The organism is Parabacteroides sp. AM08-6, assembly GCF_003473295.1.
Lineage (GTDB): Bacteria > Bacteroidota > Bacteroidia > Bacteroidales > Tannerellaceae > Parabacteroides.
On the sequence record NZ_QRMP01000001.1, the window covers coordinates 288358 to 346028 of the forward strand.

The window sequence follows — 57671 nt, forward strand, 5'->3', positions numbered from 1 at the left end:
ACAGTACCTCTTTCTCTCATCCGAAAAGTGGCGACCTCACATTGGCTAACCCTGATGATGACATCCGCAATTTCTGGATTGAACATACGAAACGTTGTCGTTGGATTAGCGAAGAAATGGGTAAGTATCAGAATGATCCCTGTATCATGAATCTTTGGATTCACGATGGAAGCAAGGAAGTACCTGCCAGTCGTTTAAAGTATCGTCAGATATTGGAACAATCGTTGGACGAAATCTTTGCGACAGATTATAAAAATATGAAAGACTGCATCGAAGCCAAATTGTTTGGTATTGGCTTGGAAAGCTACACTGTCGGTTCGTATGATTTCTACTTGGGTTATGGAGCGAAGAAAAATAAGATTGTAACATTAGATACCGGCCATTTCCATCTGACGGAAAGTATTGCCGATAAAGTATCTTCGTTGCTTCTTTTCACCCCTGAAATTATGCTGCATGTAAGCCGTCCGGTTCGTTGGGACAGCGACCATGTTGTTATCATGAGTGACGATTTGATGGATTTGGCTCGTGAAATTATCCGTTGCAAGGCATTGGATCGCGTACATATCGGTCTGGATTATTTCGATGCTACAATTAATCGTATCGGTGCTTATGTGATAGGATGCCGTGCTACACAGAAAGCTTTTATGCAAGCTCTCTTGGAACCGTCGGCTACTTTACAGCAATATGAAGCTGAAGGTAAGTATTTCGAACGTTTGGCTTTGCAGGAAGAGCTTAAGAGTTTGCCATGGACCGCCGTTTGGGATATGTTCTGTTTGCAGAATGATGTTCCTGTAGGTGAAGACTATATTGCGGAAATAGAGAAGTATGAAGCAGAAGTGACTTCAAAAAGATAATTAGTCTATAATTTTGTCATTCTGATTGCCAGTGAAGAATTTGATGGGTCAAGCGCATAGGTTCTTCACTTCGCTCAGGATGACATTTACATTTAATATCAAACGAGAATGGAAATCATAGTTGGATTATTGATTATAGCTGTTGGTGCCTTTTGTCAGTCTAGTTGTTATGTCCCAATCAATCGTATTAAAGAATGGAGTTGGGAGTCTTACTGGATTGTGCAGGGTATATTTGCCTGGCTGGTATTCCCTTTCTTAGGAGCTCTGTTGGCTGTTCCTGCGGGGAATTCATTGTTTGAAGTTTATGCCAGCCATCCTGCAGATACATTATGGACCATGTTTTTTGGAGTCCTGTGGGGAGTCGGTGGCCTGACATTTGGTTTGTCCATGCGTTATCTCGGTGTAGCGTTAGGACAATCTATCGCATTGGGCACTTGTGCCGGACTGGGAACAATTCTTACACCTGTATTTACCGGAAAAACAGGTGATTTGACTACACCTGTTATTGTGGGGGTAGTAGTAACTCTTTTGGGTATTGCTATTATCGGTTATGCAGGAGGTATGAAATCGGCCGGTTTGAGTGAGGAGGAAAAGAAAGAAGCGGTAAAGGACTTCAATTTCACTAAAGGTATTCTGGTCGCTTTATTAGCCGGCTTCATGAGTGCTTGTTTCAGTATCGGACTTGGCTTCGGTGAAAGTTTATGTTTTGCCGAAAGCAAAGAAATATATAGGACATTGCCTGCAACCTTTATGGTGACTATTGGTGGTTTTCTGACTAATGCCATCTACTGTTTCTATCAGAACTCAAAAAACAAGACATGGGGAGATTATGGAAAGACTTCGCTTTATGTCAATAATATTTTATTCTGTGCCTTAGCCGGTGTGCTTTGGTATAGCCAGTTTTTCGGATTAAGCTTGGGGAAAGGTTTCCTTGTATCTTCACCGGTATTGCTCACTTTCTCTTGGTGTATTTTGATGTCATTGAACGTCACCTTCTCCAATGTTTGGGGAATTATATTGAAAGAATGGAAAGGGTGTTCACAGAAAACGATTACAGTTCTTGTCATCGGATTGATTATTCTGATTATCTCGTCTTTTCTTCCTCAATTATTAAAATAAGAATTACTATCATTTAATATAATAAAATGACAACTATCAGAAACAACAGTAAACTAATGGCCGAAGTAGGCCGTATCGCCGAAGTAGCCGGCTATCTCTGGACAAAAGGATGGGCCGAACGCAACGGTGGAAATATTTCCGTTAACCTGACGGATTTGATGAGTGAAGAAGAAAAATCTATGCCGGCTATTTGCCCTGCCATACCATTACAGGAAGCGATGACAGCGTTGGCCGGTCATGTTTTTTATGTGACAGGAACAGGTAAACGTATGCGTTATGTCGCACAAGAGCCTTTTGCCAATGGCTCGCTTATTCGTATTGCTGCCGATGGAAAAAGTTATGAAATTATTGCCGAACAGCCGGTAATGCCTACTTCCGAATTACCTTCTCACCTGATGATGCATAATTATCTGCGTGGTTTGGGACGTGATAATAAAGTAGTGCTTCATACACATCCGACTGATTTGATTGGAATGACTCATTGCGCTCCGTTCCTTGATTCAAATGTAATAACCAATACTTTGTGGGGTATGATACCGGAATGTCGTATCATTGTTCCAAAAGGTATCGGTATCGTCCCGTATGAAATTCCCGGAACACTTGACTTAGCTAGAGCAACTATCAAACAGTTGGAAAAGCATGATGTCGTATTTTGGGAAAAACACGGTATCCTGGCAGTAGGAGAGGATTTGATAGAATGTTTTGATGCTATTGATACATTAAGCAAGTCTGCTCAGATATATTTCAGCGCCCGTATGGCTGGTTTTGAACCTGCCGGTATGACGCAGAAACAACTGGATGACCTTGTCCCGGCATTTAATTTACCGGAGTAATAAGGCTATATTAAAGTTTAGTCTTGGCATGTAATAATAGTTTTGTTTACGTAAAATGATATTTTATGAAAAAGTTTTTTTTGGGAATTACTTGTTTATTGCTGTTGGGAGTATTCCCTGCTCAGTCACGCAATAAAAAAGAGAATCGGATACCCGTTTTAGCTTGGTTTAGTATTCCGGCTGAAAACACGGACCTCGACAGATATTTGGAGTTGAGAGAAGCTGGATTTACGCATAGTTTTTCACAGACAAAGAAGGCTGATGAGGTTGCAAAAGCTTTGGAGATGGGGAAAAAAACGGGAATAAAACTAATTATTTCATGCCAGGAATTAGAAAATGCTCCGGAAGCGACGGTTAGGCGATTCAAAGGACATCCGGCTTTGGCCGGGTATTTCTTGCGGGATGAACCGGATCGTACAGCTTTTGACGGATTGAGCAAGTGGGCTCGTAAAATAGAATCTGTCGATAACAAACATTTTTGTTATTTGAATTTGCTTCCGACTTATGCTTCCTTGGAAGCTCTCAAGACAAACTCATATCGTGAGTATGTTAATCTGTTTATTAAAGAAGTAAATTTACCTTTTGTTTCGTTTGACCACTACCCTATTGTAGGGGAGGGCATACGAAGTGATTGGTATGAAAATCTCGAAATTATAGCCGATGAGAGCCGTAAGGCAGGAAAACCGTTTTGGGCTTTTGCTTTGGCTACGGCACATGATCCTTATCCAATTCCGACTTTAGCTGCATTGCGTCTGCAAGTTTATAGTGATTTGGCATATGGTGCACAAGGAATACAGTATTTCACATATTGGACACCGATAGGAACGATATGGAATTTCCATCAAGCGCCAATTACTGAAACCTTACAGCGTAGCGAAGTATATGATCGGGTAAGGGAAATGAATAAAGAAATAAAGAATCTCTCATTTGTATTTCATGGAGCCAAGGTTCGTTCAGTATCACACATCGGGAAAGAGATACCTGCAGGAACACATCGTTTGACTTCTGTTTCTGCACCTATTCGTGAGGTTTCGGCTGACGGCGCGGGTGCTGTTGTTTCCGAAATGGAAAATGACGGTATAAACTATCTGGTTGTTGTGAATCGTGATTTACATCATAACCAGAAAATAACGGTAAAATGCGATAATTCCGTTTCCCGGGTTTTAAAAGACGGGACAATCGTTTCTGCAAATCGTTATATTCCGACATTGGATGTAGATGCAGGCGATGTTTTAATATTTATGTGGAAAAAATAATAGTAAAAAATAAAGAAATTGAATATGAGAAAACACTTGTTGGTCGGTGCTATTGTTTGCGTTTCTGTTTGTATGAATGCCCAGCACCAATTACCCCCGGCATGGAAAAGTGTGGAAAAAGCCCAATCATCTACACAATTCGATTCACGTACGCGTGCTTACATAACACCTACACGTGTCGTTTGGAAACAAGATGGTAATGGTACGTTGATATCCGGTTTGGATAATTTGTTGTTGCCTGGTAACGGACAAACTGATTTGGCAAATACCCGGATTTGTGTGATGAAGGGTACAAAAGCAAATCGTCCATCTATATTATTGGATTTTGGACGGGAACTGCAAGGTGGTTTGCAGTTGGTTACGGGGATGCCCGCAGACCAAAAACCTGTTAATATACGAGTCCGCTTCGGAGAATCTGTAAGTGAGGCTATGTGTGACATCGATGGTAAAAACGGAGCATCAAATGATCATGCCATGCGCGATTTTAAAATGCAGCTTCCTTGGCTGGGTGTAAGTGAGGTTGGTAACAGCGGATTTCGTTTTGTCCGTATCGACCTTTTGGATGATGACAGGGAACTTCATTTGAAAGAGGTTCGGGCTATCTTTAATTATAGGGATATTCCCTATCTCGGTTCTTTCCGTTGCAACGACGAGAGATTGAATACAATATGGATGACCGGAGCTTATACGGTACATTTGAATATGCAAGAATATTTGTGGGATGGTATAAAGCGTGACCGTTTGGTATGGGTCGGTGATTTACATCCTGAAGTGATGACTGTAAATACTGTTTTTGGTTATAATGAAGTTGTTCCGAAAAGTCTTGATTTGATTCGTGATATTACTCCTCTTCCACAATGGATGAATGGTATTAGTTCCTATTCTATCTGGTGGCTGCTGATACATCGTGATTGGTATTATTATCATGGTGATCTTAACTATTTGAAAGCTCAACAGACATATCTTTCGGATTTACTTCGATTCCTCATATCCAAGACAGATGAAAACGGACATGAAAAGCTGGATGGTAACCGTTTCTTAGATTGGCCTTCAAACGCGAATCCGGTGGCTATTGATGCAGGATTACAAGCATTGATGGTACAGGCAATGAAGGCCGGTAATGAATTGTGTACGGTTTTAGGAGATGAAGCATTGGCTGCTGAATGCCGTCGAACTGGTGAAAAAATGGTGAAAGCCTCTTCTTCTGTAAAAAAAGCATTATTGAAGTCAAAGGTTGCCCCTGATGCTCCAGGTTCTAAACAAGCTGCCTCTCTGTTGGCTTTAGCAGGTTTAATGAAGCCGGAAGAAGCCGATAAAAAATATCTTTCCGTTGGAGGAGCTAATGGTTTCTCTACATTCTATGGTTACTATATGTTGCGCGCAATGGCTGCAGCAGGTAATTATCAAGGCGCAATGGATGTGATTCGTCAATACTGGGGTGCTATGCTCGATTTGGGTGCAACGACTTTTTGGGAAGACTTCAATATGGAATGGCTTCCGAATGCAGCCGGTATAGATGGGTTGGTTCCTGCGGGAAAGAAAGATATTCATGGAGATTTTGGTGCATATTGTTATAAAAATTTCCGGCATAGTCTTTGTCATGGCTGGGCTTCAGGACCGACTTCATGGTTGAGCGAATATGTGCTGGGAGTTCAGGTTGTAGAACCGGGTTGCAAAGTTGTTCGTATTACGCCCCATTTAGGTGATTTGGAATGGGTGGAAGGCACTTTCCCGACCCCATACGGACAGATAACCATCCGCCACGAGAAAAAAGCGGACGGAACAATTAAAAGTGATGTCCAAGCTCCGAAAGAAATAAAGTATATATTAGAGAATTAAATTATAATTATGAAAAAGCTGACTTTGTTATTTGCTTTAGGCGGATGCCTGCTTGCTACAGCTCCATTTGTAAAAGCCGGAGCTAGTATTCCTGACGGTGCTTGGAAAGCCCATTGGATTAATACTGAACGTTGCCAGAGCCAGACTAATACTTGGCTGGCTTATCGAAAAACCGTTAATATAGAAAATGTTCCTCAACAACTTGTTGCCCGTATTGCTGCCGACAGTAAATACTGGTTATGGATAAACGGTAAGCTAGTTGTATTTGAAGGTGGTTTGAAACGTGGTCCCTCTCCATATGATACCTATTACGATAAGGTAGAAATAGCACCTTATCTGACTGCCGGGGAAAATACGATAGCTGTTCTGGTCTGGCATTTTGGGAAGAGTGGTTTTAATCATGTTAATAGTGGGCTTGCTGCTTTACTCTTTGAAGCTATAGCTCCTGGTATCGAGATTATTTCCGATAAGAGTTGGCAATGTTGTGTATATGATGCTTATCAGAATACGGAAGCTCCCCATCCTAATTTTCGTTTGCCGGAAAGCAATATTCGTTTTGATGCCAATAAGGAAATGCGAGGGTGGAATTTACCAGATTTTTCAGGTTCGTTTTCGAGTGCTGAAATCATAGGTGTCGTGGGTAAGGCTCCACTAGGTAGATTAGTTGAACGTCCGATTCCTCTAGTTAAGGATTATGGATTGAAACCTTACGTTAATATACGAAAATCTGTTGCCGGTGACACTCTATATTGCCGTTTACCATATAATTGTCAGGTAACTCCATATTTAAAAGTTGAAGCTAAAGGTGGTGATACTATCCGTATTCAGACTGATAATTACCGGGGAGGCAGCGAGAATAATGTTCGTGCGGAATATATTACTCGTAGTGGTATACAAGAATATGAAAGTTATGGTTGGATGAATGGCAATGAAATGCAATATACCATTCCTAAAGGGGTAAATGTGTTGGATGTACAGTTCCGTGAAACAGGATATAATGCCGAATTCGAAGGTTCTTTCAGCTGTAATGACCCTTTCTTTAACGAACTTTGGAAACGTTCAGCCCGCACATTGTATATTACGATGCGTGATAATTATATGGATTGTCCTGACCGTGAACGTGCCCAATGGTGGGGAGACGAAGTTAACGAGTTGGGAGAGGCTTTTTATGCTCTTTCAACATCCGGGCAAAAACTTGCGTTGAAAGGTATCTATGAATTGGTTAATTGGCAACGTGAAGATGGAGTTTTGTATTCTCCTGTTCCTGCTGCTAACTGGACAAAGGAATTACCTTTGCAGATGCTTGCTTCAGTGGGGTGGTATGGTTTTTATACTCAATATTATTATAGTGGAGACAGTAGTTTCGTAGCTTCTGTCTATGACCGTGTACACCGTTATTTGCATGAAGTTTGGCAAGTCGATAAAAGTGGACTTGCTCTTGAACGCGATGGTGATTGGAGTTGGGGAGACTGGGGTGAAAACATAGATATGGGAGTTCTAACCAATTGTTGGTATTATCTGGCATTAAAAGCGGAAAAGGCTTTTGCCGTCCAATTGGGGAAAATAGCTGATGCGGAAAAGATTTCTAATATGATGTATAGTATAGAGGAATGTTTCGATACTAAATTTTGGACAGGAGACTCTTATCGTTCACCGGGTTATAAAGGAGAAACGGATGATCGTGCACAGGCAATGGCCGTACTTTCCGGATTGGCATCAAAAGATAAGTATCCCGCTCTTTTAAAAGTTTTGAAAAAAGAGTATCATGCCAGTCCTTATATGGAAAAGTATGTTCTTGAAGCACTTTTTGAAATGGGACAACCGGCATTTGCATTGGAGCGTATGAAACAGCGTTATACGAAAATGATGAACTATACCGATTATACGACTTTATTTGAAGGTTGGGGAATAGGGGCTGAAGGGTTCGGAGGTGGAACGATTAATCACGCTTGGTCTGGTGGACCGTTGACACTCCTGAGCCAAAAAGTGTGCGGTATCGAACCCACTTCTCCTGGTTTTAAGACTTTTAAGATAAAACCGGCATTAGGTACATTGACTAATGCAGAGGCATCCGTACCTACTCATTATGGAGATATTAAAGTAAAATTGCAAAAATCCGGTCGTAATATTGTGGCTGAAATTACTGTACCTGAGAATACAAGCGCAGAATTCATTTCGGGTAAAGGGAAAGTAGACAAATTAAGCTCCGGCTCTTATGTTTTAAAGCGTCCCTTTTAATTGGGGCGCTTTTTATAGCAATACGAACCAATACATTTATGAATACGTATTGCACAAGATACTGATATTGCCTACTTTTGCGGCCAAGAAAATAGGTTTTAGCAATTATGACAAAAAGAAAAAGCAGAAAACCACGAAAAAGGACCAAACAACAAACTTCGCCTTTTCTGACTACAGTAAAGCGGATGTTTATAGGGGCCTTCCTCGTGGTTGCTTGTTTTATAGGTCTTTTGTTTCTATATAATTCTTTTTATCCTACTACGGACAAACCGTCTGTTGCGAAGGAAAAGAAGGAATGTACCGATGTTTCCGATATCACTGCTCCTCAAACCTCTACTTTCAAGACGGAAACATCGTCTGTTCCGACCGTTTCATCTACAACAAAAACATTTAAGATACCAGCCAATACCGAAATTCCACGTCTAAAGGTTAAACGTCAGGAACAGGTTATCAAACATGAAGGATATACCGTATCTTATAATTCCGATTACCGAATTGCTAATTGGGTTGCTTACGAACTTACCGCACAGGAAACTAAAAGTAAAAAAACAGAACGTTCCAATAAATTTGTCCCAGACCCTATGGTTAAAGGAGTTACGGCAACTAATGAGGATTATACCCGTACTGGTTACGACAGAGGGCATTTGGCACCAGCCGGTGACATGAAATGGTCGGCTAAAGCAATGCGCGAATCTTTTTATTTAAGTAATATTTGTCCGCAAAAACCTGATTTGAACCGAGGAATATGGAAAGAATTGGAGGAACAGAGTCGTCTTTGGGCGATGGACAATGGTGTTTTATTGATTGTTACAGGTCCTGTTATTACTAACGATATGAAAAGACTTGGAAAAAATCAGGTTGCAATTCCAAAGTCATTTTATAAGGTTTTGTGTTATCATACAGGAAAAAGTTATAAGGGTATTGGTTTTATATTTGAAAATAGGGATTATAAAAACAAATCTCTGAAATCAATGGCAATACCTGTCGATAGTGTGGAAAAAGTGACAGGTATTGATTTTTTTCACTCTTTACCAGACAAAGAAGAAAAGGAGATGGAAGCTGTTGTTGACTGGGATAGTTGGTCTTTTTAAAGAATCAGTTTTAAAAAGATATTTTCTTGTAGCAGCTAAAACCAGTGTGAGCCGGAACAATAGATTTTTTGAAAGTGTTGTATAGCTATGGCTAATAATAAATAAGTCGTATTATGCAGCTAAATATTAGAATATAAGTAGTAATAAGTAAATAACTAAAGGCAAGTTATCATGAATGGAAAATTAATCCCCGTTTTTGTATTGGCAGCATTGATGTCTTGTAGTCAGCCGCCGGTAAAGGAACAAGGCCCTCGTCCGGTGAAGTTGGTTGAAGCGACTTCGTTGAATGTTGTGGAAAAATCGTTTAGCGGTGTTGTATCACCGGACCAGTTCAGTGATCTGGCGTTTAAGATGTCTGGCCCGTTAATTTCCCTGAAGGTGGACGAAGGGCAGAAAGTTCGTGCAGGACAAGTCGTTGCCGAAATCGATCCTCAGGATTTCAAATGGGAATATGAAGCAAAAAAAGCATCTTATCAGACAGCACAAGCACAGCTGCAACGTGCTAAAAAATTACTCTCTAAACAAGCTATCTCTAAACAGGAATATGAGACAACAGAAGCTTCTTTTTCTAATGCAGAAGCAGCTTTTAATTATGCACAGAATCAGTTGGAACAAACTAAACTGCGTGCTCCTTTCGATGGCTTTATTCAGAAGAAATACGTAGAAAACTATCAAAAAGTACAAGCTGGGCAGGGCATTGTTTGCCTAATAAATCCGAGCAAGTTGCAGATTCAATACACTATGCCGGAAACGAATATCACTTATTTCACAACTCCTTATACTATTTATGTGGAATTTGACAATTATAAAGGACAGTTGTTTAAAGCAAAGGTAAAAGATTATGTGGAGGCATCTCCTGACGGTTCTGGCGTACCGGTATTTCTTTATATAGATGATCCTAATTTTAATTTGGATAAGTATAAAGTAGCTGTTGGTTTTTCTTGTCGTGTAATATTGAATATAGAAAGCTTGAGTTTTAATGAAGGTGCCGTATTAGTTCCGATATCTGCAATTGTAGCCGGAGAAGAGAATAAGAATAAATATGTCTTCGTTTATAACAATCAAACTCAGAAAGTTGAGCGTCGTCAGATAAAAGAAGCCGAATTAGTCGGAAAAGATAATGTTGTAGTTACTGAAGGCCTGACAGCAGGAGAAATGATTGTTTCAGCCGGTGCCACCCGTCTGGTAGATGGGCAACAGGTAAAAGTATTAACAGATTAAGCTGATAAACAATGAATATTCCAAAATATTCCTTAGAAAATAAGAAGATTATATATTTCTTCCTTGCAGTGATGCTGATAGGAGGAATATATTCTTTCTTCAAGTTGCCGAAAAAGGAGGACTCACCTTTTGTAATCAAACAAGCTGTGTTGGTTACACAATATCCAGGTGCCACTCCTTTGGAAGTTGAGAAATTGATAACGGAACCTATCGAGCGGGAAATTCAATCCATGTCCGATGTTCTTCAAATTAAATCGGAATCCTATTTTGGCATGTCTAAAATTTCGATAGAACTACAACCCACGTTGGATCCGGACTACATGCCAGTAAAATGGGACGAACTGCGCCGTAAAGTCGCTAATATCCAGCCACGTCTTCCGAGTGGTGCTTCATCAATCAATGTAAGTGATGATTTTGGCGATGTATTCGGTATTTATTATGCTCTTACTGCAGATGAAGGTTTTACTTACGACGATATGCGTGATTGGGCACAAAAAATAAAAACTGAATTGACTCCTATTCCGGGTGTACAGAAAGTATATCTTTTTGCGGAGCAGACTCAGGTTGTGAATGTCCGTATCTCCGTACCGAAATTGGCGAATCTGGGTATTGATCCAAATGCTATTCAACAGGTATTACAAACACAAAACTTATTGGTTAATACCGGAGAAATCAGTACAGGGACTTATCAATTACGTGTCCGGGCAGAAGGTACTTATAAAGATATACAAGATATTCGTGAGCAGTTGATTGTAACCAAAGGAGGCGGAGAAGTTCGTTTGGGGGATATCGCTATTGTCGAACGCGGTTATATGGATCCTCCTTCTAACCTGATGCGTGTGGATGGTAAACGGGCTATTGGAATTGGTGTTGCTACAGGTGCAAAAGATGATGTTGTGGCAGTTGGAAATGCTGTTGCTAACCATTTGCAGGAAATGGAGCAGCTCTTTCCGGTTGGCATGGAGTTGAAAACAATTTATCCCGAAAATAAGATTGCGGATGAAGCTAATAACGGCTTTATTCTGAACCTGATAGAATCATTGTTGATTGTAATTGTTATTATTTTTATTGTAATGGGATCCCGCGCCGGTATGTTGGTCGGAAGTTCATTGCTATTTTCTGTAGGTGGAACGTTATTAATAATGCTTATTTGGGGAGTCGGGCTGAACCGGACTTCATTAGCTGCTTTTATCATAGCAATGGGTATGTTGGTTGATAATGCCATCGTAGTAACCGATAATGCTCAAATTGGTATCAAACGTGGTTTATCTCGTTATCAGGCATTGATAGAAGGAGCAACAAAACCGCAATGGGCTTTATTGGGAGCAACGTTTATTGCAGTATGTTCTTTTCTGCCTATGTATCTGGCTCCGGCATCAGTTGCTGAAATCGTAAAACCGTTGTTTATCGTATTGGGAGTTTCTCTTGGATTGAGTTGGATATTGGCATTAACACAAACTACCACATTTGGTAATTTTATTCTGAAAGAAGCAAAACCGGGACAGGCTAAAGATCCTTACGATACAAAATTGTATCATAAATTTGAGAAAGTACTGGGACGTCTTATAAAACGTCGTTATGTGACACTAACTTCAGTTGTTGCAACGCTGTTCCTTTCCTTATTTATAATGAGTATTATGCCGCAAAGTTTCTTTCCGATTATGAACAAGCCTTATTTTCGTGCAGACTTGATATTCCCGGAAGGATATGGTATTGATGATGTGGAAAAGAGTGTTCTGAAGGTAGAAGAGTACCTGAAGTCAAATGATAAAATAAAATCTTATTCATTTACTATGGGAGGTTCGCCGGTTCGTTACTATCTGGCCAGTTCATCGATAGGACCGAAGCCCAATTTTGCTAATGTATTAATTGAAACGAAAGAGGCAAAATACGCTCAGGCTGAAGAAGAGAAATTCTATAACTATATGGTCGCTAACTATCCCAATATTTTGACTCGTTCTGCTCTTTTCGCTTTGTCTCCGGTACCGGATGCCGCTATCGAAATTGGGTTTATCGGAGATAATATAGATACGTTGGTCGCTTTGACAGAGCGTGCTAAAGAGATTGCTCGTAAATACGATATGGTCATGGAAGTTCGTGACAGCTGGGGAAATAAAGTTCCTGTGTGGAAGCCTCTTTATTCGCAGGAAAAAGGTTTGCGTTTGGGTATTACACGTCAGCAGGTTGCTTATTCACTTCGTTCCGCGACCAACGGTGTTCCATTAGGCGAATACCGTGAGGGTGATGTTTTTATGCCTATACTGTTGAAAGATGCTGATCGGGATTCTATGAATCTGAATGATATTAAAACTTTACCTGTTTATAGTGCTAAAGGACGCTCTGTCAAAGTAGAACAGGTTATCGATGAATTTTCATTGGATTATGAATATAATGTTGTACGCCGGTTCAATCGTCAACGTTGTATGATGATGCAATGTGAGCCGAAGCGGGGAGCCAATACGATGGCTGCTTTCAGCCATTTATGGGAGGAAGTACAAAAAGAGGTGAAAGTCCCGGAAGGATACAAATTACAATATTTCGGCGAACAATATGAACAAGACAAAGGTAATAAGGCTATTGCTGCAAATATTCCTTTAATGTTCGGTCTGATTTATGTAACCTTGTTGTTCCTTTTCCCCAAATATTATCGAAAACCGGTACTTATCATGTGTATGCTTCCTCTGATATTTATCGGAGTTGTATTGGGATTACTGGTATTTGGAAAATCGCTCGATTTCTTTGCAATGTTAGGTCTGCTTGGACTTATTGGTATGAATATCAAGAATGCAATAGTGTTGGTCGACGAAATTGGTTTACAATTAAATAGCGGCCTGGAACCAATCAATGCAGTGATAGAGGCTACCAAGACGCGTATTGTCCCGGTTACAATGGCCTCGGGTACAACTATTCTAGGTATGTTGCCGTTGTTAGGCGATGCTATGTTTGCAGGTATGGCTGCTACAATTATGGGAGGCTTGTTCATTTCGACCATTCTGACCATTTTTGTTCTGCCGGTAACCTATTGCATATTCTTTAAGATTAAATCGGTATAATAAATATGAAAAGTAAGATAATAATAAGTTGCATGCTGTTAGCAGTTTTTTCTTTTGTTGAAGCACAGGAAAAACCTGTTACGGTAGGCGACTATAAGCAAAAAGTGCTTGAATATAGCCGTCAGATTAAACAAAGCTCCGAAGAACGTATTGCTATGCAGCAAGCTGTTAAAGCAGCAAAGACAGCATTCTTTCCGGCTGTTGATTTTTCCGGTAATTACCAGTATCGTATTAATAATTACGAACTGTCGATGGGAGAGGGTGTTCCCGGTAGTATCGAGATGGATCACAACACTTACAGTTTGGGAGCAACAGTGAGTCAACCTATATATGCCGGCGGACAGATTTATAACAATTACAAAGCAGCTCAGATACAAGGACAAATTGCCGGTCAGGCCGAAGAATTAACAACGGACAATATCATCTGCGCTGCGGATTTAAACTATTGGTCGGCTGCGGCTCGCAAAGGTATGTATGATGTTATGTGTCAATATGTGGATATTGTTCAGGAATTAGCTAACGTTTTGACTATCCGTTTTAATGACGGTCAAATTAGTAAGACTGATTTGCTTCAGGTACAATCCCGTTTGAAAGAAGCTGAATTAAATAAAAGCTCTGCTTATAAAGACTATCAAATAGCTTTGCAAAATTTGAATGTTCTGATGGGAGTTCCTCCAATGACACCGGTCGAGATTGCCGATTCTATCACAATGGCTCAACCATTACCGATGGAAGTGGGAGAAGAAGCAGCTTTACAGAATCGTCCTGATTTTATGATTTCAAAATTGAATATCGAATATCAGCAAAGGCAAATTAATTTATCCAAAGCCAAATATAATCCATCTTTGGCTGTAGGTTTTCAGGGTACTTGGGGTACGCCTATGCTAAATGTTAAAGGTTCGGATAACCTTTGGACACCAGCAGTTTTTGCTTCTTTAAAAATTCCGCTGTTTCATTGGGGGGCACGTTTTAAAGAGGTTAACTCGCAGAAAGCCCTGTTACGTAGTAAAGAATACGCAATGGATAATACTCGTGACCAGATTTCCCAAGAGGTTGCTAACGCATGGACCAGTCTGACAGAAAATACCAAACAGATTTCTGTGGCGGAAGAGGCTTGCAAGATTGCAGAAGAAAATCTGGATTTGAACACTTTCAGTTATAATGAAGGTAAATTACCTATTTTGGATGTTCTTTCCGCTCAACTTTCTTGGATACAATCCTATAGCAGTTTGATACAAACTTGGTATCAACAGAAGGCATCTCTTGCACAATATAATAAGGCTGTGGGATTACGTCGTTTGCAGTAAACAGTAGGAATCGATAAGTATAGTTATAAAATATCCCCTGATACAAGTCATAGTACCAGGGGATATTTTTGTGATTTTATTTATAAAATGTAATTCTCTATTTGTTTATTTTGATTGAAAAGAAGAACGTAGTACCTTTTCCCTCTTCGGATTCGAACCATAGCTTTCCTCCGTGCTGTTCGACAAAATCTTTACAAAGCATTAAGCCCAAACCGGAACCTTTTTCGTTGTTTGTACCGTAAGAAGTAAAGTGCGTATTTTGTTTAAGCAGTTTATTCTGGTCTTCTTTCTTTATCCCCTTACCTGAGTCTTTTACACCTACTACGACATAATCGCCTTCTGTTTTGGTAGAAACAACTATAGAACCTTTAGGGTAACTGAATTTAACAGCATTCGAAACAAGGTTACGAACAATTGTTTTCAGCATGTCAATATCTACAGAACCCATTAATTCTTCTTCCATACCTTCTGTGGATATGCTGATATCTTTTTGAGTGGCCATCGGGATAAATATTTGAGCCGTACTGCTTACAATACTGTTAATATCAGCCTCCTGCCTGTAAATATTCTGCTTATTCAATCGATTTTTCGCCCATTTCAACAAGTTGTCAAGTAACTGGAAAATTTCCTCAGAAGTTTTGTTCATCATCTGAAGCATTTCATATACTTCTTCACTAACCTGTTTTTTGTCCACCATCATCAAGATAGCATTATTCATCATTTTCAATGAACCTAAAGGCGAACGCAGATCGTGAGCAATGACCGAATAAAGTGTATCGCGCGATTCTATAGTATTTTCGAGCTCTTGCTTGATACGTTTAATACTGAATAATTCGTAACGATGGGCTACTCGCTTTACCAGCTCTTCCCGTTGGAAAGGCTTGGTGACATATTCTGTTGCTCCCAACTGATAACCTTTGACGATGCTTTGCATGTCGCTTAATGCCGACATAATAACTGGAATATCATTCGTTTCCGGATTGCTTTTAAGATGTTGCAAGACTTCATATCCGTCCATTTCCGGCATCATGATATCAAGTAATATCAGGTTAGGATGCTTTTCCTGTGCGATACGTAAAGCTTTTGCTCCACTGTCTGTAGTGAGCAATGTATACCCTTCTTTTTTTAAGATAGCTTGTACAAGCATGACGTTGGTAGGCACATCGTCTACTACCAGAACTTTATATTGTGATGCTAAATTTTCCATTAGATGTAGAACTTTTATTGATATTCAACTACTATCAATGATGCAAATGTATTGAAATCTATTGACATAATCGCCTTCTTTTTTTAAAATAAATTATATTAGAGTAAAACCTTAATTCGAGTTTTTAATTCCTCAGGATTGAAAGGCTTTAAAATAAAATCATTAGCTCCTTTTTCAAAAAGTCGTTTTCTTGTACTGTCGCTCTCAATGCTAGTCATGATGAGAATGGGAATATTACAATATTTGTCGTTGGATTTTAAATATTCGACAAAATCTTCACCGTTCATTTCAGGCATGTTCAAGTCCGAAATGATTACATCGGGAATGTTCCCTTCCTGCAACCAATTAATAGCTTTTGTTGGATTTTCATAATATATAACTTTATAGCCTGATAAATATAGCATGATAATCCGAGCAATTTCATACTTATCATCAACCAACAGAATAGATTTATCCATATCTATAAATGTTACAGTTTGTTTCTCATTCTACAAAAATATATAAATATATTGATTTCGACTACGTTTTTGTGAAACATTTTTGAAAAAAGTGACAATCATGAAAGTCTCTTTATCTGAAAATTATTATTTAAGTTTGCACGATGGAATTAAACATGAGGCTGAAGTTTAGTCATGAGTATGTGGAAGAATAGGATTGTTACATATATATTTTCTGTATTGCTATTTTCCGGATGTCATCCGGAAATGCCCGTTACATCTGTGATATCGATTGAGGCTGATGGCCTGACTTTTCCTGTCAATAAAGAATTATACGGTTTGACAATTGAGGAAATCAATCATGCTGTCGATGGTGGTTTATATGCGGAATTAATACAAAACCGTAGTTTTGAGGATGGCGTCCCCCCTGCGAACTGTCCGTATGATCCTGTCCGTAAAGTATTGACTACTCCAAACGGTTGGACAATTCCTTTTATTCCAGCAGATAGTGTTTCGGGATGGCGTAGGTTATCTCCCGGTTCTTATATGTATCCGGATACTAAAGAGTTGATTAATGATAAGAACCGCCGTTCCCTCCTCGTTTCTGTATCCGCAACAGCAGAAACCGGACGGGGTGGGGTGGCTGCCGAAGGATATGGCGGTATTCCTGTCAGGGAAGGTGAAAAATATGATTTATCTCTTTTTATGAAAGGCGTTTCAATGGTTCCGAAAACGATAAGTATTGCTTTATCCGACTCGACCGGCGCGACAACTCTCAGTGATGTTTTCCGTATAGCTCCCGGCTATGAATGGAAAAAATACCAACATACTTTTACTGCCACTGCCAGTACGGATAAGGCGATATTGACCATAACTTCTGATAGTTCGACTGTTTTCTGGCTGGATGTCGTTTCTCTGTTTCCGCAAAACACATGGAAAGGACGCCCGAACGGTTTACGTCCGGATTTAATGGAAATGATTGCCGCTCTGAATCCGCAATTCATCCGTTTTCCGGGTGGTAGTTTTGTGGAAGGATATACCGCAGGAACGTATCCGGTCTGGAAAGAAACTGTCGGGGATATTTCCACCCGTAAATATTTTTGGAATATATATGCTTATGGTACGACCAATGGAGTTGGCTACCACGAATATTTGCAGATGTGTGAAGATTTGGGGGCAGAGCCTATCTATGTTATAAACAGTGGGGTTACTAATCAAAACCGTCGTCCGCGCTATGAAGATATAACGACGATGGATAAGCTTGTACAGGATGCTTTGGATGCAATTGCATATGCCAATGCACCGGCCGATTCGACATTGGGAGCCATGCGTGCAGCGCATGGACACGCAGAGCCGTTTCATTTGAAATATGTGGAAATCGGTAGCGAGAACTACGGACCGGAATATACAAAACGTTTTAATCTGTTTAAAAAAGCAATAAATGAAACCTATCCGGATATAACCGTAATAAGCAGTTCCGTCGTTCAGGGAAAGATGCGGAATGAATGGTCTGATGCGCATTTTTACGCAAACGAACCTTTCTTGATAAGTAATTACGACCGATATGGAGCTTCACGCTATATACGGCGTTCTTCTCCTGTTTTTATTGGAGAATTCAAACAGACTGATGCCGGAACGCAGGGATCTTTGCGGGCAGCTATCGGGGAAGCTTGTTTTCTGGTTGGAGCCGAAAATAGTCAGGATATGGTGAAACGGTTGGCGTATTCGCCAATACTGGGAAATACGAATTATCCTTTTCAGCGTTATCCGGCTATTCTTTTTAATAATGGAAAAGCGGTAGGAACTCCTTCTTATTATTTATTAAAAATGTTTGCGGACAACCGTGGTGAAGAGGTATTGAAAACTACGGTGGATACTTATCTGCGTCCTCAGGTTACTTTTGGTAGGCCGGGTATTGAAATGTTCGACAACAGTTATGAAATAAAAGAAGCAAAGATAGATGACGTACCGATTGCGGATGCTACGATAATGACCGGAGGATGGAAAGTGAACAACGGAATGTTAATACCAGATGCCAATCGTTGGAATTATATTCTGGCCGGTAATCCGGAGACACACGATTATACATTTTCTGCTGATATAAAACGTACGAAAGGAAGCGGACAGATACAATTCCGGGTACGCGACAACGGTTTAAGTGGCGAGCAAAGCGATTATGTAGGCATGACTATTGGTTCTGGTATTTGTGAATTTTACCGGCAATCGGGTGGGGTAAGGGATACGCTTCGTACGCCGGTTGTCTATCCGTTCCAGAGCAACCGATGGTATCGTATAAAGATGGAATGTCGGAATGACCAGTTTCGCTGTTATATAAATGATACGTTGATACATGAAGTTTCTCTTTCACCGCTTCCTTCTCTAGTATCGGTTGCTACATTAGATAAGAGTAAATCCTGTATTATCTTGAAAGTGGTAAATACTACCCAGCATGAAGAGAAAACAGAATTACACATAAACGGCATAGAAATTAAAAATACAGCAGAGGTGACACAATTGACCGGGGCGCCTGATGCTTGTAATACGTTCCTTAATCCGGAAACAATTGTGCCTGAAGTAAAACAAATCTCTTTCTCTATGGGTGGCACTATTATCTACAGTTTTCCTCCCAACTCGGTAACAATCTTAAAATTGAACATCGACTAAAAAGCGATTGACACTCTGTTCTTCATTTATGCGTTTCACTGTCACATCGATACGTTAAAAAGAGTTACATGTGCGGGTAATTCATTTTACCCGCCATATTAATCTCTTTTACCCGCTATTGTAGTGACATTTTGATAATCGTATGAATCGATTACCGGGATTTTTTGTCTACGTCTTTACAGGGTTTTGCAATCACTTCCGCCAAGGGAGAAAGCCGGAATACCGCTATTATATAGATAAGGCTTATATTTCAATAGATAAAACCTATCTGCTATTTGAATAATCATGGATAAAACAATCTAAATTTGTGCCTAACAAATCTAAATAAACCAATATTTATGCTTAACACTATTCATTGTAAGAAGGCTTGTATGCCTTTCGGATTGCTTGTATTGGCATTGCTTCTGCCTTCCTGTTCCTCCTCGGAATATAAGCAGTATGCAGATAATCAGGCGAAACAAGTAGCTTCCATCATTCGCAAAAACGGATGTTTGGAATGTCATTCGGCTACGGCCAAAGTTCCATTCTATGGTAAACTGCCCCTTATCGGACCGGTTGTACAAGCCGATATGAAAGAAGGAACCCGCTATTTGGACTTGACAGATATGGTAAACGCGCTCGACAATGGCAAGCCGGTCTCTGAAGTTGATTTAGCTAAAGTTGAAAATACAGCATTGAGTGGTAGTATGCCTCCCATCAAATATTCCGGCATGCATTGGGGAACCAACCTGAACAGCGACGAAAAAGCGGTTATCATAGCTTGGGCTAAAGATGTCCGCAAAAAGAACTTTACAACTCCGACCGTTTCCGACGAATTTGCCAACGAGCCAGTTCAACCTTTGATGGCTTTCTTGCCGACAGATTCAGCTAAGGTAGCTCTCGGCTTTGAGCTATATCACGATACACGCTTATCAGGCGATAATACAATAGCTTGTGCTACTTGCCACGGCTTGAATACCGGAGGTGTGGACCGCAAGCAATATTCCGAAGGTATAAATGGCCAGTTCGGAGGTGTGAATGCTCCGACTGTCTATAATGCCGCTCTGAACATTGTACAGTTTTGGGACGGACGTGCAGCAGACTTAAAGGAACAAGCTGCCGGCCCTCCATTGAATCCGGTTGAAATGGGTAGCCTTTCATTCGATGAAATTTCGGCGAAATTGGCGGAAGACAAAGATTTAAGCGAACGCTTCCTTAAAGTTTACCCGGAAGGTTTCAATCAGTCTACTATCACGGATGCAATTGCTGAATTTGAAAAGACTTTGCTTACTCCGTCCCGTTTCGATAAATATCTGATGGGGGATAAGAATGCGCTTACGGCCGAAGAACTGGAGGGATACCGTTTATTTAAAGATAATAAATGTGCAACCTGCCATACCGGTGTGAACATGGGCGGACAGTCCTATGAATACATGGGCATCAAGAAAAGCTACTTCGATTATCGGGGAACCGGCCTGACAGATGGTGATAACGGACGTTTTGCCGTAACAAAAAACGAACAGGACCGGCATAAGTTTAAAACTCCGACCTTGCGTAATGTAATGATTACTCCTCCGTATATGCATGACGGTTCGATTACTTCTGTAGAAGACGCAATCCGCATCATGCACCAGTTCCAGATTGGAAAAAATATATCTGATGATGAAACAGCAAAGATTGTACTGTTCCTGAACACTCTTACCGGAGAATATGAGGGAAAGCTATTGCAGTAATTTATAAAATAGTTATATTTGAAGGTTTAAAAATATAGCGTACATGCCCTTCCGTCTGATACATATCGTTTCCCTGCTCATTGCTTTTCAAGGCATGGGGAAGATATGGAGCCAGGAGGAAGGGCTTGCTTCATATTATCATGAACGTTTTCATGGCAGAAAATCTTCCAGCGGACGTGTACACGACCGGAATGAATTAGTCGCGGCTCATCGTACTTATCCTTTCGGTACTTTCCTTCGCGTGACAAACTTATCTAATATGAAATCCGTGATTGTCTGTGTCACAGACCGCGGTCCTTTCAGGAAAGGGCGTATTATCGATGTTTCAGCCAGTGCCGCAGAAATACTTGATTTCAAAAAAAAGGGGGTAACACGTGTACGGGTAGAAGAGGTTCCTTCGGCTTCGGACTTACGTTGGCTGGATTTGATTTATCCTAAAATACCATACCTTGAAATAGAATACCTTCAGCCTCTTCCTCCCCTTATGATAAGGATAGAAAGGAAGAATTCTAATTAAATTTTAATTTCATCTAAGAGTTTTCTAATCGGATACGGAAGGTTAGAAAAAGTGCACCTTGTACATTTGCCGGTAAAAAGGAAAAAGCAAATGAAGAAAGGTGTTTTTATTCTACTATTTATCTTTCATCTATTCACCGTTGCGGCACAACAATCGGTTGTTAAACTATCCCTTCAGGATGCAATCCATCGTTTTTCAGAAAACAACCTGAACCTGATTGCCGAACGATATAATATTGATATTGCCGAAGCCGAAGTCATACAGGCTCGTTTATTTGAAAATCCGGTTATATCGCTTGAGCAAAATGTTTACAACCGTTTGAATGGAAAGTATTTTGATGTAGGACGTGACGGAGAAGCTGGCGTTGAAATCGAACAGTTAATTTATATAGCCGGACAAAGGAACAAGCGCGTTCGACTGGAAAAGATAAATAAAGAAATGGCTGTTTATCAGTTCGAAGAAGTGTTACGTACACTACGGAACGAATTAAAAACAAAATTCATTGATTTATATTACACCCGGAGAAGCCTTACGGTCTATAACCGTGAAATTGATTATCTGGAAAAATTGCTGGAAGTCTATAAACAACAAAGTGAGAAAGGTAATATCTCTTTGTTGGAGAAATCACGTATACAAGCCTTGCTATTGTCTCTCCAACAGGAGAAAAACGAGGTCGGTAATCAGTTGATAAGCTTACAAGGAGAAATGAGTTTGCTGCTTGGACTACAGAGTGGCGATGCGTTTGAACCTGTATTCGATGAATCTGTGCTGAATAGTATTGATATCGATACAGTTTCTTTTGTCGAATTGAACAACCGGATGTCGGAACGTCCGGATATCAAAATGGCTGAAACTTCAATCCGTGCTTCCCAAGCGAATGTTAAGCTACAAAAATCACTTGCTTTTCCGGAAGTAAGCATCAAAGGTATATATGATAGGGCCGGTAATTTCTGTAATAATTATTTTGCTGTCGGATTGAGTGTATCAGTTCCGGTATTTAATCGTAATCAGGGAAATATAAAAGCGGCCCGGTTATCGGTTTTACAAAACAATAATCGGGAACAATATGCGCGTCGGCAGGCAGAGAACGAATTGTTTGCCAACTATTCACGTTTGAAGAAAGCTTTGGATTTATACCATTCTTCCAACTATGAACTGGAGCGGGATTTCGAAACAATCATAGAAGGAGTAAACGATAATTTCCGGAAACGCAATATTAGTTTACTGGAATTTATAGACTACTATCAGACCTATAAGGAAACCTGTTTGCAATTATACGAGACACGGAAGAGTCTGCTGTTGGCATTGGAAGATGTAAATACGGCAGTAGGAAGTGAGGTCTTCCAATATTGATAAAATAGAAAGAAAAGAAATATGAAGAAGAAAAATCTATGGGTATTCGCCTTATTGCTTCCTCTGCTTGGGGCTTGTGGAAAACAGGCTGTGCAAAATGAAGAGGATACGAAACAACTTGTACTGACAGATAGCTTATTGAATGTCATATCAGTCGATACGGTACGGAATACCGTAATGAATGATGAATTATTGCTGAACGGTCGTGTGACATTCGATGCCGAGCATGTGGCACATGTCTACCCTATATTCGGAGGGACAGTTACTGAAGTGAACGTCGAAGCCGGCGATTATGTAAAGAAAGGAGATGTCTTGGCTGTTATTCGCAGTAGCGAAGTGGCCGATTATGAGAAACAGCAAAAGGAAGCCGGACAACAGTTGTTGTTGGCAAACCGTAATCTGGATGCCACACGCGACATGTTCCGGAGTGGTATGGCATCCGAACGTGATTTGCTTCAGGCCGAACAGGAAGTAGCGGCTGCCAAGGCCGAGCAGAAACGGTTGGATGAAGTGTATTCTATTTATCATATAACCGATAATTCCACCTATAATATCACGTCTCCGGTTTCCGGTTTTGTAGCGAATAAGAATATCAGTAAGAACATGTTGATACGTTCGGACCGGGATGAAGAAATGTTTACCATTTCGGGATTGGATAATGTTTGGGTAATGGCCGATGTATATGAAGGGGATATCAGTAAAGTGAAAGAAGGAGCGGATGTCCGGATTACGACTTTAGCCTATGGCAATGCTACGGAATTTACCGGTAGTATAGACAAAGTCTATAATATGCTGGACGATGAGAGTAAAACAATGAAAGTGCGTGTCAAATTAAATAACAAAGAGTATATGCTTAAACCGGGAATGTTTACTAATGTTTATGTTCAATGTAGGGTGGATGGACAGGTAATGCCCTGCATGAATGCGCATGCCGTTATTTTTGAAGATGGAAAACAATATGTTGTCTGTATAGATAAAGAGAACAATCTCTGTATGCAGGAAGTAAAAGTGTATAAGCAGACGGAAAAGTATTGCTACCTGATGTCCGGTTTGAAAGCCGGTGACAGGGTGGTCGATAAGAATGCTCTTCTGGTTTATAATGCACTGAAATAAATGCTTTTGTGGAATTAATGACTTAACGGAAGGTTCTTATAGCAGATATGAAAGAACCGGATTAAACAGACTATATTTATGCATACATTTATAGATAGCATCATAACATTCTCCCTTCGGAACAAATTCTTCATTTTTTTCTTGACAACCCTTGCTGTCATTGCCGGGGCAGTCAGTTTTATGCATACGCCGGTAGATGCTTTTCCGGATGTGACAAATACTAAAGTGACGATTATCACTCAATGGCCGGGACGAAGCGCAGAGGAGATAGAGAAATTTATCACCATTCCTATCGAAATCGCAATGAACCCGGTGCAAAAGAAAACAGATATACGTAGTACGACACTATTCGGGCTTTCCGTCATCAATGTAATGTTCGATGATGATGTGGATGACTTCTATGCCCGTCAGCAAGTCTATAATATGTTGAACGATGCGGATTTGCCGGAAGGGGTAACACCGGAGGTACAGCCTTTGTACGGACCGACGGGTGAGATATTCCGTTATACACTGCGCAGTGATAAGCGTTCCGTCCGGGAGCTGAAAACTTTTCAGGATTGGGTAATTGAACGTAAACTCCGGGCTGTTCCCGGTGTTGCGGATATTGTTAGTTTCGGAGGGGAAGTGAAAACATTTGAGGTTAGTGTTAATCCGAATCAATTGATAAATTATGGAGTGACCACGCTCGAATTGTATGATGCCATAGCCAAGAGTAATATTAATGTTGGTGGAGATGTGATTACTAAAAGTTCGCAAGCTTATGTAGTTCGAGGGATTGGTTTGATTAATGATGTAAAGGAAATAGAAAATATCGTAGTAAAGAATATTAATGGTACGCCTATTTTGGTGCGGAACCTGGCGGATGTTCATGAATCCAGCCTACCGCGTCTGGGACAGGTAGGACGCATGGAAGAAGACGATGTCGTGCAGGGTATTATTGTCATGCGTAAAGGGGAAAACCCCAGTGAAGTGATTGCTGCCTTAAAAAGTAAAATTGCGGATATTCAACAGAATTCACTTCCTGAGGATGTGGAGATTATTCCTTTTTATGATCGGGAAGATTTGATAAACTTAGCCGTACATACGGTTACTCATAATTTAATAGAAGGTATTTTACTTGTCACTTTCATTGTGTTGATTTTTATGGCAGATTGGCGTACAACGGTAATTGTGTCCATTATAATTCCGTTGGCGCTGCTCTTTGCCTTTATTTGCTTGAGGGCAATGGGAATGAGTGCCAATTTGCTTTCGATGGGAGCGATAGACTTTGGAATCATTATCGACGGGGCAGTGGTGATGGTGGAAGGCTTATTCGTCGCTTTGGATAAAAAGGCAAGGGAAGTTGGTATGCCGGCATTCAATGTAATGAGTAAGATGGGAATTATCCGCCATACGGCAAAAGATCGTGCTAAAGCGGTTTTTTTCTCCAAGTTAATCATTATAACTGCATTAGTTCCCATTTTTTCTTTCCAGAAAGTGGAAGGAAAGATGTTTAGCCCGTTGGCATATACACTGGGATTTGCCTTATTAGGTGCACTGATATTTACGTTAACGTTGGTCCCTGTATTGTCTTCCATGTTATTGAAAAAGAATGTGCGGGAAAAGCACAATCCTTTTCTGAATCAGGTGAACCGGTTGGCGATAAGCTTGTTTGACCGTTGTCATGCTCATAAACGATTGACAATCACTATTACTACATTAATCGCGGCCTTGGGATTGTGGTGTTTTACTTTGTTGGGTACGGAATTTTTACCTCAATTGAATGAAGGTTCCATTTACATCCGTGCAACACTCCCACAAAGTATCTCTTTGGACGAATCGGTGAAATTGGCAAACCAGATGCGTCGTACATTAGCCTCTTATCCGGAAGTCCGCCAAGTACTTTCGCAGACTGGACGTCCAAATGACGGAACGGATGCTACGGGCTTTTATAATATAGAGTTTCATGTTGATATTTATCCGGAAAAAGAATGGAAGAGCAAACTGACGAAAGCTGGATTGATAGAGAAAATGGAAAAGCGGTTGGATAGCTATCCGGGGGTGGATTTCAATTTTTCCCAGCCTATCAGCGATAATGTGGAAGAGGCTGCCAGTGGGGTAAAAGGGTCTATTGCCGTCAAGGTGTTTGGCAAAGACTTGTATGAATCCGAAAAAAAGGCTGTAGAAGTCTACAAGGTATTACAAACAGTTGAAGGAATAGAAGATTTAGGTGTTATTCGGAACATTGGACAGCCTGAGTTGCGTATCGAACTGAACGAAGCTCGTCTGGCACGTTATGGGGTGGCAAAGGAAGATGTACAATCGATTATTGAAATGGCTATCGGCGGAAAAAGCGCTTCTTTACTTTATGAAGATGAACGTAAATTCAATATTATGGTGCGTTATGATTCCTCTTTTCGCCGGAGTGAAGATGAAATCGGGAAAATATTGGTTCCGGCGCGGGATGGAACCATGATACCTGTTAAAGAATTGGCTGATATCCGTACAATTACCGGTCCGTTGATTATCTATCGTGACAATCACGCCCGTTTCTGTGCAGTAAAGTTCTCTGTTCGTGGACGGGATATGGGAACAGCAGTTGCCGAAGCTCAACAGAAAGTTCAAAAACAAGTACATTTACCGGAAGGATATACATTAAAATGGACAGGTGATTTTGAGAATCAGCAACGTGCTTCCAAGCGGCTGGCACAGGTAGTTCCCGTCAGTATCGCAATTATTTTTATTATTCTGTTTGTCTTGTTCGGAAATGCGCGTGATGCCGGATTAGTATTGTTGAACGTACCTTATGCGGCTGTCGGAGGTATTTTGGCGTTACTTATTACAAGATTCAATTTTTCAATATCCGCAGGTATCGGTTTTATTGCCCTTTTTGGTATTTGTATCCAGAATGGCGTAATTATGATTTCAGATATAAAAAGTAACCTGAAAGTCCGTTCCCCGTTGGATTTAGCTGTAAAACAAAGCGTGAAATCGCGTGTGCGTTCTGTCTTGATGACTGCGTCGATGGCGGCTATCGGCCTGATGCCGGCGGCACTGAGTCATGGTATCGGTTCGGAAAGTCAACGTCCGTTGGCCATCGTTATCATAGGGGGATTGATAGGGGCAACATTTTTCACTCTCTTTGTTTTCCCTTTGATGGTGGAAGCTTTTTATCGCCGGATGTTGTACGATAAAGATGGAAAGTTGCTACAACGGAGGTTGTAAACTTCTTTATATAATGTATATTTGCAACAAGAAATAACATCAACGATATGGCAAAAATCTTATTGGTTGAAGATGAAATAAATATCGCTTCATTTATCGAGCGGGGGCTACAGGAGTTCGGGCATGATGTCCGGGTCGCCTATGACGGCCTGACCGGTTGGGAATTAGCCGAAAAAGAGGAATTTCAGTTATTGATACTCGATATTATTATGCCCCGGATGAATGGTCTTCAGCTTTGCCGTCAATACAGACAAAACTATGGCTATCAATCGCCTGTAATTATGCTGACAGCTTTGGGTACGACCGAAGATATCGTGAATGGTTTGGATGCCGGTGCCGATGATTATATAGTCAAACCTTTCAGTTTTCAAGAACTGGAAGCTCGTATTAAAGCATTGCTCCGCCGTACAGGAACAGAAATTTCCGGTTCGTCGATTTTAACTTGCGGCGAACTGACACTCGATATATCTTCCCACCGCGCAGTACGTGGAGATACCGTTATTGACCTGACAGTCAAAGAATACCGCTTACTTGAATATCTTATTCGCAACCGGGGAACAGCTTTAAGCCGGAGCACTCTTTTAAAAGAAGTATGGGATAAGAATTTCGATACGAATACGAATGTCGTCGATGTGTATGTAAACTATTTGCGTTCGAAGATTGACAAAGATTTTAATCATAAACTTATTCGTACGGTTGTGGGAGTCGGTTATATGATTGAAGCATGAAGACAGGGAATAAAATAGCTTTGTTTTATACAGCGATAACTGTTGGTATCGTTGCTGTAGTAGCAGCCGTATTTTATATAGTGGCTACTACATATATCAGTCGTTTGTATTATTCTTATCTGACGGAAAAAGCGTATGCCTTGGCTGAAAAGCATTGGGAAAAAGACGAGGTAGGTCCCGATGATTACGCTCTTATCCAAAAACGTTATGAAGAGACATTACCTGTTTCTTCCGAAATCCTGTTGAATGCCGATAGTCTGGCAGAAACCCATGCTACCTTATCCCAGTATCTCTCTTCTAATGAGATACAAGAACTTTATGCCGGTGACGTCATACGGTTTAGTAAGGATACGAAGTTGGGAGTGGCGGTTTATTATCCGGATAATGAAGGGAATTTCATTGTTTTAGTGATTTCCAGTAACCAGTATGGAGGGGATATACAACATCGTATCGGTTGGTTACTGCTTGGACTTCTCTTGATAAGCTCCGTTTTAATATATTTTGTCGGTCGTTTGTATGCCACTCGTATGGTCGATAGGATAGATGCGGCTTACCATAGTGAGAAGTCTTTTATCAGTAATGCTTCTCACGAACTGAATAATCCGTTGACTGCTATTCAGGGGGAATGTGAAATTACCTTGTTGAAGGAACGTACCCCTGCAGAGTATCAGGCGGCTCTCGGACGTATTTCTTATGAAACGAAACGTATTATTCAGTTGATGAAAAACCTTCTTTTCCTTTCTCACGGGGATAAGGTTATCCAAAATGATGCCAATGAAACGGTTTTCTTTGCGGACTTTCTGATGCAGTTTACCAGTAGACGGATAAGTTTTACAACGGACAATTTTGCATTTTGCTTCAAGGCTAACCCGCATTTGTTGAAGATTGCAATTGAGAATATCCTGAATAATGCTTGTAAATATTCCGGAGAAGCTCCCGTTTCGATATATTTACATGGCAAAACTCTTGAAATCTCCGATACGGGAATAGGGATTCCTCAGGAGGAGCTGAAACGGATATATCAACCATTTTATCGTGCCAGTAACACTCGAGAGTATGCCGGACGAGGTATTGGCTTGAGCTTGTCTATGCGTATTTTTAATTCTTACGGGGCTGAAGTTAGCATAAAATCAAAAGAAGGGGAGGGGACTACAGTCATTATAGAATTTCCTTGATAATTAATTTTCCATTCAACATTTATCTGGCTTTGATTGTTAAATATAAAAGCAGATAATATGGCATACAAAATTGCATTTTTTGGAGCTAAACCTTATGATATAGCTTCATTTGACAAGGTTAATGAAAAGTACAATTACGATATCCGTTACTACAAGGGACATCTTAATCCTAATAATGTAGTACTGACGCAAGATGCGGATGCTGTTTGCATTTTTGTAAATGATAATGCCGATGCGCGGGTTATCAATGCAATGGTGGACAATGGTGTTAAACTTCTGGCACTTCGTTGTGCAGGTTTCAATAATGTAGATTTAGTTGCGGCAAAAGGGAAACTTCCCGTAGTACGTGTTCCGGCTTATTCGCCTTATGCAGTGGCCGAGTATTCGTTAGCTTTGATGCTTTCCCTCAACCGTAAGATACATCGGGCTTACTGGCGTACTCGTGATGGCAATTTCTCTTTAAATGGCCTGATGGGGTTTGATATGCACGGCAAGACAATCGGTATTATCGGTACCGGCAAGATTGCCAGAATACTTATCCGGATACTAAAAGGTTTCGGCATGCATATTCTGGCTTACGACCTTTATCCGGACGAGAAGTTTGCCAATGAAGAGGGCATTTCTTATACATCACTCGACGAATTATACAGACAATCGGACATCTTGTCCCTGCACTGTCCGCTGACCGACCAGACACGTTACATGATAAACAAAGATTCCATTGCAAAGATGAAGAACGGTGTTATGATAATAAATACTGGTCGCGGCCAATTAATCAATACCAACGACCTGATTGAAGGTCTGAAGGAAAAGAAAATATCAGCCGCCGGTCTGGATGTTTACGAAGAGGAGGGCGAATACTTTTATGAAGACAAGTCCGATAAAATAATAGATGATGATGTATTGGCTCGTCTACTCTCTTTCAACAATGTGATAGTCACTTCCCATCAAGCTTTTTTCACAAAAGAGGCTCTATATAATATTGCGGAAACTACCTTACAGAACATTGAAGATTTCCGCAAACATCGTCCGTTAGTGAACGAAGTTATTCTATAAACAGACTATGTTTATATCGCTGATTTATTATATTTTTGTGGCCATTGTCCGGTGTGAGCCAGGCAATGGCTAAATTTTTATGCGATATGAAGATAGATAATCATACAGGTTTAGTTTTGGAAGGTGGAGGCATGAGAGCCATATTTACAGTAGGAGTACTGGATTGTTTTATGGATAATAACCTCTGGTTTCCTTATACGATAGGTGTTTCTGCCGGGGCAAGCAACGGTATTTCGTATGCTTCTCACCAAAGAGGTCGTTCGCGTTATAGTAATATCGATTTATTAAAAGAATACAACTATATAGGCTTGCGCCATTTTCTCCGTGGACGTGGCTATATCGATATGAAGTTTCTGTTTTATATTTATCCTGAAAAATATAAGCCGCTTGATTATGAAACTTACTTTCAGTCACCTGAGCGTTTTGTGATGGTCACAAGTAACTGCCTGACCGGAAAAGCTGAGTATTATGAAGAAAAAAAGGATCCGAAACGTTTGGTTGACATTTGTTGTGCTTCCTGCTCATTGCCGATTCTTTGTCCTGTAGCTTATGTGGACGGTATTCCGATGGTGGACGGCGGTGTATGCGATGCAATTCCTATTCAACGGGCAATAGACGATGGCTATCCCAAAAATGTGATTATCCTGACTCGAAATAAAGGTTACCGGAAAAAAGAAAAGGATTTCTGGTTGCCTAGCTTTATTTATCGTAAATATCCTGCCATACGCGAACAACTTAAATTGCGTTACCGACGCTATAACGAAGTGTTGAATTACATCGACGAACTTGAAGCAAAAGGAAACGCGCTCGTTATCCGTCCGGAAAAGCCAATGGAGGTTGGACGTACCGAAAGTAATCAGGAAAAGTTGACAGCTTTATATGAAGAGGGTTATGAAATAGGAAAACGTTTCCTTTCTAAATAAAAAAAACTTTAGGTTTGACATTTAGCATAGTATATTCCTTTCGTTCAACGTTCGAGAAACACAAAAAATACGTTCGATGCTTTTTCGTTCAACGTTCGTATTTTTTGCGTTCAGCGAACGTGAAACGGAAGAAGCATAATGAGCTTTGACCTTTAGAACTCTATGGTTACGGTTTCGAATAAGTTACGTGTAAACTTTTTTTATAATTACGATTATGTTTAATAAGTAAAGTTGAAAAATTTCTAACAATCTTATTGATTACAATAAAAAAAGAGAATGTTCTGTTTTGAACATTCTCTTTTTTATCAGATTTTGTATTTACTTATTCATTCATCTGAGCTTCGATAGCTTCTAATTCTGGTCCCATGTTCAGATTGTAATAGATACCTCTTAAAGCAATCATATACTCTTTCTCATCCGGTTTAGCCTGATGAGCTTTTTCATAAAATGGTAGAGCCTGTTTAAAGAAATCTTTTGCTTTATTTAATTCTTCCTGATACTTTTTACTATCATTAATCATATTGGCTTCACTTTGCTTATCAACACCTTGGTTAAAATAAATACGTCCCAAGTTCGATAAAGCTTCTACCGAGTTTGCATCAATCTCAAATGCTTTTTTGTAATTTTCTTCTGCTTTCGCATAATCTTTGAAACCTCTTTCATATACATGGCCTAAAACATTGTAAAGATTGACATTGTTCGGATCTTTCTGAATAGCTATATGCAAATATTCAAGTGCTTCTTTATTTCTGTTAGAATAAATATAAGTATTTATCAGTTTCATTATATAATATGGCTCTTCCGGAAACTTAACCATACCTTCTTCCAGAATCTTTTCAAGACTGACAGTATCTTGCGCTTGTTCATATTCATAGCAAAGATACTGATAAATGTCATTTTGTTTGTATTCTGAATTTTTAGCTCGTTCCAAAGCTGCAATGGTTATTTTAGGATCACCCAACTGAGTTGCAGAAATAGCAGCATAATACTGAACCATCATGTATGTCGAATCCTTTGTTGCAGTTGGAGTCCCTTCAAACATCGGTAGCTCCGCTACTTCAATGTACTGATTAAATAAATCGTATGCTTTCTTATAATCTTTCTGTTCAAAATAATAAGCAGCACCATTAAACATATCTACATGATTTGTACCTAAAATTCCCTTGATATCTTTTGAATATTTAGGTTTAATCTTTCCTTTTTCATTCGGCTTTTGATCCAAATCGTATGCAGTTTTGAAATAAGGAAGAACAGCACCCACGGCTTGATACATAACAGCTTCATTTGGTTGTTGTCCTAAGACTAATTTTGTTTTTTCAGCATTGAACTGCTGGTCTTCAATAAATCCTGCTACAAACCATGTTTTAGCGTCGTTTTTTGTTTCCGGATTTTCCAAAGCCCCTTTTATCAAGGTTCTGGCTTCTCCGAAATCAGCGTTAGTGCTCTTAGCGATACTTAGAGCCTCATTTACTGCTTTTTTCTGTGCAAAAGAGGCAGATGATGCTGCAACACATAATGCAACTGTCAATAATACTCGTTTCATTGTGATAGTGATTTGAGATTAATATTATTTCTATTTGTTTAAAATTATTCTTCTGTTGTATCATCGATATTGTCAGTATTTTCACTGTCAGTATCGTCAGACACATCATTTAAATCAGTATTTTCACTTACGAAATGTTCATTTGCTGTCTTTTCTTCCAAAGCTTCACGTTCTGCTTTTTCTTTAGCAATTTCTTCTTCTGTCTGTGACAAGACTTTACATATAGAAGCAATTTCATCATTACGCTTTTCAAGATTTATCAAACGCACCCCTTGGGTTGCACGTCCGATTACATTCAAATCAGAGACTTTCATACGGATTGTAATACCTGATTTGTTGATAATCATGATATCATTTTCTTCCGTAACATTTTTGATTGTCACTAATTTACCTGTTTTCTCCGTAATGTTTATAGTCTTCACACCTTTTCCACCACGGTTGGTAATTCGATAATCATCAATGTTGGATCGCTTACCATAGCCCTGTTCCGATACAACCAGGACTGTTTCTTTTTCTTTGTTTTTAATGCAAACCATTCCAACCACTTCGTCACTCGGATCATCGTCAAGTGTCATACCTCTCACACCTGAAGCAGTACGTCCCATTACACGCACAGCACTTTCATGGAAACGAATAGCTCGACCGTTTCGATTTGCAATCAAGACCTCATTATTACCATTTGTCATACAAACCTCTATCAGACCATCATCCTCACGCAATGTAATGGCATTAACACCATTCTGACGAGGACGAGAATATGCTTCTAATAATGTTTTCTTTATGACACCTTTCTTTGTACAGAACAACAAATAATGAGAATTGATAAATTCTGTATCTGTAGTCAATTTCTTAACACGAATGAATGCATTCACTTTGTCGTCAGGTTCAATATTCAGCAAATTCTGAATAGCTCTACCTTTTGAATTCTTCGCACCTTCCGGTATTTCGAAAACTTTCAGCCAATAACATTTACCTTTTGCCGTGAAAATCAACAAAGTTGCGTGCATGGAAGCAGGATAAATATATTCAACAAAGTCTTCATCACGGGTTTCAGAGCCTTTAGCTCCTACTCCGCCACGTCCTTGTGCCCGGAATTCGCTAAGTGGTGTACGTTTGATATATCCCATATGCGAAATGGTTATAATCATCTCATCATCCGCATAGAAATCTTCAGGATTAAGTTCTTCGGAAGCATAAACAATGTCTGTTTTACGTCCGTCACCATACTTATCTTTGATTTCTTGCAATTCATCTTTGATGACCTTCATACAAAGGTCGTCATTTTCCAGAATTTCTTTCAAATATGCGATTAATTTTTCAATTTCTTCATATTCCGCACGTAATTTATCTTGTTCAAGGCCTGTCAACTGTCGAAGTCTCATTTCGACAATGGCGCGAGCCTGTACATCGGACAATGAAAAACGTTCAATCAAACGCTCAATAGCTTCACCAGGGCTCTTGGATGATTTAATTATAGCAATTACTTCGTCAATATTATCAGAAGCAATAATCAAGCCTTCTAAAATATGTGCTCTCTCCTCTGCTTTACGCAAATCGAACTTCGTACGACGAATAACGACTTCATGGCGGTGTTCCACGAATGCCTTTATCATATCTCTCAGGTTTAACTGGCGTGGGCGTCCATTTACCAAAGCGATATTATTGACACTGAAAGAAGACTGCAATGCTGTCATCTTATACAGTTTATTCAAAACAACACTTGAATTGGCATCACGTTTTATATCAACAACAATACGCATACCGCTACGGTCCGACTCGTCATTGACATTGGAAATACCATCAATACGCTTTTCATTTACCAAATCGGCAATGTATTTAATCAGTTCAGCCTTATTTACCAAATATGGTATTTCCGTAATGATGATTTTTTCATGATTACCTTCCGTTTCAATTTCAGCTTTACCACGGAGAATGATACGTCCTCTACCTGTTTCAAAAGCATCTTTAACACCTGCATAACCATAGATAGTAGCACCTGTCGGAAAGTCAGGCGCTTTGATATATTGCATCAGGCCTTCCACATCAATGTCGCCACGGGCATCAATATAAGCCATACAACCGTCTAACACTTCGCTTAAATTATGTGTCGGCATATTAGTAGCCATACCAACAGCAATACCTGAAGCACCGTTCACCAGCAAGTTAGGAATACGGGTAGGTAATACAGTCGGTTCCTTCAATGTGTCATCAAAGTTCAACTGAAAATCTACCGTATCTTTATCAATATCCCTAAGCATTTCTTCGGCTAGTTTGCTTAATCTAGCCTCAGTATAACGCATGGCGGCAGGGCTGTCACCGTCTACGGAACCGAAGTTTCCCTGACCGTCCACCAACGGATAGCGCATAGACCAGGTCTGTGCCATACGAACCATTGCGAAATAGACTGAAGAGTCACCATGTGGATGATATTTACCTAAAACTTCACCAACAATTCTCGCAGATTTCTTATAAGGTTTGTCGGATGTATTTCCCAATTCATTCATTCCGAACAAAATACGACGATGAACCGGCTTAAAACCATCCCTAACATCTGGAAGGGCACGCGAAACAATTACAGACATTGAATAATCAATGTATGCCGACTTCATTTCCTCCTCGATGTTAATCTTAATAATTCTGTCTTGATCAACCATTTAGTTTTATATTTATTACACTCAAAATCTCACCTTTCAAAAAGTGCACTAAGGTAAGGCTTTTCCCCGTATCACGAAAGTTTTTGCCCTGAAAAATTATTCATTTTCCCTTTTACTCTTTTATTAAGGAATAATGGCATGGAATTTGTTAGAATATAAAGAGAGTTTATTATTTTTGCATTGTCACAGTACATTATTATAATATGAAAAATAACTATTCAAAGAGATTAATAGACGTTATCGAGTATAGTCGCGAAGAAGCAGCCAGACTCCAAAACAGTTATATCGGACCGGAACACTTAATGCTTGGAGTTATCCGTGAGGGAGACGGGAAGGCCGTGCAGGTTTTGCATGCTCTAAACGTTGACGACATGATGATTAAGAAAGTAATCGAGCAAGAAATCAGAAATACATTTGATGCAGAAGATATAGTTCAACACGATATAGCTATAAGTAAGACAACCGAACGCGTACTTCGTATGAGTATGTTGGAATCACGCCTGTTTAAGAAGGAAGAGACCGGAACGGAGCATCTCCTTTTAGCTATTCTGAAAGAGGAATTTAACGTTGCCGCCAAAGTATTGAATGAGGCAGGTGTAAGCTATCAAAAAGTATATAATTATCTGGTAAATGGAACAACCCTCAGCCGTCTGGATGATTTCAATGAGGAAGAAGAGATAAATGACGGATATACAGACGATGAGGAAGATGATGAAGATGATTTCAACGGACATAAAGAGACTCCCCGCTCCTCTTCCGGTGCTGCTCAACCGAAATCGCCTAATGATACACCGGTTTTAGATAATTTCGGAACAGATATGACACGTGCGGCTGCCGAAAACCGGTTGGATCCGATTGTTGGGCGTGAAAAAGAAATTGAGCGTCTGGCTCAGATTTTGAGTCGCCGTAAGAAAAACAATCCGGTTCTGATTGGTGAACCCGGTGTTGGTAAATCCGCAATCGTCGAAGGACTGGCCTTAAAAATTATTCAACGTAAAGTATCGCGTATTTTATTCGATAAACGCGTTATCAGTCTTGACATGGCCTCGATTGTAGCGGGTACAAAGTATCGGGGGCAGTTTGAAGAACGTATCAAAGCTATTTTGAACGAGTTATCCAGAAATCCGAACATAATCCTTTTCATTGATGAAATTCACACGATAGTTGGTGCGGGATCCGCTTCCGGTTCGATGGATGCCGCCAATATGCTGAAACCGGCTTTGGCTCGTGGTGAGATACAATGTATAGGTGCTACTACTCTGGACGAATATCGTAAGAATATAGAGAAAGACGGAGCATTGGAGCGTCGTTTCCAGAAAGTTATTGTCGACCCGACAACAGCAGAGGAAACATTGCAAATATTGCAGAATATCAAGGCTCGTTATGAAGAACATCATAACGTGATTTACACCCCCGAAGCATTATTGGCTTGTGTCAAATTGACAGAACGTTATATTAGTGACCGTAACTTCCCGGATAAGGCAATCGATGCATTAGACGAGGCAGGCTCTCGCGTACATATATCTAATATTACAGTTCCTAAAAGTATTGAAGAACTGGAAGCGAAGATTGAAGCAACGAAAACGGAAAAAATAGCAGCTGTAAAATCCCAAAATTTTGAGTTAGCAGCCAGTTTCCGCGATAAAGAGCGTCAATATCTATTACAACTGGAAGCTGCCAAGTCCAAATGGGAACAAGAATTGCAAGAACATCGTGAAACGGTGGATGAAGATAAAGTTGCAGAAGTTGTTGCAATGATGTCTGGAGTCCCGGTTCAACGTATTGCGAAAGCGGAAAACCTGAAATTACTTGAGATGGCGGAAAATCTGAAAAAGAAAGTTGTTGGCCAGGATGACGCCGTACAGAAAATAGTGAAAGCGATTCAGCGTAACCGCGTCGGGTTAAAAGACCCGAATAAACCTATCGGAACATTCATGTTTCTCGGGCCGACAGGTGTGGGAAAGACTCATTTAGCTAAGAAATTAGCCGAATATCTGTTTGATTCGACAGATGCTTTGGTTCGTATCGACATGAGTGAATATCTTGAGAAATTCGCAGTTTCCCGATTGATAGGCGCACCTCCCGGATATGTAGGTTACGAAGAAGGCGGTCAGTTAACAGAAAAGGTACGTCGTAAACCATATTCTGTCGTATTATTGGACGAGATAGAAAAAGCTCATCCGGATGTATTTAATTTGCTGCTTCAGGTATTAGATGAAGGACGACTGACAGATAGCTTGGGCAGACAGATTGATTTTAAGAATACAATTTTGATTATGACATCCAATATCGGTACACGCCAGTTGAAAGATTTTGGACGTGGTGTCGGTTTCAGTTCACAAACGGCCGGTGAGCCAGATAAAGATTTTTCACGTAGCGTCATACAAAAAGCACTGAATAAGGCTTTTGCTCCTGAATTTTTAAATAGAGTAGACGACATTATCATGTTTGATCAGCTGGATAAGGAAGCCATTCATAAAATTATCGATATTGAATTACAAGGACTTTATGCGCGTGTGGGTAGTTTGGGATATTCATTAGAACTGACAGATGCTGCCAAAGATTTCATCGCGACCAAAGGGTATGATGTACAGTTTGGTGCTCGTCCGTTGAAGCGTGCTATCCAGAAATATCTGGAAGACGAAATGGCAGAAATGATTATCCGTGCATCCGTAGGCGAAGGAGATACGATTATTGTAGACTTTAACAAAGATAAACAAGAAATTGTCACAAGTGTAAAACAAAGCAATTCTCCGGAAGTTCCTCAGGAATAATTATTTTGCACAAACACAAAAAGAAAAATCCGGACATAACGAACTCATCATTCGTTGGTCCGGTTTTTTTTATATCAAATCCACTCTTAAATTTAACATTTCTCTTTTGCTTTCTCTTTACAAACTTCCTACCTTTGCCCATTGAAAGGGGTGCCATACTGTGTACGGGCTGAGATTATACCCTGTGAACCTGATACGGGTAATGCCGTCGTAGGAAAAACAGAAAAGGCTTTGTCCCTCCTTTTATAATGTGATATGAAAATAAACACAACATTCCGTTATCCCACAGCACTTACCATTGCCGGTTCCGACAGTGGAGGTGGTGCAGGAATACAAGCTGATATTAAAACATTTTCAGCATTGGGAGTATACGGAACTTCTGTCATTACATCCGTTACAGCACAGAATACTTTGGGAGTTCGAGGTATTCAAGCAATTGCTCCGGAAATCGTTAAAGGTCAAATTGATGCAGTATTTGAGGATATAAAAATAGATGCTATTAAAATAGGAATGCTTCATAATCGGGAAACGGCTTATATAGTCGTCGATGCCATTGACAAATTTGCGTTGACGAATATTGTGCTGGATCCAGTTATGATATCGACCAGTGGTAGTAAATTGATTGAAGACGAAACAATAGAAGTAATTGTTGGCGAATTATTTAAACGAGTAACACTTATCACTCCAAATATAGACGAAGCAATTTCCCTTTCCGGCATAAACATCAGTAATGAACAAGATATGGAAAAAGCCGGTCGAAAACTTCTCGATATGGGATGCCGAGCTGTTTTGATAAAAGGCGGTCATTTGCTAAAGGATGAAATGGCAGATATCTTTCTTATTCGGGGTCAAAAGCCATTGCGTTTGACCACAAAAACTATCCAAACTCAAAATTCACATGGAACAGGCTGTACTCTTTCTTCTGCTATTGCCGCATACCTGGCGCAAGGAAAGGAATTAGAGGAAGCTGTCAGTCTGTCAAAAACATACATAACAGAAGCCATTCGTTCCGGAGCTAATGTAATAACAGGTCACGGACATGGTCCGTTGAATCACTTCTTCTCCCCCAGCCCTCTAACGTTAATAAAAATATGAAGCGACTAATAGCGATAACTGTTCCATATTTCTTTCCACAGGAAGGAGACATTTTGTCCACCCTATTCGAAGAAGGATTGGAATGTCTTCATATACGTAAGCCACAAAGCTGCCCGGAAGAAATAAAAAAACTGTTAGATACGATACCGTATATATATCATTCCCGCATCAAATTACATGATTGTTTCGAATTAGTAAATGAATATCCGGTAGGCGGTATTCATCTGAATAGTAGAAATAACTCTATTTCAACAAGTTTTAAGGGAAGTCTTAGCCGCTCCTGCCATTCACTACAGGAAGTTGAAAATTGCAACAAATACGATTATGTATTTCTCAGTCCTATTTTTCGGAGTATATCCAAAGAAGGATATGGAGGTGGGTTCTCAATAAAACAATTGGAAGAAGCTTCGGCAAAGGGCATTATTAATGAAAAGGTAATTGCTTTAGGAGGTATGGATAAAAAAAGCATTCCATTGATTAAACATTTGAATTTTGGTGGAATAGCCGTTTTAGGTGCTTTATGGGGAAAAGAACCGGAGAAAAAGGACTTAGTTATCAAACAATATAAAGAATTACAAGTATGAGAAATACATTCGATAAATATTTAGAATATAATTACGGGACAAAACGCTATTGTAGTTTTACAGATAGTGTCCCATTGATGTTCATTACTCACCGGACTCCTCAATATACCGAGCTGGACGAAGTAAAAATGGTCCTTGAAGGAGGTTGTACCTGGATACAGCTGAGAATGAAGGATAATTTGAATATCATAACAGCCAAAGAAGTTGTAAGTTACATGGCAAAATATTATTTCAACGAAGCAATTTGTTGTATCGATGATAATCTGGAAATAGCGATGGCATCTAATGCGGATGCTATTCATCTTGGAAAAAACGACACTCCCGTTTCTGAAGCTTGGAAAATATTAATTGAACATAAGCGGGAAGATCTCTTTTTTGTAGGAGCAACAGCTAACACATTCGAAGATATTATGCATGCCGACAAAGAAGGAGCCTCATATGTCGGACTGGGACCATATCGGTTTACTGAAACAAAAAAGAATCTGAGCCCTGTGCTCGGTCTGGAAGGTTATCATAAAATCATGCAACAATACCGAGATGCCGGACTTGATATTCCAGTATTTGCCATCGGCGGTATTAATCTTAAAGATGTACGGCCATTGATGGAAACAGGTATCACAGGAATAGCTGTTTCAGGAGCAATTATCAACGCTAATGACCCGGTGAAGGAAACACAACACTTTGTTGAAGCAGTAAACAAATATAAAACAAAATAAAGAAATATGGCAAACAAAAAGAGCATGCGCATTACGTATCCTTCGTCTGAGAAAATTTATATTCCGGGGGAAATCAATAAAATCAAAGTAGGAATGCGTAAAATTAAACTTTTAGATACCGTAACTATTGACGAAAACGGAAAAAAAGTTTTTAAGAAGAACAATTCTGTCATTGTTTACGATACCAGTGGCCCTTTTTCGGACCCTAAGATATCGATTGATATTAATACAGGTTTGCCCCGTTTACGTGAAGAATGGTATGGACGCCGTAAAGATTTGATACAATTATCGGAACTCTCATCCGAATATGGTCGTCAACGCCTGGTTGATTCGAAACTGGACACTATCCGTTTCCCTTTACGACATCTCCCCTATAGAGCAAAGGAAGGTAAGAATATAACACAGATGTATTATGCCAAGCGGCGTATTATCACACCGGAAATGGAATATGTGGCTATTCGTGAAAATCAACAAATTGAAGCATTGGGACTGAAGTCATATATCACTCCCGAATTTGTACGAAAAGAGATTGCAGCCGGACGTGCAATTATACCTGCGAATATCAATCATCCGGAAGCAGAACCCATGATTATTGGGAAAAAGTTCCTTGTGAAAATTAATACGAATATCGGAAATTCAGCTCTATCTTCCGGTATTAGCGAAGAAATTGAAAAAGCTGTCTGGAGCTGTAAATGGGGTGGTGACACATTGATGGACCTTTCTACTGGTGAGAATATCCACGAAACACGTGAATGGATTATACGCAATTGTCCTGTTCCAATGGGAACAGTTCCTATTTATCAGGCATTGGAAAAAGTAAACGGGAGAATCGAAGATTTGAATTGGGAAATCTATCGTGATACACTAATTGAGCAAGCTGAACAAGGTGTCGATTATTTTACTATTCATGCTGCATTGCTGAAAAAACATATTGATTTGACACTGACACGTTTATCAGGCATCGTTTCACGTGGTGGTTCCATTATGGCTAAATGGATGCAAATACATAATGAAGAGAACTTTCTCTATACACATTTTGCTGAAATCTGCGAAATACTAAAAGCTTATGATATTGCTGTTTCGATAGGAGACGGACTCCGTCCCGGCTCTATTTATGATGCCAACGATGCAGCTCAATTTGCCGAATTACACGTAATGGGAGAGCTAACTAATATAGCTTGGGAACAATTTGTGCAAGTTATTATAGAAGGGCCAGGACATGTCCCCATGAATAAAATACATGAAAATATGAAAGAGCAACAATATGCCTGCCACAATGCTCCTTTCTATACTTTAGGTCCGTTAACAACAGACGTGGCTCCTGGATACGACCATATCACTTCAGCTATCGGAGGTGCACAGATTGCCTGGTATGGTACTGCCATGATTTGTTATGTAACCCCCAAAGAACATCTCGGACTACCCAACAAAGAGGATGTTCGTACAGGAGTTATTGCTTATAAAATTGCCGCTCATGCTGCCGATTTGGCAAAAGGACATCCTGGTGCACAAGTTCGGGACAACGCATTAAGTAAAGCTCGTTTTGAATTCCGTTGGAAAGATCAATTTAATCTGTCACTCGACCCGGAACGTGCTTTACAATATTATAAAGAAAGCGCAGTAACTGATGGTGAGTATTGTACGATGTGTGGCCCGAACTTCTGCGCAATGCGTCTTAGCAAGGATTTGCATAAAGAATGTAAAGAATAATTATGTATATTTGTCCACAAACAATTTAAATATATATGGCAGACGATAAAAAAATTATTTTCTCGATGGTAGGGGTAAACAAGATATTCCCACCCCAGAAACAAGTTTTAAAGAATATTTATCTGTCTTTCTTTTACGGAGCTAAGATTGGTATTATAGGTCTGAACGGTTCAGGTAAATCTACTTTGCTTAAAATAATTGCCGGCATAGAGAAAGAATATCAAGGAGAAGTTGTCTTTTCTCCCGGCTATTCCGTCGGTTATTTGGAACAGGACCCTAAACTGGAATCCGGTAAAACAGTTAAAGAAATTGTACAGGAGGGTGTACAGGATATTGTAGATACTCTTAAGGAATATGAAGAGGTAAACGAAAAATTCGGTGACCCTGAAGTCTTGGAAGACCCTGAAAAAATGGATGCCTTGATTACCCGTCAAGCTGAACTACAGGATAAGATTGATGCAACAGACGCATGGAATTTGGATAGTCGCCTGGAACGTGCAATGGATGCTTTACGTTGCCCTCCGGAAGATCAGATAGTCGATACGCTCTCCGGTGGTGAACGCCGCCGTGTCGCTCTTTGCCGCTTGCTGTTGCAGCAACCTGATGTTTTGTTGCTTGATGAACCGACCAACCACCTTGATGCCGAGTCGATTGACTGGCTGGAACAGCATTTGCAGCAATATGCCGGAACAGTAATCTGTATCACACATGACCGCTATTTCCTTGACCATGTAGCTGGCTGGATACTTGAACTTGACCGTGGTGAAGGTATTCCTTGGAAAGGAAATTATTCCTCTTGGCTTGACCAGAAAACCAAACGTATGGCTCAGGAAGAAAAACAAGCCAGTAAACGTCGGAAAACATTGGAACGGGAGTTGGAATGGATTAATATGGCTCCTAAAGCCCGTCAAGCCAAAGGTAAAGCTCGTCTGAATTCGTATGAAGCCTTACTGAATGAGGATCAAAAAGAACGTGAAGCCAAGTTGGAGATTTTTATTCCAAATGGTCCGCGTTTAGGGAACAAGGTTATTGAAGCTCAACATGTCGCGAAAGCTTTTGGAGATAAATTGTTGTTTGATGACCTAAATTTCATGCTTCCCCCCAACGGTATTGTAGGGGTAATTGGACCAAATGGTGCCGGTAAAACCACCTTATTCAAAATGATTATGGGCATGGAAAGTATTGATAAAGGGACATTTGAAGTTGGTGAAACTGTAAAAGTAGGATATGCAGACCAGACACACAAAGATATCGACCCTAAAAAAACTGTTTATCAGGTTGTTTCCGGAGGCCAGGAGTTTATCCGTGTAGGTGGTAAAGAAATCAATTCACGGGCATATCTTTCTAAATTTAATTTTGCCGGAGCCGATCAGGAAAAACATTGCGGCGTATTATCCGGAGGAGAACGGAATCGTTTACATCTGGCGCTTACATTGAAAGCGGAAGCCAATGTATTACTTTTGGACGAACCTACCAATGATATTGATGTGAATACATTACGTGCTCTTGAAGAAGGCCTGGAAAATTTTGCAGGTTGCGCTGTTGTTGTTTCGCATGACCGTTGGTTCCTTGACCGCATTTGTACACATATTCTATCGTTCGAAGGCGACTCGAACGTAGTCTTCTACGAAGGTTCATATTCAGAATATGAAGAATATAAACACAAACAGTTGGGCTATGAAGAGCCGAAACGTGTACGTTATCGTAAACTTATTGTTGATTAATCATAAATAATTAAGACCATGAGAAAAAGAGTCCTAACAATGGCAGTGATAGCTGCTGCTTTTATGTGTTTCGCAGGTGAAGCAAGTGCCCAGAAAACAACTAAATTGTTTAATGGCAAAGACCTTTCCGGTTGGAACTTTATTGTAGATAAAAACTCCGTTCCGGCCGAGCAAGTTTTTTCTGTAAAAGATGGTGTGATAAACATTACCGGTACTCCGTTCGGTTATATGTACACAAAAGACAAATACAGTAATTTTAAATTGCATGTGGAATATCGCTGGCCCAATGGTAAAGAAAAGGCAAACAGTGGTATTTTCTTGTTAATAGCTGAACCGAAAAACCCCTTCCCCAACGGAATAGAGTGTAATCTAATGTCAGATAATGCAGGAGATTTTGTTCTTTTAGGTGGTTCCGACTTGGCTGAATATCAAGGAAAAGCGGGAGAACCTCGTCCGGCATTTCCAATTGTTCGAAAAGCCAATCCTGACAGTGAAAAGCCTGCTGGAGAATGGAATGAAGCAAATATATTTGTAAAAGATGGCGTCATCACTGTTTATATTAATGGCGTTTATCAAAATACCGGTACTAATAAACAAAAGGAAGGTTATATCGGCCTACAAAGCGAAGGCAAAGAAGTGCAATTCCGTAATGTAACGATTACCCCGTGGTAATTGAACTGTAACGAGTTATACATAAATTGATTAAAAAGACATCATAAAGCCTATTTGTAATTGTCGCAGGTCTAGCACCTGCGACAATTTTTTTACTTCCACATTATTAATGCTGATGATGGAATGACAATTGTGTTTCAAATCTTACCGTAGACACAATGCAGATGTAGCGAAGCCTTTTTCAATTAAAGCAACTTGATACTTTTAAGAGCAACAATCTTATCCAAGTGATAAACATATAACTATATTTCAATACTATTTTATCCCGTATACAGATTTTTGTCGTAAATTTGCAACGGCTCTATAAAACAGTAAGAAAAAGGGCTCATTGCAATAACCAATTTTACATGTAATGAAAAGAGACAAAATCATTTTCGACATCATTGAAAAGGAACATCAGCGCCAGGCAAAAGGCATCGAACTGATTGCTTCCGAGAACTTTGTAAGCGACCAGGTGATGCAGGCCATGGGTAGCTGTCTGACCAACAAATACGCAGAAGGGTATCCCGGCAAGCGTTATTATGGAGGTTGCGAAGTAGTAGACCAGAGCGAAACCATCGCTATCGAACGGTTGAAACAAATCTTCAATGCCGAATGGGCAAACGTACAGCCACATTCCGGCGCACAGGCAAACGCATCCGTATTCCTGGCAGTTTTGAACCCGGGTGACACCTTTTTAGGTTTAAATCTGGCACATGGTGGGCACCTTTCTCATGGTTCCCCAGTGAACAGCTCAGGTATTTTATATAGAGCAACAGAATATAATGTTAAAGAAGAGACCGGCCGCGTAGATTACGACCAGATGGAAGAAGTAGCCTTGCGTGAAAAACCGAAATTGATAGTAGGTGGCGGTTCTGCTTATTCACGTGAATGGGATTATAAGCGTATGCGTGAAATTGCAGATAAGGTAGGTGCTCTATTGATGATTGACATGGCTCATCCTGCCGGTCTGATTGCTGCCGGTTTGCTGAATAACCCGCTGGAATATGCTCATATCGTAACCTCTACAACGCATAAAACTTTGCGTGGTCCACGCGGGGGTATCATCTTGCTGGGTAAAGATTTCGAAAATCCTTGGGGCAAAAAAACACCGAAAGGCGAAATTAAGAAAATGTCTCAATTGCTGGATTCTGCCGTATTCCCCGGTATCCAAGGGGGACCGTTGGAACATGTGATTGCCGCTAAAGCCGTTGCTTTCGGTGAAGCATTGGATCCGGAATATAAGACTTATCAGACTCAGGTGAAAGCAAATGCGGCTGCTATGGCTCAGGCTTTTATCGATAAAGGTTATAAAATTATATCTGATGGTACGGACAACCATAGTATGTTGATTGACCTGCGTAAGAAATTCCCTGAACTGACAGGTAAAGTGGCCGAGAAAGCATTGGTCGCCGCCGATATTACAGTCAATAAAAATATGGTTCCGTTCGACAGCCGTTCCGCATTCCAAACATCCGGTATCCGTGTTGGAACACCTGCTATTACAACCCGTGGTGCAAAAGAGCCGCTGATGAATGAAATCGTAGAAATGATTGATACTGTTCTGACTGCTCCCGAGTGTGACAAAACAATCACTGCTGTTCGCGAAAAGGTAAACAGCATTATGAAAGAATATCCTATTTTTGCATGGTAATTATAGAGGGCGACCTGCATGGTCGCCCCTACTCTTCTCTTTTTTCAACCGGGGAATTACCGGACAGACAACCTTATAAAGGTTACATAAACGACAAAACAAAATTCACAATTAAAATTTATCTAAAGCATGATGAAGCTCATTTCCATGTGTGCCGGCGCAGCACTTTGTATTCTAGCGTCATGTAGCGAAAAGCCAATAAAAGAGATGTCATACAACCGGGGCATCAACGTAATTCCTACGCCCGTAAGTCTTGTCCAGAATGAAGGAAGTTTCAAACTAAATAAAAATACAGTTCTTTCCACATCCACACCGGAAGCAAAAACGGTTGGCGAATATTTTGCAGCCAAAATGAACCAAGCTACCGGTTATCAGATTACGGTAAGCGACCAAGCAGCTTCCAACAATATCGCCCTTGTTCTTGACAACGAGTTGGATATAAATAATGAAGGTTACACATTGGATGTTACGACAAAAGGTGTTACCATTCAAGCTAAAACACCTCAAGGTTTATTCTACGGTATGCAAACTTTTATGCAACTGCTTCCGGCTGAAATCGAAAGTCCGGTTATCGTAAACGGCATTGCCTGGACAGCTCCATGTGTAACGGTCAAGGACGAACCGCGTTTCGGATACCGGGGTATCATGCTTGACCCATGTCGCCATTTCATTCCGGTAGAAAATATAAAAAAGCAATTGGATGTATTGGCCATGTTCAAAATCAATCGGATGCACTGGCATCTGACGGATGACCAAGGCTGGCGTATCGAAATCAAGAAATATCCGAAACTAACGGAAATCGGAAGTAAACGTATTGACGGAGAAGGCACTGAATATGGTGGTTTCTATACACAGGAACAGATAAAAGATATCGTAAAATATGCTGCCGACCGCTTTATAACAGTTATACCCGAAATCGAATTGCCGGGACACGAGATGGCTGCCATTGCCGCTTATCCCGAACTTTCGTGCAAAGGCGAACAAGGAACTCCCCGTATCATCTGGGGCGTGGAGGACATTGTTATGTGTGCCGGTAAAGAAGAAACATTCAAATTTCTAGAAGATGTTATTGATGAAGTAGCTCCTTTATTTCCAAGCGAATATTTCCATATAGGAGGCGACGAATGCCCGAAAATCAGTTGGAAAGAATGCCCTCTCTGCCAAAAACGTATCAAGGAAGAAGGTCTGAAAGGAGACAACAACCATTCAGCCGAAGAAAAATTACAGAGTTATTTTGTTCAGCGTATGGAAAAGTATCTGGCAGAAAAACACGGTAAGAAGATTATCGGATGGGATGAAATTTTGGAAGGCGGTCTCGCTCCTACCGCAACTGTCATGTCATGGCGTGGAGAAACTGGTGGTATCGCTGCTGCAAATATGAACCATGATGTGATAATGACTCCGAGTGGAAACGGAATGTACCTGGATACGTATCAAAGCGATTACCGTAACGAACCGGTTTCTATCGGCGGTTATACGACTCTGGAAAAGGTTTACAATTATAACCCGATTCCTGACACATTAGTTGCATCCGGTAAAGATAAATTCATTACGGGAGTACAATGTAACATCTGGTCCGAATATATGTATAACACGGATATTATGGAATACCGTATCTATCCACGTATTCTAGCTTTGGCCGAAATCGGATGGTCGCAGTTGAACCGAAAAGATTATAAGGACTTCGAACGCCGGCTGGATAATGCACTGGTTCGTTTGGACGAGCACAATATCAACTATCATATCCCGCAACCGGAGCAGCCTGACGGTTCATGTAATTTCGTTGCCTTCACCGACAAAGCTGTTCTCGAATTTAAAACTGTCCGACCTATTAAAATGGTATATACGACAGATGGAACAGAACCGACCCCGGAATCTACGATTTACACAACTCCTATTGAATTTACAAAATCCGGTGTATTGAAAATAGCATCGGTACTACCTTCCGGAAAAATGAGCAAAATACGTTCCATAACTGTTGAAAAGCAATCTTTAGCTCCTGCAAAGGAAGTGGCAAACACGACTCCGGGGCTGGAAATGCAGGTAACAGACGGGATGTTCCTGAACAGCTCCAAGCTGGCTGAGGTAAAAGATTGGAAAAAATCAGTCATCAAAGATTTGCGCGAAATCAGTTCTGTGGTAAAAACAAGCGAATCGATGCGTGGTGTTAATCAATATGCAGCTGTTGCAACCGGTTATGTAAATATTCCGGAAGACGGAGTATATTATATCTCTTCCAACAACGAAGAAGTCTGGATTGACGGCAAGCTGTTAATTAATAATAGTGGCGAAGTAAAACGTTTCCCGCGTACGGATACCTCCGTTGCATTATCTAAAGGTCTGCACGAAATCAAAGTAGTATTCTTGGGACATATCATCGGCGGCTGGCCTTCCAACTGGAATGACGGCAACGTAAAGTTGCGTAAAGCAGATGCTTCCGGATTCACTAAAATTACTCCGGAAATGTTGTCACATTAACCGAAAATCAACGATACATACTTTTATGCCTTCATTTATAAGCTTGTTGTCTTGTATGATAAACACTTATAGATGAAGGCATTTTATTTAAAACTTTTGTCGATATTCAATTTATATTATCAGAAAATTCTATTCAGCTTGTATATAATATTCTGCTAAAATATCCCGGACTTTTTCCGGTGTCAGCCGACCATAAACTTTTCCACCGATAGTAACAACCGGAGCCAACCCACAAGCTCCGACACAACGAAGACAATCCAATGAAAACAAACCATCTGAAGTTGTTTCTCCTACTTTTATTTCCAATTGCCGCTGAAACTCATCCAAAACTTTTTCTGCACCACGGACATAACAAGCGGTTCCCAAACATACCGATATAGGATATTTCCCTTTTGGTGTCATCGAGAAAAATGAATAAAAAGTAACAACTCCGTACACCCTTGAAACAGGGATATGCAAATTGGCCGCTATTATTTCCTGTACTTCGCGTGGAAGATAACCGAATATGCCTTGAGCTGCATGCAAAATATTGATTAGTTCTCCCGCATCATTGTTATGTTCGGCACAAATAGCCTGCAATTCTTCAATTTTTATCTGGGGTAAATGTATCTTTTCCATAACTTATTCGTCTTTACTGGTTTGCATGTATATACTGACAACCTCTTTACGATCAAAATAATGAGTATGCAATAATTGATGGGCTCGTGGACCGCAAGGTTCACCCAAATAATCAGCATAAAGAGCCTGTATATACGGATTTTCATGACTTTTACGAAGTGGCTTCTTTGTATCTTCCTGATATAAAGAAGCTGCTCGTTTACGCAACACCTCCATTCGTCCACCATGGAACGGTTGGCCTCCTCCTCCAATACAACCACCCGGACAAGCCATCACTTCGATAGCATGGTAGGGAGAAGTTCCGTTTTTTACCTCTTCAATTAGTTTTCGAGCATTTCCCAATCCGTGGGCTATACCGATTTTAACGGGGATACCATTAAAATCAATTGTTGCGCTCCGGATACCTTGCAATCCCCGAAGCTCTTCTATATCAACATTTTCAAGAACTTTTCCGGTATAAAGCTCATAAGCCGTGCGGCAAGCAGCTTCAATCACCCCTCCTGTAGTACCGAATATCACACCGGCACCGGTAGATTCTCCTAACGGATGGTCAAAATCGCTATCCGGTAATTCCATGAAATTTATATTCGCATATCTGATTAACCGGGCCAATTCGCGGGTATAAATGGAAATATCGACATCCGGATTTCCATCTACAGCAAATTCAGGGCGACTCGCCTCATATTTTTTTGCCAGACATGGCATAATGGATACCACGACGATTTTACATCTATCCACCCCCAATTTTTCTGCAAAATAATTTTTTGCTATAGCACCAAACATTTGCTGAGGACTCTTTGCAGTAGAAAGATTATTCAATAATTCAGGGAAATGTTGTTCAACAAAGCTAACCCATCCCGGACAACAACTGGTCATCAATGGGATTTTCACCTCTTTATCGCCATTTAGGTATTGACTCAAACGTTGCAGAAGCTCCGTACCTTCTTCCATGATTGTAAGATCCGCAGCGAAATCCGTATCGAAAACATAATCAAATCCTAACTGACGAAGAGCGGAAACCATTTTACCTGTCACCAAAGTCCCCGGTTCACACCCGAAATCACGTCCCAAGGCCGTACGTACAGCCGGAGCTGTTTGAGCAATAACAATCTTATCCGGATTTGCCAAAGCATCCAGTACAGGTTGTTGAGTATTCCGTCCGCTTAATGCGTTCACCGGGCAAACCGAAACACACTGACCGCAATATGAACAAGTACTTCCTGCAATATCACGTTCGAATGCAGTGGACACCGCGGCATTAAAACCACGATTAACAGCAGTTAATGCGCCTACCGTCTGAATGCTGTTGCACATAGTCTCACAACGACGACACATAATACATTTGTTCATATTTCGTACAATAGAGGGAGAACGGTCTATTTCAAAGGTAGACATCTCTCCTTTATAGCGTATCTCACGAATACCTAAATCATGAGCTATTTTCTGCAATTCACAATAGCCGTTGCTACTACAAGTCAGACATTCAGCCGGATGGTTGGACAAAATTAATTCCATCACGGTCTTACGGGCATTCATCACACGAGGACTATGTGTCTGTACAACCATTCCCTCTGTACATTCTGTTTTACAAGAAGGAGCCAGATTCCGACGTCCCTCTATTTCCACTACGCAAATACGGCAAGCACCCGGATTATTCTCATAATGCAAATCTTCCAGTTTCATATAACAAAGGGTCGGAATGCGTATTCCCATACCGGCGGCGGCATCCAGTATCGTCGTTCCTTTTGGAACTTCTACCGGTCTTCTATCTATAATAAGTTTTACTGTTTCCATAATTTTTATTAGGCAATTGTTAACGTACGTAAACCGCATCAAATTTACATCTCTCTATACAAGAACCGCAACGTATGCATCTTTGTAAATCAATCACATGAGGAACCTTACGTTCACCTGTTATAGCATTTACCGGACAAGCACGAGCACACGCTGTACAACCTTTACATTTTTCCGGATTAATATAGTATTGAGTCAACTCACGGCACTGGTGCGACGGACAACGTTTTTCCTCCACATGAGCCAGATACTCATCATAGAAATTATCCATAGTCGATAAAACAGGATTAGGAGATGTCTGCCCTAATCCGCATAATGCCGTATCTTTGATTACTTTAGCCAGATTACGCAAACTATCCAAATCGCCCAGTATACCATTGCCTGAAGTGATTTTCTGCAATATTTCATGCAGCCGTTTATTTCCGATACGACAAGGGGCGCATTTGCCACACGATTCTTCTACCGTAAAATCCAGATAAAACTTAGCCATAGCGACCATACAATCATCTTCATCCATGACAATCATGCCTCCGGAGCCCATCATAGAACCTGCAGCCAACAAATTGTCATAATCAATCGGTAAATCCAGATGTTTTTCAGTCAGGCAACCTCCGGAAGGACCTCCGGTCTGAACCGCTTTAAACTTCTTGCCATCTTTGATTCCCCCACCGATATCAAAAATAACTTCACGTAAAGTTGTCCCCATTGGCACTTCTATCAGTCCTACGTTATTTACTTTTCCGGCCAGTGCGAAGACTTTTGTCCCTTTACTCTTTTCCGTACCTATACTGCTAAACCACTTAGCACCTTTTAATAAGATAACCGGAACATTAGCATACGTTTCCACATTATTGACATTGGTCGGGCAACCTTTATAACCGCATTCGCTTGGAAAAGGAGGTTTTACCGTTGCTTCTCCTCTTAAACCTTCCATGCTGTGTATCAAAGCGGTCTCTTCACCACAAACGAAAGCACCGGCTCCATAACGTATCTCAATGTCAAACGAAAAATTCGTTCCAAATATATTTTCTCCCAGCAAACCATACTCTTTTGCCTGTCGGATAGCTATTTTCAGACGCTCGACAGCCAAGGGATATTCGGCACGGATATAAACAAGACCTTTACTTGCTCCTGTGCAATAACCATTTATAGCCATCGCCTCTACAACGGAATGAGGGTCACCCTCCAGTATGGAACGGTCCATAAAGGCGCCCGGATCTCCTTCATCGGCATTGCATACTACATATTTCTGAGAAGCTTGTACCTTACGGGTAATCTGCCATTTCAGCCCGGTTGGAAATCCTCCTCCTCCACGCCCTCGTAAACCGGACTCCAGAATCTCTTTAATCACTGATTCCGGAGTCATTTCGGTTAGGGCTTTACCCAAAGCCGTATATCCGTCACGGGCAATGTATTCGTCTATATTTTCAGGATTGATAAAACCACAGTTGCGTAAAGCGATACGAAGTTGTTTTTTATAAAAATCGATATGTTTCGAATCTGGAACTTGTTCGTTTGTTTTTGGATTTACATAAAGTAAACGCTCCACTTTACGTCCTTTGATAAGATGTTCCTTTACTATATCATCTGCATCCGATGGCTTCACTTGTACATAGAAAGTATTGTCCGGTATTATCTTGACAACCGGTCCTTTTTCACAAAAGCCGAAACAACCGGTCCGGATAACCTGAACTGTTTCCTGCAATCCGTGCTTCGTGACAGCTTTTTTCAAGTTTTGAAGAATCTCTTCACTTTGTGATGCACGGCAACCGGTACCGCCGCACACCAATATATAACTGCTATATTGTACCATTATATAAATATTAGAAAAAGGTTATTAGTCTGTTTTTATCGCAGTATAGGTTACAGGAATAATTCCGTCAACCAAAATACCTTGTTGGATATATTTATTGATAATCTCATCCACTCTTTCTCTTTTCACATGGCCAAAAACGATTGGCTCTTTTCCCGGGACTGTCACTTCCACAGTAGGTTCCGCATAACAAAGCCCCATACACCCAGTTTGTGTCACTAATGCATCTACTCGTTCCCGCTCCAACGCTTTAATAAAGTAGCTCATGATTTCCTTTGCACCGGCAGCAATGCCACAGGTTGCCATAGAAACTTTAATTTGTACAATCTGCTCAGGATGATTACTTTTTTCACGGATATCTAAGGTTGAGCGTAAAGATTCACGCATTTTCCGCAAATCATCCAATGTTTTCACTTTGTTCATGGCTTGACGATTTTGAGAGTTAATTCTCTAAGAGAATGCCACAAACATACGATATTTTATTAAACAAACATCTCTTTTTTCTATTTATCTTCTACGGCGCGTGTTTGTAGAACTTTTGAATTTGGAGGTACGCTATTCGTCAACCAAATATTCCCCCCTATAACAGAACCACGACCTATCGTTATTCTTCCTAAAATAGAGGCATTGGAATAAATAGTTACATAATCTTCTATAATCGGATGACGGGGTATATCCATCGGCAACCCTTCTTCGTCGAGAGTGAAATTCTTTGCTCCCAATGTGACACCCTGATATAATCTTACATGATTACCAATAATGGTTGTTTGTCCGATAACAACCCCAGTCCCATGATCAATACTAAAATATTCTCCGATACTGGCTCCCGGATGAATATCGATACCCGTGTCCGAATGAGCCATTTCCGTAATAATGCGAGGGATGACAGGAACCTCCAGTTTTAACAATTCATGTGCAACCCGCTGATATAAAATGGCATGAATAGCCGGATAACAAAATATTATTTCACTTGGACTTTTAGCAGCCGGGTCTCCATCTAAAATTGCTTTTACATCCGTGGAAAGCAGATATTTGATATGAGGAATTTTATTAATAAAAGCAATAGCTATTTCAGAAGCATGCTCTTTCGAATCGCAACAGCGTTCCACCTCAAAACAGAGTCCGTTATATATTTGCTCATGTAGTAGGTCGTATATCTGTTCCAGATACACTCCCGTATAGTATTGTATGGAACCATGCTTGGCTTCCTGCTCCGTACCGAAAAAACCGGGGAAAATAACGGTGCGCAACAAACGCATAATTTCTCGGAGGGAAGTAATCGATGGCGACGGTTTTTGATGTAACGGAATGTATTTATATTCCGGAAGATTAGCCGCCGACAATCGTTCGACATTTCTCTGTATCTGTTCTAATATCTTTGCTCTGTTCATCGTCTTAATTATCCCAATCCGGATCGTAGGTTACAAATTGATTAGGATTGTATATATGCTGTGCCAAAATATAAATAGTTCCGTCCAGTATAAATATATGATAGTTTTTCATACTGTTTTTAAGAACAGAATGTCCAATCCATTCTTGATTTTCCAATTTGAATTCCCAAATCTTACTATTGTCATCAATCATAAAAATACTATTCCGCTGTTCGTTGTAAGCTCCGGAAGTTACCACTCCGATATTTGCCGGTATATCAATACTATCCCAATGGGTCAATGTATCAGTAGCCAACCAAAAACCTCTCTGATTTGCTTCTCCCAACCCCGCATATACACTGTCATTAACAACGACTGCCAAACCTTTACGCTGTGCCACAGGGAATTTCGCTGAAGATGTTTTCCACTCATTATTCGTCTTATCAAATATGGATATTTCATCAGATGAACCTCGGTAATCTTGTCCGCCGATAAAATAGATTGAATCCTTATAAGCAAAACTAATCGCGTCAAAACGTCCATTATCTACCGCAGGAAGAGAAGTCCAACTATTTCCATCGATATTATATGAACTAAAAAATGTAACGGCATTTTGTTTATCCGTTCCTCCAATCACAAATATCTGATTATTCGCATCCGTACAAGCTGTCATGTCAGAAAATGCCCCTTCCTTGTAAGGACTTAAAGTAACCCATTCATTTCGTTCCGGCACATAACTCAATAATTCATCCGTTTGCTTATTTCCCATATCGCCTCCTACGATGTAAGCCTGATTATCCATTGTAAAAGCCGCTGAGAAACCACGAGGGGAAGAATATACATTTTTATTCGTGAATATATCCGGGGTTGTAAAAGAAAGGGTATCTCCATATCCGGTCCACCCGCTTTGATTTTTAGCATACGCATAAACATAATGAGTGGTAGCACCTTTCAGTTTGGACAGAGTAAACGTAAATAAACTATCTGTCGCAACTTCTTTATGTTGTTTCAAATCTTTTTTATCTGTAGACCAATAGATACCCCACTCTACAGCTTCCGTTTCCCCGCCATTCTGCAATTCTCCGCCTACGACAGCAGAACCTTTTAATATCAAGGCTTTATCAATAGGGGAAGTCAAGATATTAGGCGTTTTATTCAAAGTAGAAAAATTGGTACTTTCACTATATGTCGTTCCAAATTTATTCGTCACATACGCACGGGCAAAATATTTCTTTGAATTTTCCAAATCGTGGATGGTTCCTATAAATTTGCCGTCCGTCATTTCCACGCTTACTATCGTATCAGTCCCAGCCTGTCCGATTTCCGGTTTATCAGAAGTACTCCAGCAGAAACCATAGGAAGTTACTTCGGCATCACCTTCCGATTCCAATATCGCAGAAAGAAAAGCTGAGGTATAGTTCGTACTATCCACTTTTATAGCCCCGACCTTGGGTTTCCCGTCTAATGTGATAAAAGAATCGATATTAAATGCAAATTCTCCAAAATCATTTTCGGCAAAAGCTCTTACATAGTATTTAGTTTCAGGTTTCAAATCAGTCACATGCCAAGTAAAAGAATCAATCTTATTGATGTCAACACCCGGTACATTATAGAGAATCGTTGAATCTTTATCAGATAACTCCCGGTTCCCTTCTTCATCGGAAAGATAAAAACCAACCTTTTTTATTGTACCTTCGCCTCTACTTGTGATTTTACCACAAAGAAAAACAGAAGTTGCATGAATACTGTCCGGCTCCATTATTTTGACTTCACCTACTCCATTGATTGTTTTATAATTCATCACTGTAGCGGAATAAGCCGTATCCGTTTTATTTATTGCGTAAGCATATACATAATAATTCGTCTCATCATCCAAATTCGAGATTGTGGCGGTAAATACTCCGTTCTCCGTTTTTTCCGCTTTTACCTTGCGATTGTTCCGAAGGTTGTCTTTGGGGTCGGTATCCTTGTCCTCGCTCCAACAGATACCACATTCTACTATGGGAGAACCATTTTCTTTTATAATACTCGCACGCACTTCGATTGAAGAAGCTGTCACTTTAATATTTTCGGTCTCAGAGACTTCTGGCGCTTTCGCATTTTGAAGCTTTGTATCCATATCCGGATCATCCACACAGCCGGACAATACATTCAAAAAGATAAAAACGGACAAAATTAAGTATAGATGTTTCATAGCTTATCTTATTAGAAAAATACACCCAAACCTGCATTCAGGTCCACATATTTAAAATTAATGGTATTGCAACCGGCACTGACAAAGACCGGTCCCATTTTAATCATCACATCCAAATCGGCAGCCACTCCTTTATAAGAATAGTCTATGTTTTTACACCAATAAGAAGCATGTTTTCGGTAATCCGAAGCATCTATTGTTTCATATTCACATAGCAGTTCACGATTACCATACCCCAAACCGATAGAAGTATAAAGCCAAGGAGCACATTTTACCACTAATCCTGCCGTAGCGGCATAACTATTTGTTTTTTTCTTATTGGTGAAATTAAATATCGGCTCACCCGGCAGAGTCCCGACAACTTCACCTTCCCCACGGCATTCACCGACATAATCGTCACTAAATGACATATTCGTGCGAAAACGGGCAAACCATCCAAGATTATTTTTCACTCCACCTATGGTTATGCCATAAGGGGCCTCTATCGAATAAGCATAACCGATAAAAAATTTCATCGGAACTTTCGGCTTATTCTGTTTTTCCATATCGGATGGTTTTGTGTATTCGACCGGTTTACGAAGTACATCCAAACGCTCCTGCCAATAAGAAGCAAGTTCTTCACTTTTCGGTACTCCGATACCCTCCGTATAATAAACAACCAAACGATTGATGGCTATCGTATCATTCTCATTGGCCATCACATTCAAACAATTCAAGCATTTATTCATCAGACTTCGCATGGAAGGACGCATCCGCTGATTTGCAAGCCAGATAGTAGTCAGTTGATTTATACTATAGAAGTCACAATTTACGACACCTTCCTCATACCACATGCGGGCATCGCTATAATCGAGGCGTTTCATAGCCTCATCCCCTTTTCTATTATATTCAGTCTTCTGCTGGGCCGTTAAACAAAAAGGCAGCACAACCAATAAAATTAAAATCCAATGTCTTTTCATAAAAACAAATACGTTAATAGTACGTTAATCCCTTACTCACCAAAGTGCCGTCCGTATTATAAATATCGAACAAACCATCCTCCCGTTCAAAAGCGCGACCATTATCAGCGATTCCGACATTCAGATATTTGCAGGGAATATGTTCCTCCGCGTTTGTATCGATAGCCCCGTATTTTCCGGTAGATTTCTTTCGCACTATTTTATATTTTCCAAAAGTCATCTTTTCTTCATACTGAGCTTTTCTGTCTGCCAAAAGCTTTTCAGCTTCCTTTTCGTCGCAAGTGATAAGAAGTCTAACAACATCTTCCGTCAACTTGGTTTCTTTTGCTTTGGTAAAGTCTTTTTTTGCATTAGCATAATCTGCATTATTCATTTTTGTTTTTCCGGAAGTAATCAAAGCTTCATATTCCGCTTCAATTTCTTCTTCTGTTGGTTTT

General features: G+C 40.3%; 41 protein-coding genes and 1 riboswitch (2 of these 42 only partly in view). Of the genes, 29 read left to right on the top strand and 12 right to left on the bottom strand.

What is annotated here, in order from left to right; translation table 11 throughout:
* The 10 genes from DW103_RS01135 to DW103_RS01180 all read left to right on the top strand — a co-directional run.
* A protein-coding gene (locus DW103_RS01135; protein WP_122273823.1) for an L-rhamnose isomerase crosses the window boundary here: on the top strand, positions 1-854 show its 3' portion. Its footprint begins 403 nt before the window's first position; only the last 854 of its 1257 coding nucleotides appear in the window; the start codon falls outside the window, past its left edge; the stop codon is at positions 852-854.
* 108 nt (positions 855-962) lie between these two features.
* On the top strand, positions 963-1973 hold the full coding sequence (gene rhaT, locus DW103_RS01140; RefSeq protein ID WP_122273824.1) for an L-rhamnose/proton symporter RhaT: 1011 nt from the start codon (positions 963-965) through the stop codon (positions 1971-1973).
* Between the two features lie 26 nt (positions 1974-1999).
* Positions 2000-2806 (top strand): rhamnulose-1-phosphate aldolase, encoded by an 807-nt coding sequence (gene rhaD, locus DW103_RS01145; RefSeq protein ID WP_122273825.1) that lies wholly within the window; start codon positions 2000-2002, stop codon positions 2804-2806.
* 65 nt (positions 2807-2871) lie between these two features.
* Complete coding sequence (locus DW103_RS01150) at positions 2872-4062, top strand: beta-galactosidase (protein WP_122273826.1); 1191 nt, start codon at positions 2872-2874, stop codon at positions 4060-4062.
* A gap of 72 nt (positions 4063-4134) precedes the next feature.
* Complete coding sequence (locus tag DW103_RS01155; RefSeq protein ID WP_233545585.1) at positions 4135-5901, top strand: alpha-L-rhamnosidase C-terminal domain-containing protein; 1767 nt, start codon at positions 4135-4137, stop codon at positions 5899-5901.
* 9 nt (positions 5902-5910) lie between these two features.
* Positions 5911-8139: an alpha-L-rhamnosidase C-terminal domain-containing protein gene (locus DW103_RS01160; RefSeq protein WP_122273828.1), complete on the top strand. Its 2229-nt coding sequence runs from the start codon at positions 5911-5913 to the stop codon at positions 8137-8139.
* 185 nt (positions 8140-8324) lie between these two features.
* Complete coding sequence (locus DW103_RS01165; RefSeq protein WP_122273957.1) at positions 8325-9230, top strand: DNA/RNA non-specific endonuclease; 906 nt, start codon at positions 8325-8327, stop codon at positions 9228-9230.
* A 171-nt stretch (positions 9231-9401) separates the two neighbouring features.
* Positions 9402-10451, top strand: coding sequence for an efflux RND transporter periplasmic adaptor subunit (locus tag DW103_RS01170; protein WP_122273829.1), 1050 nt, complete (start codon positions 9402-9404; stop codon positions 10449-10451).
* Between the two features lie 11 nt (positions 10452-10462).
* Positions 10463-13504 (top strand): efflux RND transporter permease subunit, encoded by a 3042-nt coding sequence (locus tag DW103_RS01175; RefSeq protein ID WP_122273830.1) that lies wholly within the window; start codon positions 10463-10465, stop codon positions 13502-13504.
* 5 nt (positions 13505-13509) lie between these two features.
* Complete coding sequence (locus DW103_RS01180; protein WP_122273831.1) at positions 13510-14811, top strand: TolC family protein; 1302 nt, start codon at positions 13510-13512, stop codon at positions 14809-14811.
* A 97-nt stretch (positions 14812-14908) separates the two neighbouring features.
* On the opposite strand, the gene DW103_RS01185 is transcribed toward DW103_RS01180, so the two are convergent.
* Together DW103_RS01185 and DW103_RS01190 are read right to left on the bottom strand one after the other, a co-directional pair.
* Positions 14909-16018: a hybrid sensor histidine kinase/response regulator gene (locus DW103_RS01185; RefSeq protein ID WP_122273832.1), complete on the bottom strand. Its 1110-nt coding sequence runs from the start codon at positions 16016-16018 to the stop codon at positions 14909-14911.
* Between the two features lie 98 nt (positions 16019-16116).
* A complete protein-coding gene (locus DW103_RS01190) occupies positions 16117-16476 on the bottom strand; it encodes a PleD family two-component system response regulator (RefSeq protein ID WP_122273833.1) in 360 nt (119 codons plus the stop codon).
* 180 nt (positions 16477-16656) lie between these two features.
* Here DW103_RS01190 and DW103_RS01195 point away from each other — a divergent pair, with 180 nt between their 5' ends.
* The 10 genes from DW103_RS01195 (at position 16657) to DW103_RS01240 (ending at position 30903) form a co-directional block, all read left to right on the top strand.
* A complete protein-coding gene (locus tag DW103_RS01195) occupies positions 16657-19119 on the top strand; it encodes an alpha-L-arabinofuranosidase C-terminal domain-containing protein (protein WP_233545578.1) in 2463 nt (820 codons plus the stop codon).
* 338 nt (positions 19120-19457) lie between these two features.
* The gene (locus DW103_RS01200) at positions 19458-20831 is read left to right on the top strand and encodes a cytochrome c peroxidase (protein ID WP_122273835.1); all 1374 of its coding nucleotides are present in this window, start codon (positions 19458-19460) and stop codon (positions 20829-20831) included.
* 43 nt (positions 20832-20874) lie between these two features.
* Positions 20875-21348, top strand: coding sequence for a septal ring lytic transglycosylase RlpA family protein (locus DW103_RS01205; protein WP_122273836.1), 474 nt, complete (start codon positions 20875-20877; stop codon positions 21346-21348).
* Positions 21349-21438: 90 nt separating this feature from the next.
* Positions 21439-22701 (top strand): TolC family protein, encoded by a 1263-nt coding sequence (locus DW103_RS01210; RefSeq protein WP_122273837.1) that lies wholly within the window; start codon positions 21439-21441, stop codon positions 22699-22701.
* A gap of 21 nt (positions 22702-22722) precedes the next feature.
* The gene (locus tag DW103_RS01215; protein ID WP_122273838.1) at positions 22723-23814 is read left to right on the top strand and encodes an efflux RND transporter periplasmic adaptor subunit; all 1092 of its coding nucleotides are present in this window, start codon (positions 22723-22725) and stop codon (positions 23812-23814) included.
* Between the two features lie 78 nt (positions 23815-23892).
* Positions 23893-27018 (top strand): efflux RND transporter permease subunit, encoded by a 3126-nt coding sequence (locus DW103_RS01220; RefSeq protein ID WP_122273839.1) that lies wholly within the window; start codon positions 23893-23895, stop codon positions 27016-27018.
* Between the two features lie 47 nt (positions 27019-27065).
* Positions 27066-27746, top strand: a complete 681-nt coding sequence (locus DW103_RS01225) for a response regulator transcription factor (RefSeq protein ID WP_122273840.1) — start codon at positions 27066-27068, stop codon at positions 27744-27746.
* Positions 27743-28921 (top strand): HAMP domain-containing sensor histidine kinase, encoded by a 1179-nt coding sequence (locus DW103_RS01230; protein WP_122273841.1) that lies wholly within the window; start codon positions 27743-27745, stop codon positions 28919-28921. Before DW103_RS01225 ends, DW103_RS01230 begins: the two co-directional genes overlap by 4 nt.
* Before the next feature lie 60 nt (positions 28922-28981).
* Complete coding sequence (locus tag DW103_RS01235) at positions 28982-29980, top strand: 2-hydroxyacid dehydrogenase (protein ID WP_122273842.1); 999 nt, start codon at positions 28982-28984, stop codon at positions 29978-29980.
* A gap of 86 nt (positions 29981-30066) precedes the next feature.
* On the top strand, positions 30067-30903 hold the full coding sequence (locus tag DW103_RS01240; protein WP_122273958.1) for a patatin family protein: 837 nt from the start codon (positions 30067-30069) through the stop codon (positions 30901-30903).
* A gap of 322 nt (positions 30904-31225) precedes the next feature.
* Here the strand turns inward: DW103_RS01240 and DW103_RS01245 are convergent, their stop codons facing one another.
* On the bottom strand, positions 31226-32446 hold the full coding sequence (locus DW103_RS01245; protein ID WP_122273843.1) for a tetratricopeptide repeat protein: 1221 nt from the start codon (positions 32444-32446) through the stop codon (positions 31226-31228).
* Positions 32447-32490: 44 nt separating this feature from the next.
* Positions 32491-35100, bottom strand: a complete 2610-nt coding sequence (gene gyrA, locus DW103_RS01250; protein ID WP_122273844.1) for a DNA gyrase subunit A — start codon at positions 35098-35100, stop codon at positions 32491-32493.
* A gap of 203 nt (positions 35101-35303) precedes the next feature.
* Between gyrA and DW103_RS01255 the strand changes: the two genes are divergently transcribed.
* From DW103_RS01255 to DW103_RS01295, 9 genes are all read left to right on the top strand, one after another.
* On the top strand, positions 35304-37874 hold the full coding sequence (locus tag DW103_RS01255) for an ATP-dependent Clp protease ATP-binding subunit (RefSeq protein WP_122273845.1): 2571 nt from the start codon (positions 35304-35306) through the stop codon (positions 37872-37874).
* Between the two features lie 136 nt (positions 37875-38010).
* Positions 38011-38109, top strand: a riboswitch (TPP riboswitch).
* A 20-nt stretch (positions 38110-38129) separates the two neighbouring features.
* Positions 38130-38969: a bifunctional hydroxymethylpyrimidine kinase/phosphomethylpyrimidine kinase gene (gene thiD / locus DW103_RS01260; protein WP_122273846.1), complete on the top strand. Its 840-nt coding sequence runs from the start codon at positions 38130-38132 to the stop codon at positions 38967-38969.
* Positions 38966-39553 (top strand): thiamine phosphate synthase, encoded by a 588-nt coding sequence (locus DW103_RS01265; RefSeq protein ID WP_122273847.1) that lies wholly within the window; start codon positions 38966-38968, stop codon positions 39551-39553. Before thiD ends, DW103_RS01265 begins: the two co-directional genes overlap by 4 nt.
* Positions 39550-40269, top strand: coding sequence for a thiamine phosphate synthase (locus tag DW103_RS01270; protein ID WP_122273848.1), 720 nt, complete (start codon positions 39550-39552; stop codon positions 40267-40269). The genes DW103_RS01265 and DW103_RS01270 overlap by 4 nt, the downstream gene beginning before the upstream one ends.
* Before the next feature lie 6 nt (positions 40270-40275).
* The gene (gene thiC, locus DW103_RS01275; protein ID WP_122273849.1) at positions 40276-41979 is read left to right on the top strand and encodes a phosphomethylpyrimidine synthase ThiC; all 1704 of its coding nucleotides are present in this window, start codon (positions 40276-40278) and stop codon (positions 41977-41979) included.
* A 35-nt stretch (positions 41980-42014) separates the two neighbouring features.
* Positions 42015-43703: an energy-dependent translational throttle protein EttA gene (gene ettA / locus DW103_RS01280; RefSeq protein ID WP_122273850.1), complete on the top strand. Its 1689-nt coding sequence runs from the start codon at positions 42015-42017 to the stop codon at positions 43701-43703.
* Positions 43704-43721: 18 nt separating this feature from the next.
* Positions 43722-44375 (top strand): DUF1080 domain-containing protein, encoded by a 654-nt coding sequence (locus tag DW103_RS01285; protein WP_122273851.1) that lies wholly within the window; start codon positions 43722-43724, stop codon positions 44373-44375.
* A 352-nt stretch (positions 44376-44727) separates the two neighbouring features.
* Complete coding sequence (gene glyA / locus DW103_RS01290; RefSeq protein ID WP_122273852.1) at positions 44728-46008, top strand: serine hydroxymethyltransferase; 1281 nt, start codon at positions 44728-44730, stop codon at positions 46006-46008.
* 129 nt (positions 46009-46137) lie between these two features.
* Positions 46138-48486, top strand: a complete 2349-nt coding sequence (locus DW103_RS01295; RefSeq protein WP_122273853.1) for a family 20 glycosylhydrolase — start codon at positions 46138-46140, stop codon at positions 48484-48486.
* Positions 48487-48615: 129 nt separating this feature from the next.
* Here DW103_RS01295 and DW103_RS01300 read toward each other — a convergent pair whose 3' ends face one another.
* The 8 genes from DW103_RS01300 to DW103_RS01335 all read right to left on the bottom strand — a co-directional run.
* Positions 48616-49104, bottom strand: a complete 489-nt coding sequence (locus tag DW103_RS01300) for an NAD(P)H-dependent oxidoreductase subunit E (protein ID WP_122273854.1) — start codon at positions 49102-49104, stop codon at positions 48616-48618.
* A gap of 3 nt (positions 49105-49107) precedes the next feature.
* Complete coding sequence (locus tag DW103_RS01305) at positions 49108-50898, bottom strand: NADH-dependent [FeFe] hydrogenase, group A6 (RefSeq protein ID WP_122273855.1); 1791 nt, start codon at positions 50896-50898, stop codon at positions 49108-49110.
* 19 nt (positions 50899-50917) lie between these two features.
* Complete coding sequence (locus DW103_RS01310; protein WP_122273856.1) at positions 50918-52711, bottom strand: NADH-quinone oxidoreductase subunit NuoF; 1794 nt, start codon at positions 52709-52711, stop codon at positions 50918-50920.
* Between the two features lie 24 nt (positions 52712-52735).
* Positions 52736-53134 carry a ferredoxin gene (locus tag DW103_RS01315; protein ID WP_122273857.1) on the bottom strand — a complete coding sequence of 133 codons (399 nt, stop codon included), beginning with the start codon at positions 53132-53134 and terminating at the stop codon, positions 52736-52738.
* 80 nt (positions 53135-53214) lie between these two features.
* A complete protein-coding gene (locus tag DW103_RS01320; protein WP_122273858.1) occupies positions 53215-54102 on the bottom strand; it encodes a serine O-acetyltransferase in 888 nt (295 codons plus the stop codon).
* A 4-nt stretch (positions 54103-54106) separates the two neighbouring features.
* Positions 54107-56275, bottom strand: coding sequence for a hypothetical protein (locus tag DW103_RS01325; RefSeq protein ID WP_122273859.1), 2169 nt, complete (start codon positions 56273-56275; stop codon positions 54107-54109).
* Positions 56276-56286: 11 nt separating this feature from the next.
* Positions 56287-57234, bottom strand: a complete 948-nt coding sequence (locus DW103_RS01330; protein ID WP_122273860.1) for a hypothetical protein — start codon at positions 57232-57234, stop codon at positions 56287-56289.
* A gap of 13 nt (positions 57235-57247) precedes the next feature.
* Positions 57248-57671, bottom strand: the 3' portion of a protein-coding gene (locus DW103_RS01335) for a serine/threonine-protein kinase (protein WP_122273861.1). It continues 1433 nt past the right edge of the window; the window shows 424 of its 1857 coding nt (coding positions 1434-1857); the start codon falls outside the window, past its right edge; it ends in the stop codon at positions 57248-57250.

What these genes read in the sequence shown, in the direction of transcription:
- DW103_RS01320 (WP_122273858.1), bottom strand. Translation starts at nt 54,102, where the DNA reads ATGAACAGAGCAAAGATATTAGAACAGATACAGAGAAATGTCGAACGA.
- DW103_RS01315 (WP_122273857.1), bottom strand. Translation starts at nt 53,134, where the DNA reads ATGAACAAAGTGAAAACATTGGATGATTTGCGGAAAATGCGTGAATCT.
- DW103_RS01330 (WP_122273860.1), bottom strand. Translation starts at nt 57,234, where the DNA reads ATGAAAAGACATTGGATTTTAATTTTATTGGTTGTGCTGCCTTTTTGT.
- DW103_RS01270 (WP_122273848.1), top strand. Translation starts at nt 39,550, where the DNA reads ATGAGAAATACATTCGATAAATATTTAGAATATAATTACGGGACAAAA.
- DW103_RS01205 (WP_122273836.1), top strand. Translation starts at nt 20,875, where the DNA reads ATGCCCTTCCGTCTGATACATATCGTTTCCCTGCTCATTGCTTTTCAA.
- DW103_RS01220 (WP_122273839.1), top strand. Translation starts at nt 23,893, where the DNA reads ATGCATACATTTATAGATAGCATCATAACATTCTCCCTTCGGAACAAA.
- DW103_RS01305 (WP_122273855.1), bottom strand. Translation starts at nt 50,898, where the DNA reads ATGGAAACAGTAAAACTTATTATAGATAGAAGACCGGTAGAAGTTCCA.
- thiD (WP_122273846.1), top strand. Translation starts at nt 38,130, where the DNA reads ATGAAAATAAACACAACATTCCGTTATCCCACAGCACTTACCATTGCC.
- DW103_RS01230 (WP_122273841.1), top strand. Translation starts at nt 27,743, where the DNA reads ATGAAGACAGGGAATAAAATAGCTTTGTTTTATACAGCGATAACTGTT.
- DW103_RS01175 (WP_122273830.1), top strand. Translation starts at nt 10,463, where the DNA reads ATGAATATTCCAAAATATTCCTTAGAAAATAAGAAGATTATATATTTC.
- DW103_RS01295 (WP_122273853.1), top strand. Translation starts at nt 46,138, where the DNA reads ATGATGAAGCTCATTTCCATGTGTGCCGGCGCAGCACTTTGTATTCTA.
- DW103_RS01170 (WP_122273829.1), top strand. Translation starts at nt 9,402, where the DNA reads ATGAATGGAAAATTAATCCCCGTTTTTGTATTGGCAGCATTGATGTCT.
- rhaD (WP_122273825.1), top strand. Translation starts at nt 2,000, where the DNA reads ATGACAACTATCAGAAACAACAGTAAACTAATGGCCGAAGTAGGCCGT.
- DW103_RS01165 (WP_122273957.1), top strand. Translation starts at nt 8,325, where the DNA reads ATGTTTATAGGGGCCTTCCTCGTGGTTGCTTGTTTTATAGGTCTTTTG.
- DW103_RS01185 (WP_122273832.1), bottom strand. Translation starts at nt 16,018, where the DNA reads ATGGAAAATTTAGCATCACAATATAAAGTTCTGGTAGTAGACGATGTG.
- DW103_RS01160 (WP_122273828.1), top strand. Translation starts at nt 5,911, where the DNA reads ATGAAAAAGCTGACTTTGTTATTTGCTTTAGGCGGATGCCTGCTTGCT.
- DW103_RS01285 (WP_122273851.1), top strand. Translation starts at nt 43,722, where the DNA reads ATGAGAAAAAGAGTCCTAACAATGGCAGTGATAGCTGCTGCTTTTATG.
- DW103_RS01325 (WP_122273859.1), bottom strand. Translation starts at nt 56,275, where the DNA reads ATGAAACATCTATACTTAATTTTGTCCGTTTTTATCTTTTTGAATGTA.
- DW103_RS01200 (WP_122273835.1), top strand. Translation starts at nt 19,458, where the DNA reads ATGCTTAACACTATTCATTGTAAGAAGGCTTGTATGCCTTTCGGATTG.
- DW103_RS01190 (WP_122273833.1), bottom strand. Translation starts at nt 16,476, where the DNA reads ATGGATAAATCTATTCTGTTGGTTGATGATAAGTATGAAATTGCTCGG.
- thiC (WP_122273849.1), top strand. Translation starts at nt 40,276, where the DNA reads ATGGCAAACAAAAAGAGCATGCGCATTACGTATCCTTCGTCTGAGAAA.
- DW103_RS01195 (WP_233545578.1), top strand. Translation starts at nt 16,657, where the DNA reads ATGTGGAAGAATAGGATTGTTACATATATATTTTCTGTATTGCTATTT.
- DW103_RS01210 (WP_122273837.1), top strand. Translation starts at nt 21,439, where the DNA reads ATGAAGAAAGGTGTTTTTATTCTACTATTTATCTTTCATCTATTCACC.
- DW103_RS01255 (WP_122273845.1), top strand. Translation starts at nt 35,304, where the DNA reads ATGAAAAATAACTATTCAAAGAGATTAATAGACGTTATCGAGTATAGT.
- DW103_RS01225 (WP_122273840.1), top strand. Translation starts at nt 27,066, where the DNA reads ATGGCAAAAATCTTATTGGTTGAAGATGAAATAAATATCGCTTCATTT.
- DW103_RS01300 (WP_122273854.1), bottom strand. Translation starts at nt 49,104, where the DNA reads ATGGAAAAGATACATTTACCCCAGATAAAAATTGAAGAATTGCAGGCT.
- rhaT (WP_122273824.1), top strand. Translation starts at nt 963, where the DNA reads ATGGAAATCATAGTTGGATTATTGATTATAGCTGTTGGTGCCTTTTGT.
- DW103_RS01310 (WP_122273856.1), bottom strand. Translation starts at nt 52,711, where the DNA reads ATGGTACAATATAGCAGTTATATATTGGTGTGCGGCGGTACCGGTTGC.
- DW103_RS01245 (WP_122273843.1), bottom strand. Translation starts at nt 32,446, where the DNA reads ATGAAACGAGTATTATTGACAGTTGCATTATGTGTTGCAGCATCATCT.
- glyA (WP_122273852.1), top strand. Translation starts at nt 44,728, where the DNA reads ATGAAAAGAGACAAAATCATTTTCGACATCATTGAAAAGGAACATCAG.
- DW103_RS01150 (WP_122273826.1), top strand. Translation starts at nt 2,872, where the DNA reads ATGAAAAAGTTTTTTTTGGGAATTACTTGTTTATTGCTGTTGGGAGTA.
- DW103_RS01180 (WP_122273831.1), top strand. Translation starts at nt 13,510, where the DNA reads ATGAAAAGTAAGATAATAATAAGTTGCATGCTGTTAGCAGTTTTTTCT.
- DW103_RS01155 (WP_233545585.1), top strand. Translation starts at nt 4,135, where the DNA reads ATGAATGCCCAGCACCAATTACCCCCGGCATGGAAAAGTGTGGAAAAA.
- ettA (WP_122273850.1), top strand. Translation starts at nt 42,015, where the DNA reads ATGGCAGACGATAAAAAAATTATTTTCTCGATGGTAGGGGTAAACAAG.
- DW103_RS01215 (WP_122273838.1), top strand. Translation starts at nt 22,723, where the DNA reads ATGAAGAAGAAAAATCTATGGGTATTCGCCTTATTGCTTCCTCTGCTT.
- gyrA (WP_122273844.1), bottom strand. Translation starts at nt 35,100, where the DNA reads ATGGTTGATCAAGACAGAATTATTAAGATTAACATCGAGGAGGAAATG.
- DW103_RS01265 (WP_122273847.1), top strand. Translation starts at nt 38,966, where the DNA reads ATGAAGCGACTAATAGCGATAACTGTTCCATATTTCTTTCCACAGGAA.
- DW103_RS01235 (WP_122273842.1), top strand. Translation starts at nt 28,982, where the DNA reads ATGGCATACAAAATTGCATTTTTTGGAGCTAAACCTTATGATATAGCT.
- DW103_RS01240 (WP_122273958.1), top strand. Translation starts at nt 30,067, where the DNA reads ATGAAGATAGATAATCATACAGGTTTAGTTTTGGAAGGTGGAGGCATG.